The 45,227-nt window shown below is 73.1% G+C and carries 40 protein-coding genes and 1 rRNA gene (1 of these 41 running past the window's edge); 11 read left to right on the forward strand and 30 right to left on the reverse strand.

Features of this window, described 5'->3' with window-relative positions; all coding sequences use genetic code 11:
* Positions 1–349, reverse strand: the 5' end (the start) of a protein-coding gene (locus ACIPPM_RS28945) for an acyl-CoA dehydrogenase family protein (RefSeq protein ID WP_401453029.1). 842 nt of this gene lie to the left of the window's left edge; only the first 349 of its 1,191 coding nucleotides appear in the window; it begins with the start codon at positions 347–349; the stop codon falls past the left edge of the window.
* Between the two features lie 112 nt (positions 350–461).
* Positions 462–2,117, reverse strand: a complete 1,656-nt coding sequence (locus tag ACIPPM_RS28950) for an MFS transporter (protein ID WP_401453031.1) — start codon at positions 2,115–2,117, stop codon at positions 462–464.
* Positions 2,118–2,385: 268 nt separating this feature from the next.
* Between ACIPPM_RS28950 and ACIPPM_RS28955 the strand changes: the two genes are divergently transcribed.
* Entirely contained in the window at positions 2,386–3,570 is a 1,185-nt protein-coding gene (locus tag ACIPPM_RS28955; RefSeq protein WP_401453033.1) for a glycosyltransferase family 39 protein, read from the forward strand.
* Between the two features lie 238 nt (positions 3,571–3,808).
* Entirely contained in the window at positions 3,809–4,822 is a 1,014-nt protein-coding gene (locus tag ACIPPM_RS28960) for a phosphatase PAP2 family protein (protein WP_401453035.1), read from the forward strand.
* A gap of 8 nt (positions 4,823–4,830) precedes the next feature.
* Here ACIPPM_RS28960 and ACIPPM_RS28965 read toward each other — a convergent pair whose 3' ends face one another.
* The gene (locus ACIPPM_RS28965; RefSeq protein ID WP_393596317.1) at positions 4,831–5,046 is read right to left on the reverse strand and encodes an I78 family peptidase inhibitor; all 216 of its coding nucleotides are present in this window, start codon (positions 5,044–5,046) and stop codon (positions 4,831–4,833) included.
* Positions 5,047–5,448: 402 nt separating this feature from the next.
* Entirely contained in the window at positions 5,449–6,132 is a 684-nt protein-coding gene (locus tag ACIPPM_RS28970) for a transglycosylase family protein (RefSeq protein ID WP_401453038.1), read from the reverse strand.
* A 537-nt stretch (positions 6,133–6,669) separates the two neighbouring features.
* On the opposite strand from ACIPPM_RS28970, the gene ACIPPM_RS28975 reads away from it, so the two are divergent.
* The gene (locus ACIPPM_RS28975; protein ID WP_401453040.1) at positions 6,670–7,455 is read left to right on the forward strand and encodes a hypothetical protein; all 786 of its coding nucleotides are present in this window, start codon (positions 6,670–6,672) and stop codon (positions 7,453–7,455) included.
* Positions 7,456–7,593: 138 nt separating this feature from the next.
* Positions 7,594–7,989: a hypothetical protein gene (locus ACIPPM_RS28980; protein WP_401453042.1), complete on the forward strand. Its 396-nt coding sequence runs from the start codon at positions 7,594–7,596 to the stop codon at positions 7,987–7,989.
* Positions 7,990–8,067: 78 nt separating this feature from the next.
* Here the strand turns inward: ACIPPM_RS28980 and der are convergent, their stop codons facing one another.
* From der to ACIPPM_RS29000, 4 genes are all read right to left on the reverse strand, one after another.
* A complete protein-coding gene (der, locus tag ACIPPM_RS28985; RefSeq protein WP_401453044.1) occupies positions 8,068–9,549 on the reverse strand; it encodes a ribosome biogenesis GTPase Der in 1,482 nt (493 codons plus the stop codon).
* 63 nt (positions 9,550–9,612) lie between these two features.
* Positions 9,613–10,215 carry a lysophospholipid acyltransferase family protein gene (locus ACIPPM_RS28990; RefSeq protein WP_389004903.1) on the reverse strand — a complete coding sequence of 201 codons (603 nt, stop codon included), beginning with the start codon at positions 10,213–10,215 and terminating at the stop codon, positions 9,613–9,615.
* A 62-nt stretch (positions 10,216–10,277) separates the two neighbouring features.
* Entirely contained in the window at positions 10,278–10,973 is a 696-nt protein-coding gene (gene cmk / locus ACIPPM_RS28995; RefSeq protein ID WP_401453046.1) for a (d)CMP kinase, read from the reverse strand.
* A 138-nt stretch (positions 10,974–11,111) separates the two neighbouring features.
* Positions 11,112–12,206, reverse strand: a complete 1,095-nt coding sequence (locus ACIPPM_RS29000) for a prephenate dehydrogenase (protein WP_401453048.1) — start codon at positions 12,204–12,206, stop codon at positions 11,112–11,114.
* 253 nt (positions 12,207–12,459) lie between these two features.
* On the opposite strand from ACIPPM_RS29000, the gene ACIPPM_RS29005 reads away from it, so the two are divergent.
* Positions 12,460–12,906: a Rieske (2Fe-2S) protein gene (locus tag ACIPPM_RS29005; protein ID WP_401453050.1), complete on the forward strand. Its 447-nt coding sequence runs from the start codon at positions 12,460–12,462 to the stop codon at positions 12,904–12,906.
* A gap of 22 nt (positions 12,907–12,928) precedes the next feature.
* Complete coding sequence (locus ACIPPM_RS29010) at positions 12,929–13,615, forward strand: DNA polymerase beta superfamily protein (RefSeq protein ID WP_401453052.1); 687 nt, start codon at positions 12,929–12,931, stop codon at positions 13,613–13,615.
* Here the strand turns inward: ACIPPM_RS29010 and ACIPPM_RS29015 are convergent.
* The 10 genes from ACIPPM_RS29015 to ACIPPM_RS29060 all read right to left on the reverse strand — a co-directional run bounded on the left by ACIPPM_RS29015 (position 13,612) and on the right by ACIPPM_RS29060 (position 25,410).
* On the reverse strand, positions 13,612–14,634 hold the full coding sequence (locus ACIPPM_RS29015; protein ID WP_401453054.1) for an ADP-ribosylglycohydrolase family protein: 1,023 nt from the start codon (positions 14,632–14,634) through the stop codon (positions 13,612–13,614). The genes ACIPPM_RS29010 and ACIPPM_RS29015 overlap by 4 nt on opposite strands.
* Positions 14,635–14,751: 117 nt before the next feature.
* The gene (locus ACIPPM_RS29020) at positions 14,752–15,816 is read right to left on the reverse strand and encodes a pseudouridine synthase (RefSeq protein WP_401453134.1); all 1,065 of its coding nucleotides are present in this window, start codon (positions 15,814–15,816) and stop codon (positions 14,752–14,754) included.
* Positions 15,776–16,396: an SMC-Scp complex subunit ScpB gene (gene scpB, locus ACIPPM_RS29025; protein WP_401453136.1), complete on the reverse strand. Its 621-nt coding sequence runs from the start codon at positions 16,394–16,396 to the stop codon at positions 15,776–15,778. The genes ACIPPM_RS29020 and scpB overlap by 41 nt, the downstream gene beginning before the upstream one ends.
* A 71-nt stretch (positions 16,397–16,467) precedes the next feature.
* The gene (locus tag ACIPPM_RS29030) at positions 16,468–17,385 is read right to left on the reverse strand and encodes a segregation and condensation protein A (RefSeq protein ID WP_401453056.1); all 918 of its coding nucleotides are present in this window, start codon (positions 17,383–17,385) and stop codon (positions 16,468–16,470) included.
* Positions 17,386–17,424: 39 nt separating this feature from the next.
* Entirely contained in the window at positions 17,425–17,967 is a 543-nt protein-coding gene (locus tag ACIPPM_RS29035) for a hypothetical protein (protein ID WP_401453058.1), read from the reverse strand.
* Positions 17,952–18,944, reverse strand: coding sequence for a ParA family protein (locus ACIPPM_RS29040; protein WP_401453138.1), 993 nt, complete (start codon positions 18,942–18,944; stop codon positions 17,952–17,954). The genes ACIPPM_RS29035 and ACIPPM_RS29040 overlap by 16 nt, the downstream gene beginning before the upstream one ends.
* Positions 18,945–19,500: 556 nt before the next feature.
* Positions 19,501–20,616 (reverse strand): alanine dehydrogenase, encoded by a 1,116-nt coding sequence (gene ald, locus ACIPPM_RS29045; RefSeq protein ID WP_389004906.1) that lies wholly within the window; start codon positions 20,614–20,616, stop codon positions 19,501–19,503.
* A 149-nt stretch (positions 20,617–20,765) separates the two neighbouring features.
* Positions 20,766–22,835 (reverse strand): tetratricopeptide repeat protein, encoded by a 2,070-nt coding sequence (locus ACIPPM_RS29050; protein ID WP_401453060.1) that lies wholly within the window; start codon positions 22,833–22,835, stop codon positions 20,766–20,768.
* Between the two features lie 175 nt (positions 22,836–23,010).
* A complete protein-coding gene (locus ACIPPM_RS29055) occupies positions 23,011–23,637 on the reverse strand; it encodes an NUDIX domain-containing protein (protein ID WP_393596304.1) in 627 nt (208 codons plus the stop codon).
* Between the two features lie 105 nt (positions 23,638–23,742).
* Positions 23,743–25,410 (reverse strand): CTP synthase, encoded by a 1,668-nt coding sequence (locus tag ACIPPM_RS29060; protein WP_350903014.1) that lies wholly within the window; start codon positions 25,408–25,410, stop codon positions 23,743–23,745.
* 564 nt (positions 25,411–25,974) lie between these two features.
* Between ACIPPM_RS29060 and ACIPPM_RS29065 the strand changes: the two genes are divergently transcribed.
* Genes ACIPPM_RS29065 through ACIPPM_RS29075 form a run of 3 tightly spaced genes read left to right on the forward strand, consistent with a single transcriptional unit; the run spans position 25,975 to position 30,886 of the window.
* Positions 25,975–27,777: a glycoside hydrolase family 15 protein gene (locus ACIPPM_RS29065; RefSeq protein ID WP_401453140.1), complete on the forward strand. Its 1,803-nt coding sequence runs from the start codon at positions 25,975–25,977 to the stop codon at positions 27,775–27,777.
* Positions 27,778–27,828: 51 nt separating this feature from the next.
* Positions 27,829–29,211 carry an FAD-binding oxidoreductase gene (locus ACIPPM_RS29070; protein WP_401453062.1) on the forward strand — a complete coding sequence of 461 codons (1,383 nt, stop codon included), beginning with the start codon at positions 27,829–27,831 and terminating at the stop codon, positions 29,209–29,211.
* A 49-nt stretch (positions 29,212–29,260) separates the two neighbouring features.
* On the forward strand, positions 29,261–30,886 hold the full coding sequence (locus tag ACIPPM_RS29075; protein WP_401453064.1) for a PucR family transcriptional regulator: 1,626 nt from the start codon (positions 29,261–29,263) through the stop codon (positions 30,884–30,886).
* Between the two features lie 10 nt (positions 30,887–30,896).
* On the opposite strand, the gene ACIPPM_RS29080 is transcribed toward ACIPPM_RS29075, so the two are convergent.
* From ACIPPM_RS29080 to ACIPPM_RS29105, 6 genes are all read right to left on the reverse strand, one after another.
* A complete protein-coding gene (locus ACIPPM_RS29080) occupies positions 30,897–32,033 on the reverse strand; it encodes a glycosyltransferase family 4 protein (protein ID WP_401453066.1) in 1,137 nt (378 codons plus the stop codon).
* 285 nt (positions 32,034–32,318) lie between these two features.
* Entirely contained in the window at positions 32,319–33,062 is a 744-nt protein-coding gene (locus ACIPPM_RS29085; protein WP_401453068.1) for a hypothetical protein, read from the reverse strand.
* Between the two features lie 3 nt (positions 33,063–33,065).
* On the reverse strand, positions 33,066–34,784 hold the full coding sequence (recN, locus tag ACIPPM_RS29090; protein WP_401453142.1) for a DNA repair protein RecN: 1,719 nt from the start codon (positions 34,782–34,784) through the stop codon (positions 33,066–33,068).
* A 63-nt stretch (positions 34,785–34,847) separates the two neighbouring features.
* Positions 34,848–35,783, reverse strand: a complete 936-nt coding sequence (locus ACIPPM_RS29095) for an NAD kinase (protein ID WP_401453070.1) — start codon at positions 35,781–35,783, stop codon at positions 34,848–34,850.
* Positions 35,780–36,595 carry a TlyA family RNA methyltransferase gene (locus ACIPPM_RS29100; RefSeq protein ID WP_401453072.1) on the reverse strand — a complete coding sequence of 272 codons (816 nt, stop codon included), beginning with the start codon at positions 36,593–36,595 and terminating at the stop codon, positions 35,780–35,782. The genes ACIPPM_RS29095 and ACIPPM_RS29100 overlap by 4 nt, the downstream gene beginning before the upstream one ends.
* A gap of 43 nt (positions 36,596–36,638) precedes the next feature.
* Positions 36,639–36,878: a hypothetical protein gene (locus ACIPPM_RS29105; protein WP_401453074.1), complete on the reverse strand. Its 240-nt coding sequence runs from the start codon at positions 36,876–36,878 to the stop codon at positions 36,639–36,641.
* A 42-nt stretch (positions 36,879–36,920) separates the two neighbouring features.
* Here ACIPPM_RS29105 and ACIPPM_RS29110 point away from each other — a divergent pair, with 42 nt between their 5' ends.
* Complete coding sequence (locus ACIPPM_RS29110; RefSeq protein WP_401453076.1) at positions 36,921–37,268, forward strand: sterol-binding protein; 348 nt, start codon at positions 36,921–36,923, stop codon at positions 37,266–37,268.
* Here ACIPPM_RS29110 and ACIPPM_RS29115 read toward each other — a convergent pair.
* The 4 genes from ACIPPM_RS29115 to ACIPPM_RS29130 are packed head-to-tail and all read right to left on the reverse strand — an operon-like array spanning position 37,252 to position 41,299.
* Positions 37,252–38,130, reverse strand: coding sequence for an ABC transporter ATP-binding protein (locus tag ACIPPM_RS29115; protein WP_401453078.1), 879 nt, complete (start codon positions 38,128–38,130; stop codon positions 37,252–37,254). The two genes, ACIPPM_RS29110 and ACIPPM_RS29115, sit on opposite strands and share 17 nt — an antisense overlap.
* Positions 38,127–39,173, reverse strand: coding sequence for a FecCD family ABC transporter permease (locus ACIPPM_RS29120; RefSeq protein WP_401453080.1), 1,047 nt, complete (start codon positions 39,171–39,173; stop codon positions 38,127–38,129). The genes ACIPPM_RS29115 and ACIPPM_RS29120 overlap by 4 nt, the downstream gene beginning before the upstream one ends.
* The gene (locus ACIPPM_RS29125) at positions 39,170–40,213 is read right to left on the reverse strand and encodes a FecCD family ABC transporter permease (protein WP_401453082.1); all 1,044 of its coding nucleotides are present in this window, start codon (positions 40,211–40,213) and stop codon (positions 39,170–39,172) included. The genes ACIPPM_RS29120 and ACIPPM_RS29125 overlap by 4 nt, the downstream gene beginning before the upstream one ends.
* A 57-nt stretch (positions 40,214–40,270) precedes the next feature.
* Positions 40,271–41,299: an HAD hydrolase-like protein gene (locus ACIPPM_RS29130; protein WP_401453084.1), complete on the reverse strand. Its 1,029-nt coding sequence runs from the start codon at positions 41,297–41,299 to the stop codon at positions 40,271–40,273.
* Between the two features lie 72 nt (positions 41,300–41,371).
* On the opposite strand from ACIPPM_RS29130, the gene ACIPPM_RS29135 reads away from it, so the two are divergent.
* Complete coding sequence (locus ACIPPM_RS29135) at positions 41,372–42,655, forward strand: DUF1015 family protein (protein ID WP_401453086.1); 1,284 nt, start codon at positions 41,372–41,374, stop codon at positions 42,653–42,655.
* Between the two features lie 165 nt (positions 42,656–42,820).
* Here ACIPPM_RS29135 and ACIPPM_RS29140 read toward each other — a convergent pair whose 3' ends face one another.
* Together ACIPPM_RS29140 and rrf are read right to left on the reverse strand one after the other, a co-directional pair.
* The gene (locus ACIPPM_RS29140) at positions 42,821–43,681 is read right to left on the reverse strand and encodes a hypothetical protein (protein WP_401453144.1); all 861 of its coding nucleotides are present in this window, start codon (positions 43,679–43,681) and stop codon (positions 42,821–42,823) included.
* 1,454 nt (positions 43,682–45,135) lie between these two features.
* Positions 45,136–45,227: ribosomal RNA gene (rrf, locus tag ACIPPM_RS29145) — 5S ribosomal RNA — on the reverse strand; the annotation flags it as partial.

A 45,227-nucleotide genomic window follows, 5' to 3' on the forward strand; every position in this document is an offset into this window, starting at 1 on the left:
GGATCGCGTACATGGCGAGCGAGCCCTGCACCGAGACCAGGGAGCGGATGCCGGAGTCGGCGGCCTCCAGCTCCAGGCAGGCCAGGCCGTACTGCACGGACGACGCGCCCGCGCAGCCGTACCCGGTGAGGGACATGCCGAGGGCGCCGATCGAGCCGAGTTCGCGGGCCAGCTCCCGGATGCCGGGCAGCTCGCCCTTCTCGTACCAGTCGGCCACGTACGGCAGCACGCGGTCGGCCGCCCAGGAGCGGACGGTGTCGCGGACGGCGAGGTCCTCGGGGTCGAGGAGGTCGTCGAGGCCGAGCGGATCGGCGGGGTCGAACGCGGGCGGCTTCGGGGACGCGGACATGGGAAACACCCTCCGGCACTCTGCGGCTCTGTAAAACTAGCAGCGCTAGTTACGATGCACGGCCGACGTTACGGCCGAGCGCGCCGCACGTCCAGAGCGACCGCGCCGGAGGTCAGGCGGAGACCGTGGGTTTCCCGGCCGCCCTGGGCCCGGGCAGCTCCCCCTTGGCCAGCGGTACGGGGCGCTCCCCCGCGGGCCTCCCCACCGGCTCCGCCGCCTCGGCACCCTCCGGCGCGCAGCTCATGGCCTTCGGCAGCCGGAGCGCCATCAGCGCGCCGAGCAGCAGCAGACCGGCGCTGACCAGCAGCGTCACATGGAGTCCGTGCACGAAGGAGTCGCGGGCGGCGTGCCGCAGCGCGACCCCGGCGGGCCCGCCGAGCCGCGCGGCGACCTCGTACGCCTCGCCCAGGGAGCGGCCCGCGGCCGAGGAGTCGGAGGCGGAGACGCCGGGCACCGACTTGAGGGCGGGCGCGTAGGCGGCGTTCATCACGCTGCCGAGCAGGGCGATGCCGATACCGGCGCCCAGCTGGTAGGAGGTCTCGCCGATGGCGGCGGCGCCGCCGGCCCGGTCGGCCGGGGCCTCGCTGAGCATGGACTCGTAGGCGCCGAAGAGGGTCGTCTCCAGGCCGAACCCGAGCAGGACGAAGCCGCTGAGCAGCAGCGGGGTGTTGTCGTGGCCGCCCATCGCGGTGAGCAGGACGACGGCGACGGCGGTGAGCACGAACCCGGCGCAGACCATCCGGCGTGGCCCGAGGGTGCGCAGCACCCGTGCGCCCGCGAGTCCGGCCGCCATCGCGGCGACGGTCAGCGGCAGCAGCCGCAGTCCGGTCTGGAGCGGGGACAGCCCCAGCACCAGCTGGAGATACTGCGCGGCGATCAGCTGCAGGCCGACCAGGGCCAGCATGGCGAGCACGATGCAGCCCACCGAGGTGCTGAAGGCGGGCCGCCGGAACATGCTCAGGTCGACCAGGGGGTGGGCGCGGCTGGACTGGCGCCGGACGAAGAGGACCAGCAGGGCCACGCCGACCAGGAGCGGCACCAGGGTGAGCGGGCCGGTCATGTCCTCGCCGCCGCCGAGCCGCTTGACGCCGAGGACGACGCCGAAGAGGCCGCCCGCCGCCATCAGGGCACCGGTGATGTCCCAGGGGCCGTCGCGCTCGCCGCGGGACTCGGGCAGCAGCATCCGGCCGATGGGCAGGCTCACCAGCATCAGCGGGATGTTGACCAGGAAGACCGAGCCCCACCAGAAGTGCTCCAGCAGGAACCCGCCGAGCAGCGGGCCGACGGCCGCGCCTACGGCGGCGACCGCGCTCCAGATGCCGATGGCGAGCGCCCGCTCGCGCCGGTCGGGGAAGACCTGGCGCAGGATGGACAGCGTGGCGGGCATGATCATGGCGCCGCCGACGCCGAGCAGCGCGCGGGCCAGGATCAGCGTCTCGCCGTTGTGGGCGAGGGCGGCGACGGCCGAGGCCACGCCGAACAGGGCGTAGCCGAGCAGCAGGACGCGTCTGCGTCCGACCCGGTCGCCCAGCGTGCCGAAGAGGATCAGCAGCGAGGCGCAGACCAGGGGATAGATGTCGACGATCCAGAGCAGTTCGACCGCGCTGGGCCGGAGGTCCTCGGTGACGGCGGGGACCGCCACGTGCAGCACGGTGGCGTCGAGCGCGACGAGCAGCAGGCTGACACAGAGGACGACGAGGACGATCCAGCGGTTGACGCCGGTCGCCTCACGGGACGGCCGGACAGCGGCCGTGGTCGTCCCGGACATGTACGTACCTCCCAGAAGAATCCTCGCGTGCGGCGGGTCGGCGGGGTGGGGGTCTCCGTGCCAGTAACCGGAGAGGCCCGGAGAGGAGCGGTGCCGTGAAGGCCCGCTCGGACCCACGCGGGTGGCTCGTCAGCGTACGCGAGTTCACGCCCAGGTCACGTGGCGGACCTCTCATGGTTGCGCTCGATCCGTGTGGCGTGCGCCACCCCGCCACCTGGGGTCACCGGCGGATGACGGGGCGGTCCGCGCGGCCGTCGATAATCGGCCCGTGACCGAGACAGCGACGCGGGCGGCCCCGCCCGAGACCTCCCTGCCCCGCCGGGCCCTTCCGGCGCTGCTGGGGTACGTCGGGGTCCGCGCCCTGGGGCTGGCCGTGCTGGCCGCGTGGAGCGCCGCGCGGGGCACGAGCGCGCACAAGCTGCTCTCCGCCCGCTGGGACTCCCTCTGGTACGCGCGGGTCGCCGGGGCGGGCTACGGCCACGAGGTCCGGCTGCCGAACGGTGACGTCCACTCCGACCTCGCCTTCTTCCCGCTGCTGCCCTGGCTGGAGCGGCTGCTGCACGCGCTGACCTCGCTGTCGTACGCGGACGCGGGTCTCGCGGTCTCCGCGCTGTCCTCGCTGGCGGCGGCGGGCGGGATCTTCGCGGTGGCGGACCGGCTTTACGGGGCGCGGGCCGGGGTGTGCGTGGTGCTGCTGTGGGCGGTACTGCCGGTCGGTGTCGTGCAGTCGATGGCGTACAGCGAGTCCCTGTTCACCGCGCTGGCCGCCTGGTCGCTGTTCGCGGTGCTGTCCGGGCGCTGGGTGACGGCGGGGCTGCTGGCCTGCCTAGCCGGGCTGACCCGGCCGGTGGGGGCGGCGGTGGTCGCCGCGGTGTGGGTCGCGGCCATCGCCTCGTCCGGGCGAACCGGGAGCGCGCCCGGCCCGCGCGGCGCACTCATCCCGGCGCGCGCCCCCGCGTGGCGGCGGGTGCTGGGCGCGGCGCTGGCTCCGCTGGGCGCGGCGGCCTATGTGCTGTGGGTGGGCCACCGCACCGGGGACGGGCTGCTCGGCTATCTCGACGTCCAGGCCGGGTGGCGCAACGGGTTCGACGGCGGCTACGCCTTCGCGCGCTTCGTCGGCGGCATGCTCACCGCGTTCCCCTCGGCGCTCGCGGGCGCCGCCCTGATCATCGGTGTCGCCCTGTTGATCTGGCTGTACCTGACCGGGGTGCGCCAGCGGCAGCCGCTCGCGCTGCTGGTGTACAGCGGTGTCGTCCTGGCGCTGGCCCTGTGCGCGTCGAGCTACTTCGGCTCCAAGCCCCGGCTCCTGATCCCCGCCTTCCCGCTCCTCCTCCCCCTGGCCCGCGCCCTGGCCCGGGCGCGTCCGGCTCGCGCGGCGCTGCTCACCTCCGCGCTCGCGGCCCTGGCGGCGGTCTACGGCGCCCTGTGGCTGAACGGCTCCGGCCCGCCCTGATCGGGCCAGGCCGACCGGGTGAGCGCCGACCGAATACCGGGCCACCTTTCGGTGAACCAATTTAAAAGCGCCATAAAACCGCTCCCGGCCCGATCGGGCAAAATGCGGGGACGGCTCCGGCGATATCGGCGACGTTCATGAATTCAAGGGGTTCCTGAGAGGTTTCCCACATCACATCGTCATCACAAAGCCCCAGTACTGACATGGAACACAGCTCACTCGCTGTAACGTCGATTGGGTGCGTACCGAACGAAACCTCACCCGGCGTCTGGACCGGGTGTTCACCAGGCTGGACCGGGAGCCGGAACGGCCGGCCCACATCGACGTGCCGAGGATGTCCCGGCACCGGGCCGTGCTGTTCTCGTCGACCCTGGCTTTCTACCTGGCGATCGTGTGGGCCGTGATCACCACGTCCTGGCTGGTCCGGCTGGACTGGCAGGTCATGTTCTTCCGCCCGTACCAGCAGTGGCCGGGCATCCACGCCTTCCTCGACTACTACGTGGTGCTCGGCCAGCGCGGCCCCACCGCGGTGATGGTCGCGGCCTGGCTCGGCTGGCGCTCCTGGCGGCAGCACACGGTCCGTCCGCTGCTGACCCTGGCCGCCTCGCTGCTGCTGCTGAACATCACGGTCGGCGCCGCCAAGCTCGGCATGGGCCGGCTCGGCCCGCACTACGCCACGGTGATCGGCGCGAACGAGATGGGTATGGGCGGGGACATATTTCCCTCCGGTCACACCGCCAACGCGGTCGTGACCTGGGGCATCCTGGCCTATCTGGCCTCCACCGCGCGGGCGCGCCGCTGGCTGTCCGCGCTCTCCGCCGTCACCTCGCTCGGCGTCGGCCTCACCACCGTCTACCTCGGTACGCACTGGCTGAGCGACGTACTGCTGGGCTGGGCCGCCGGGCTGCTGATCCTGCTGGCGCTGCCCTGGTTCGAGCCGCTGATCTCCCGGGCGGAGAACGCGCTGTTCGCGCTGCGGGACCGGCTGCGCGCCCGCTGGCGGCGCCGGGTACCGGCGACGGCCGCGCCGCTCGCCCCGGTGGCGCTCCAGCCGCTGGCCCAGGCGGCCGAGCCGTCCGTACCGGCGCGGGAGCCGGTCACCTCCGCGCGCGGGGCCCGGGCGCCGATCCATCTGGCGCCGGGCCCGCACACGGCCCGCTCCGAGCGCTCGCCGGTCACCCCGGCGGGCAGCCGCCGACCGGCGCACACGGACCGGCTGCCGCGCGGCGCCTCGCAGGCCGCGCGCCCCTGACGGCCGGGTCAGCCCTTCCAGACACGGGCGACCCGGCCGTCCTTCACCTCGAAGTTCAGACGGCCCGTGCGGTACTCCATGGTGATGATCGCGCCGGGCGGCAGCGCCCGTACCGTCTGCCAGCCCTGGCCCCGGGCGCGCCGGTCGGCGTCCTCCGCGGCCAGGCCGACATAGCTGTCCAGGGTGTCCTGCGGCTCCGGTGGCGGAGCGGGAATCTGTGCCATGCGGCCACGCTAGGCGGCCCGCGACGACTACGGAAGGCACCCGCCCCGACGGGCCTCGGGGTTCCCCGGTCACACTTCTGTCACAGCTTCCCGGCACCCGTCACCCGTCACCCGCGTACTCCGTCACACGTATGGGGGTTTCCGTTCACCTTCACGGGGTAATCGAACAAAACTTTCCCGTGCGGCCCTGCGCGGGGCCCAATTAGTGGTCGTAATGCGTCGGATCACGCACCGGAACCGGCCAATAACAGGACCGGAACGTTTTTCCCGGGAAATGCGGAGCAGGCGCCCCGGAGCTGACGGCGCACAGGGAATTCACGGACTCCCGGCACGAACAGACATGCGAACGGCCGCCGCCCTCCGGAGGGCGGCGGCCGTCGGCCGTCGAGGCGGGGCCTCGCGTCAGAGCGCGAGCTGCTGCCCCGGCACGATCAGGTTCGGGTCGGCCCCGATGACCGACCGGTTGGCCTCGTAGACCCGCTGCCAGCTCACCCCGTGCCGGGCGGCGATGGTGCTCAGCGTGTCGCCCTGGCGGACGGTGTAGCCACCGCGGTGGGCTCCCCGGTCGGCGTGGGTCGTCGCCGGGCGCTGCGGGACCTGGGCGGACCGCTGCGGAGCGGTCCGGGTCGGGGCGGACCTCGTCGGGCTGGACTTCTTCGTCACGCCCTTGTCGGTCCCGGTGCCCGTCGCCGAGGCGCCGGACGGTGCGGACCCGTAGGCCCCGGCGCGGCCGGAGCAGACCGGCCAGGCCCCCCAGCCCTGGGCCTGCTGGACCCTGGACGCCACGGCGATCTGCGCGCTTCTCGACGCCTGGTCCGCGGTGGCGGCATAGGCGCCGCCGCCGTAGGCACGCCACGTACCGGCGGAGAACTGGAGTCCGCCGTAGTAGCCGTTGCCGGTGTTGATGTGCCAGTTGCCGCCGCTCTCGCACTGGGCGATGCGGTCCCAGACTCCGTTGTCCGCCGCCTGCGCCTCTCCGGAGGCGGCCAGCAGCCCCAGCGGGGCGAGCAGCGCGGCTCCGGCGAGGGCGGCCGTCGTACGGCCCTTACGGGCGGTCGAACGGGTGGTATCGGCACACTCGGACATGCAGTTCCCTCTCCACGAACCCGGGCTCCCCCTGGGCGGGGCGCGTCTCGCCGCGCGGGAGCGCGGTTCCTCGTGCCCGCCCCGTCCACCGGTTCCGGTGCCGTGTCCCTGTCGGACCCGGCGCCGGGCGGCGGACCTACCCGAGCGGTGCAAGTTGCACACGGCGAAGGAATCTAAGGAGGACAGGTGCCGCATTTCAACAACACCCCTTCATGGCAGGCCAGTTGACGGTTACCGCAGGTATCGGCGATTTCCGGCCAACCACTTCATACGGTTATTTCCGTACTTGTCGACCATGGGCGGCACCTGCCCGTGACGCACATCACCCGTTCAAGTTCCTTGACCGTGTACGGAGTTGACGGGGAGTGGCCGATTCCGTGCCGAAAGTGACCCTGTGCGGCGGCCGGTTCGATTCCGTTCCCCCTGGGGCGTGACCCCCACCACAGCACGCCCGTTGTCTTCTGCGTGAGCCCGCAACCCCAAGGCTCAGCGACCGGGAGCCACCCGGCCGACCGCGCGCATCCCGAGGGAGCCACCGTGTTGCGCATGCTCGACGTCAGTGAGGCCGTACGCGCCGAGATCGGCGACGAAGAAGCCGACCGGCTGCTCGCCGGAGAGACCGCTCCGGGCAGTTATGACTGCACGTCCTGCCGCACTCCGGGGGACTCCGGGCAGGAACGCACCAGCACCGTCCTGTTCGTCGGTGACGAGACCGCCGTCCTCGCCTTCGCCCACGCGGGCTGTCTGCCCTCGCAGGTCGTGCAGGTCACCGAGGAGCAGTTGCAGGGCGCCGTCCGTTCCATCGGCGGCGAGGCGGCCCCCGAGGAGCAGCCCCGGCAGACGGTGCCCGAGCCCGCCGTGCTCGGGGTGACCAGCGGACTGGTGCTGATCGAGGGCGAGTTGCACCCGGCGCTCGTGGTCGAGCCGACCGCGCCCATCGCGCGCCCCGGCGCCACCGGGGGCGGTGACGACTTCCTGCCGCTCCTCATCGAGCAGGGCTTCATGCCCCTGACCGAGCTGGCCGCCGTCCCGCCGGTGCTGCACGGCTGGTCGGTGCTGCTCGCCGTGGGCCAGCTGCACGCGGTGCTGCAGCCGGGACCGAACGGCGGGCGGCCGGTGGCCTGGTGGCAGGCGCACCAGCCGCTACAGGTCACGGACAGCTGGCGGGCCGCCGCCAACAAGCACCAGCAGGTGCTGATGTTCGCGGCCCCGGTCGGCTCCATCGGCCGTCAGCCCCGCGAGGACCTGCTGCGCGACGCACTGGACAAGGCCGCCGCCAACGGCCGACTGGTCGCGGCCGCGCTGCCGCTCGCCGGTACCTGAGCCCCCCCCTCCGCCGGGCACCAGCCGTGCCGGTCCCCCATCCCCCGGGGCCGGCACGGCCGCCCGTGCTGTCCGGCGCGCCTCCGAAGGCCCCGCGCGGGGCCGCATCTCTTTGGAGGCACCGTCGTTTGGACATACGTGCACCCATACGACACTCCTTCCCGCCGACCCGCCCTGTCCCCCGTTCCCGTCGCCCGGTCCGGGCAGGAGAACTCCGGCGGGCCCTCGTCCACGCCGATCTACGACACGCTGTACGCGGAGTGGGTCAAGAGCTTCCGCACGCTGCCCTTCGATCGCAGTGGTGAGGAGAACCTCGATTTCACCGCCTTCGGGAACCTTCCCCAGGGCACGGGCTCGTACGGCGGGCATCGGCCGGGGTCGTTCAGCAGCTCCTACAGCGCCTACAGCGCGGGGGCGTACAGCGCGCGGCAGCAGTCCCAGTGGCAGCGGATCGGCACGATCGGGCGGGCCCGGCCGGACGACGACGGCCCCGGCCCGGCGGCGCTCCCCCCGGCTCCGCGCCAGGGCAGCTGAGCCGGAAACGAAAGGGCGGCCCGTCTCGTACCGAGACCGGGCCGCCCTTTCGTCATGCGCGGGTGTCCGCCGTGGCGGTCACTTCTTCTTCGCGCCGCGCTTCTCGCGCACCCGCACCGAGATGTGGATCGGGGTGCCCTCGAAGCCGAACTCCTCGCGCAGACGGCGCTCGATGAAGCGCCGGTAGCCCGCCTCGATGAAGCCGGAGGCGAAGAGGACGAAGCGCGGGGGCTTGGTGCCCGCCTGGGTGCCGAACAGGATGCGCGGCTGCTTGCCGCCCCGCACCGGGTGCGGGTGGGCGGCGACCAGCTCGCCGAGGAAGGCGTTCAGGCGGCCGGTGGGGACGCGCGCCTCCCAGCCGTCGAGCGCGGTCTCGATCGCCGGGACCAGCTTCTCCATGTGGCGGCCGGTACGGGCGGAGACGTTGACGCGCGGGGCCCAGGCGACCTGGCCCAGCTCGGTCTCGATCTCGCGCTCCAGGTAGTAGCGGCGCTCCTCGTCGAGGGTGTCCCACTTGTTGAAGGCGAGGACCACGGCGCGGCCCGCGTCGACGGCCATGGTGACGATGCGCTGGTCCTGCACGGAGATGTTCTCGGAGGCGTCCAGCAGGATGACGGCGACCTCGGCCTTCTCCACGGCCGCGGCCGTGCGCAGGGAGGCGTAGTAGTCGGCGCCCTGCTGGAGGTGGACCCGCTTGCGGATACCGGCGGTGTCCACGAACTTCCAGGTCTTGCCGCCCAGCTCGATCATCTCGTCGACCGGGTCGCGGGTGGTGCCCGCCATCTCGTTGACGACGACGCGCTCCTCGCCCGCCACCTTGTTCAGCAGCGAGGACTTGCCGACGTTCGGGCGGCCGATCAGCGCGATCCGGCGCGGGCCGCCGACGGCGTTGCCGAAGGTCTGCGCGGGCGCCTCGGGCAGCGCCTCCAGGACGGCGTCCAGCATGTCGCCGGTGCCCCGGCCGTGCAGCGCGGAGACCGGGTGCGGCTCGCCGAGGCCCAGGGACCACAGGTAGGCGGCGTCGGACTCGCCGCTGAGGCCGTCGACCTTGTTGGCGGCCAGCACGACCGGCTTGCCCGCCTTGCGCAGCAGCCGGACCACGGCCTCGTCGGTGTCGGTGGCGCCGACCTTGGCGTCCACCACGAAGACGACCGCGTCGGCCGCCTCGATGGCGTACTCGGCCTGGGCGGCCACGGAGGCGTCGATACCGAGGACGTCCTGCTCCCAGCCGCCGGTGTCGACCACCTTGAAACGGCGGCCGGCCCATTCCGCCTCATAGGTGACGCGGTCGCGGGTGACGCCCGGCTTGTCCTCGACGACCGCCTCGCGGCGGCCGATGATCCGGTTCACCAGGGTCGACTTGCCGACGTTCGGGCGGCCCACGACGGCGAGCACGGGCAGCGGGCCGTGGCCCGCCTCCTCGATGGCGCCCTCGACGGCCTCGATGTCGAAGCCCTCGTCCGCGGCGAGCTGCATGAACTCCGCGTACTCGGCGTCGCCGAGAGCCCCGTGCTCGTACTCGTGCGCGGCCGAGCCGTCGGGCTGGTTCTGGTCGTTCATGAAGTCCGTACCTCGTCGTCGTTCGTGGTGATCGGTGGAAGTGGCCCGAATCGGGCCGATCCACTACTCAAGTGTCGCCCAGCGCCCGGTCAGGCGCCTGGCGTTTTCCAGGTGTGCGGTGAGCCGCTTCTGGATGCGCTCGGTCGCCTCGTCCAGCGCCTTGCGCGTACGCCGCCCACTGCCGTCGCCCGCCTCGAACGGGTCTCCGAAGACCACGTCCACGCGCGAGCGCAGCGGGGGCAGGGCCTTGACCAGGCGGCCGGGCCGGTCGGCGCTGCCGAGCACGGCCACGGGCACGATCGGCGCCCCGCCGCGCACCGCGAAGTAGGCGAGCCCGGCGCGCAGCGAGGCGAAGTCGCCCTCGCCCCGGGTGCCCTCCGGGAAGATGCCCAGGACGCCGCCCTGCTCCAGCACGCCGAGCGCCCGGCCGATGGCGGTGCGGTCGGCGGTGGTGCGGTCCACCTTGAGCTGGCCGATGCCGGTCAGGAAGGGGTCCAGTGGCCCGATGAACGCCTCCTGCTTGATCAGGAAGTGCGTCGGCCGGGGCGCCACGCCCATGACCATGGGGCCGTCGATGTTGTGGGAGTGGTTCACCGCGAGGATCACCGGGCCGGAGGCGGGCACCTTCCAGGAGCCCAGCACCCGCGGCTTCCACAGCCCGTACATCAGGCCGACGCCGATGCGCCGCCCGACCTCGGCGCCCCGCTCGGAGGGCGGTGCGCTCTGGCTCACTTCCCGGCCCGCTTCTCCTCGACCAGGGTGACGACGCACTCGATGACCTGGGCGAGGGTCAGCTCGGTGGTGTCGACCTCGACCGCGTCGCCGGCCTTGGCGAGCGGGGAGGTCTTGCGGCTGGAGTCGGCCGCGTCCCGCTGGATCAGGGCGGCGCGGGTGGCGGCGACGTCGGAGCCCTTCAGCTCGCCGCTGCGGCGGGCCGCGCGGGCCTCCGGGGAGGCGGTGAGGAAGATCTTCAGGTCGGCGTCGGGCAGCACGGTCGTACCGATGTCCCGGCCCTCGACCACGATGCCCAGCTCGGCACCGGCGGCGATGGAGCGCTGCAGCTCGGTGATCCGGGTACGCACCTCGGGCACCGCGCTGACCGCGCTGACCTTGGAGGTGACGTCCTGGGTGCGGATCGGCGCGGCCACGTCGTAGCCGTCGACCGTGATGGTCGGGGCCAGCGGGTCGGTGCCGGAGACGATCTCCGGCTTGCCCGCGACGGCGGCGATCGCGGTGGGGTCCGTGAGGTCGACCTCGTTGGTCACCATCCACCAGGTGATGGCCCGGTACTGGGCGCCGGTGTCCAGGTAGCTGAGGCCGAGCTGCGCGGCCACGGCCTTCGACGTGCTCGACTTGCCCGTGCCGGAGGGGCCGTCGATCGCAACGATCACAGGCTTGGCGGTCGGGGCGGCGCCGTTTTCCACGGGAGGGCACCTTCCTGGTGAAGGGTGTCGGTCGGGTGTCAATCGGGGGGGCGGGACGCGAGGGCGCCCCGCACAAGGTTACTGGGTGTGGGTCACTCGTACGGACGCACGTGGGCGCGGGTGCGCCCGGGGCCCGTGCTACTGCCTCAGCGCCCAGCCCAGCTCGCGCAGTGCCTCGGTGAGGACGGGCGCGGCGCCCGGCTCGACCATGAGCTGGACGAGACCGGCCTGCTGTCCGGTGGCGTGCTCGATGCGGACGTCCTCGATGTTGACCCCGGCGCGTCCGGCGTCGGCGAAGATGCGGGCGAGCTGGCCGGGCTGGTCGTCGATGAGGACGGCGACGGTCTGGTAGGCGCGCGGCGCGGAGCCGTGCTTGCCGGGGACCCGGACCTGGCCGGCGTTGCCCCGGCGCAGCACGTCCTCGATCCCGGCGCCGCCGGTGCGCCGCTTGTCCTCGTCGGCGGACTGCAGGGCCCGCAGGGCACGGACGGTCTCGTCGAGGTCGGCGGAGACGTCGGTGAGGAGGTCGGCGACCGGGCCGGGGTTGGCGGAGAGGATGTCGATCCACATCCGGGGGTCGGAGGCGGCGATCCGGGTGACGTCCCGGATGCCCTGCCCGCACAGCCGTACGGCGGATTCCTCGGCGTTCTCCAGCCGGGCGGCGACCATGCTGGAGACCAGGTGCGGCATGTGGGAGACGAGCGCGACGGCGCGGTCGTGGGCGTCGGCGTCCATGACGACCGGGACGGCGCGGCAGTGCGAGACCAGTTCGAGGGCGAGGTTCAGCACCTCGGTGTCGGTGTCGCGGGTGGGGGTGAGCACCCAGGGGCGGCCCTCGAAGAGGTCGGCGGTGGCGGCCAGCGGGCCGGACTTCTCCCGGCCGGACATGGGGTGGGTGCCGAGGTAGCGGGTGAGGACGGCCTCGTCCAGGCCGAGGGCCTCCAGTTCGCGGCGCGGGCCGCCCTTGACGCTGGCCACGTCGAGGTAGCCGTGCGCGAGGTCGCGGCGCATGGCGTCGGCGAGGACGGTGGCGACGTGGGCGGGCGGGGCGGCGACGAGCGCGAGGTCGACCCTGCCGTGCGGCGGCTCGTCGGTACCGGCGCCGAGGGCGGCGGCGGTACGGGCCTGCGCGGGGTCGTGGTCGGCGAGGTGCACGGTGACGCCCCGCCGGGTGAGGGCGAGCGCGGCCGAGGTCCCGATCAGCCCGGTGCCGATGACGAGTGCGGTTCTCACTGGGCGATGTCCTTGTGCGGGGCGGCGGCGCCGGAGAGGACCGGCTTCTGGTGGCGTCCAGCCTAGTCAGCCGGGGCGGCCGGGACGCACGCCGACCGGGCGGTGAGACGGGCGCCCGTTCGGCCGAGGCGGGGTCCGACCCGCTGCCGCCTCCTTCGTCCGGGCGGCGTTCGGTGCCAAGATGCCCGGAGTTCTGGGGCTTTCCGTCCCCTTTTCCGCGCGTTTTCCACCTCTTGAACCTCGGAGTGACGACATGAACCAGCCCGCGACGCGGCGCACGCTTCTCGCCACGGGGGCCGCCACGCTCGCCGTCTGCTGTGTGGGCTGCGGCGACGACGGCGACAGCTCCTCGTCCACCGCCAGCGCCTCCCCCAGCGGGGAGAGCGCCTCCTCCGGCTCCGGCGACGGCGGTGGGAAGGCGCTGGCGAGCGTCAGTGAGATCCCGAAGGGCGGCGGCAAGATCTTCACCGAGGAGAAGGTCGTGGTGACGCAGCCGAAGAAGGGCGAGTACAAGGCGTTCTCCGCGGTCTGCACCCACCAGGGCTGCACGCTGAACAAGGTCGCGGACGGCACCGTCGACTGCCCCTGCCACGGCAGCAGGTTCCGCATCTCCGACGGCTCGGTCGCGCACGGCCCGGCCACCGAGGCGCTGCCCGCCAAGGAGATCATGGTGCACGGAAACACGGTGCACCTGAGCTGAGCGCCCGCGTACGCTCCCCCGCATGCGCCCCGCCGACCTGGTCCGAGACCACACCGTCTACGCCTGTGTCATGGGCTCGCGTGCCTTCGGTCTGGCCACCGACACCAGTGACACCGACCGGCGGGGCGTGTTCCTGGCCCCGACCCCGCTGTTCTGGCGGTTCGAGAAGCCGCCCACGCATGTCGAGGGGCCGGGCGAGGAGCGGTTCTCCTGGGAGCTGGAGCGCTTCTGCGAGCTGGCGTTGCGGGCCAACCCGAACATCCTGGAGTGCCTGCACTCCCCGCTGGTGGAGCACCTGGACGACACCGGCCGCGAACTGCTCTCGCTGCGGGAGGCGTTCCTGTCCCGCCAGGTCCACGCCACCTTCACCGGCTACGCCCTCGGCCAGCGCCGCAAGCTGGACGCTGACGTCCGCACCACCGGCGCCCCCCGCTGGAAGCACGCGATGCATCTGCTCCGGCTGCTGATCAGCGCCCGCGACCTGCTGCGTACCGGTGAGCTGCGGCTCGACGTGGGCGAGGAGCGCGAGGCGCTGCTGGAGGTGAAGCGGGGTGACGTGCCCTGGCCGGAGGTCGAGGCCCGGATGGCCCGGCTGTCGGCGGAGGCGGACACGGCCCTGCTCCACACCCCGCTCCCGGCGGGGCCGGACCAGCCCCGGGTGGCCGACTTCCTGTACCGCACCCGCCTCGCCTCGGCCGGGAACGCCTAGGCGTCCCAGAGGGCGCCCAGCTCCAGCAGTTCGTCGCGGTGCTCGATCCGGTCCACCCAATCGGCCGGCCAGGCGTCCGCGCCGAGCCAGGCGCCCGCGAAGGCGCCGGTCAGGCAGGCGATGGAGTCGGAGTCGCCGGAGGTGCAGGCGGCCCGGCGCAGCGCCAGGACGGGGTCGCCGGGGAAGAGCAGGAAGCAGAGCAGTCCGGTGGCCAGGGCCTCTTCGGCGATCCAGCCCTCGCCGGTGGCCAGGCAGGGGTCGGTCTCCGGGGAGACGGTGCGGACCGCGTCCTGGAGGCGGTCGAGGACGGCCAGGCATTCGTCCCAGCCGCGGGTGATGAAGTGTTCGGGGGTGGGGTCCTGGGAGCGGGTCCACAGGTCGCCGAGCCAGGTGTGGTCGTAGTGGGTGCGGTGATCGAGGGCGTAGGAGCGGAGGCGGCCGACCAGGCCGGTGGGGTCCGCGCCCTGGGCGAGGAGCCACACGGCGTGCGCGGTGAGGTCGGAGGCGGCGAGCGCGGTGGGGTGGCCGTGGGTGAGGGCGGACTGCAACTGGGCGGCGCCGGAGCGCTGTTCGCCGGTCAGGCCGGGGGCGAGACCGAGCGGGGCGACACGCATGTTGGCGCCGCAGCCCTTGGAACCGACCTGGCTCGCGTCCCGCCAGTCCCGGCCCTCCTTCTCCAGCAGCTCGCAGGCGGTGAGGCAGGTGCGACCGGGGGCGCGGTTGTTCTCCGGGGACCGGTACCAGTCCACGAACTCCTCGCGCAGCGGCCGCTCCAGCCGCTCGGGCGCGAGAGAGCCCCGGCCCATGGCCGTGCGGAGCCCGCGCCCGAGCGCCAGGGTCATCTGGGTGTCGTCGGAGACGAAGGCGCGGTCCGGCAGCTCCATCCCGCGCCAGGGTCCGCACTTGGCGAGGATCGACGGCACGTCATTGAACTCGGTCGGAAAGCCCAGCGCGTCGCCGAGCGCGAGGCCGAGCAGGGAACCGGCGGCCGCGCGCTTTCCCGCGGGTGCGGTGGTCATGGGTACGCCCTTCCGGGCGCACCCCGCCCCGGCCCCCGTTGGTCCGGCCGCATGGCCACCCGACTAATCGTCAGGTTGACCATAAAGCCGGACCGTCACCGGCGGCAAGCCCCTTTCCTAGAGGTCGACTTCCTTCATCAGCATGCCGACCTCGGTGTTGGACAGGCGGCGCAGCCAGCCCGACTTCTGGTCGCCGAGGGTGATCGGGCCGAAGGAGACGCGGACCAGCTTGTCGACGGGGAAGCCCGCCTCGGCCAGCATGCGGCGCACGATGTGCTTGCGGCCCTCGTGCAGGGTCACCTCGACCAGGTAGTTCTTGCCGGTCTGCTCGACCACCCGGAAGTGGTCGGCGCGGGCCCAGCCGTCCTCCAGCTCGATGCCGTCCTTCAGGCGCTTGCCGAGGTCGCGCGGGATCGGGCCGACGATGTGCGCGAGATACGTCTTCTGCACGCCGTACTTCGGGTGGGTGAGGCGGTGCGCCAGCTCGCCGTGGTTGGTGAGCAGGATGACGCCCTCGGTCTCCGTGTCGAGACGGCCCACGTGGAAGAGCCGGGTCTCACGGTTGGTGACGTAGTCCCCGAGGCACTGACGGCCCTCGGGGTCCTCCATCGTGGAGACCACACCGGCGGGCTTGTTCAGCGAGAAGAACTGGTACGACTGGGTGGCGACGGTCAGTCCGTCGACCTTCACCTCGTCCTTCTCCGGGTCGACCCGGCGGCCCTGCTCGAGCACGATCTCGCCGTTGATCTCGACGCGGGACTGCTCGATCAGCTCCTCGCAGGCGCGCCGCGAGCCGTAGCCCGCGCGGGCCAGCACCTTCTGCAGCCGCTCGCCCTCCTGCTCGGCGCCGGGGAAGGTCTTGGGCGGCCGTACGTCCTTCTTGCCCTCGTACCGCTCCCGGTTGCGCTCCTCCGCCCGCGTCTCGAACTCACGCGAGCGGCCGGGTGCCGTACGGCCGCGCCCCGCCTGCTGGGACTGCTTGGGGCCGCCCTTGGCGCCGCCGCGGGCCGCGCCGCCACGGCCGGCCTTCGGGCCGTCCTTCGTGGCGCCGGGACCCACGTCGTAGCGGCGCTCCTCCGGACGGGGCTTGCTGGGGCGGCCCTGCCCCTTGCGCTCGTCCCGGTCGTTGCCGCCGCGGGGGTTACCGCGTCCGCTGTTCCTGCCGCTGCCGCTGCTTCGCATCAAGGTTTCCGTCGTAGTCGTCTGCGTCCTGACCGCCGGCCGCGTCGGGCGCGTCCGGGTCGAACGACGGGACTCCCTCCTGGGTCTCCGCCTCGATCGCCTCCGCCTCGGGGAGGAAGGGCGCGAGTTCCGGAAGCTCGTCCAAGCCACGCAGGCCCATCCGCTCCAGGAAATAGTTCGTCGTCACGTACAGGATCGCACCTGTTTCGGGTTCCGTGCCCGCCTCGGCGACCAGACCGCGCTGGAGCAGGGTCCGCATCACGCCGTCGCAGTTGACCCCGCGCACGGCGGAGACTCGGCTGCGGCCGACCGGCTGGCGGTAGGCGACGACCGCGAGGGTCTCCAGGGCCGCCTGGGTGAGCCGGGCCGTCTGGCCCTCCAGCGCGAGGCGTTCGACGGCGGGCGCGTACGCGGCGCGGGTGTAGAAACGCCAGCCGCCCGCGACGAAACGCAGCTCGAAGCCCCGGCCCTGCGCGGTGTAGTCGTCGGCCAGCTCGCGCAGCGCCTGGGCCACCTGGCGCCGGGGCCGCTGGAGGACGCGGGCGAGGTGTTCCTCGGTCGCGGGCTCGTCCACGACCATCAGGACGGCCTCCAGGGCGGGCTTGAGGTCGAGGGCGGCGACGCGGTCGTCGCCCGTCGCGGCCTGGTGGTTCACGTCTTCTGCTCCCCGTTGGTCTGGTCGGGCTTCGCGGGCCGGTCGAACTCGTCGGTGACCATCGGGACGGCGTCCCGCTCCCCGCCGGTCCAGCGGACCAGCAGGGTGCCGAGCGCGGTCTCCTGCTCCAGGGCCACGGCCTTCTCGCGGTACAGCTCCAGCAGGGCCAGGAAGCGGGCCACGACGGTGAGGGTGTCGTCGGTGTCGGCCACCAGGGCGCGGAAGTCGGCCTCCCCGGCCTCGCGCAGCCGGGCCACCACGACCTGGGCCTGCTCCTGGACGCTGACCAGCGGGGCGTGGATGTGGTCGACGTACACCTGCGGCTTGGCCTTCGGCTGCATCGCCTTGACCGCGAGCCGGGCGAACCCCTCGGGCCCGATGCTGATGACGACCTCGGGCAGCAGCTCGGCGTGCTCGGGGTCCAGGCCGACGGTACGGGGGTACCGGAGGCTCTCGTCGTCCAGCCGCTCGTTGAAGATGTCGGCGATCCGCTTGTAGGCCCGGTACTGGAGCAGCCGGGCGAAGAGCAGGTCCCGCGCCTCCAGCAGGGCGAGGTCGGCCTCGTCCTCCACCTGGGCGGCGGGCAGCAGCCGGGCGGCCTTGAGGTCGAGCAGGGTGGCGGCGACGACGAGGAACTCGGTGGTCCGGTCCAGGTCCCAGTCGGCTCCCATGGCCCGGATGTGCGCCATGAACTCGTCGGTGACCTTGGACAGGGCGATCTCGGTGACGTCCAGCTTGTGCTTGGTGATGAGCTGGAGCAGCAGGTCGAAGGGGCCCTCGAAGTTGTCGAGCCGGACCTTGAACACCCCGTCGGGGGCAGGCTGCTCCGGCGGGGTGGCAGGAGCCGGGGCCGGAGGCGCGGTGTCCGGGCCCCGGCCCAGCGGGCGTCTGGGGCCGGTCGTGTGCACGTTCATGGAGGTCGCAGGGTATCGCCCGGGCGGGCGACGGCAGGGCTAGCGGCCCCGCAGCCGCCGGACCAGGATGCTGGCCTCGCCGCGGGACTCCAGGTCGGCGAGGACCACGGCGACCGCCTCGCGGACGATCCGGCCGCGGTCGACGGCGAGGCCGTGCTCGCCGCGCAGGACCAGCCGGGCGTGCTCGAGGTCCATCAGCTCCTCGGCCGAGACGTACACGGTGATCTTCTCGTCGTGCCGCTCGCGTCCGCTGGGCCGCCGGGCGGCGGCCCGGCCTCGCTTGCGGGGCTGTTCGGCGCCGGAGTCGTCCGTCTCGGTCTGCCGCCGGGCGGGCCGGATACGGGACTCGGCGGACTCCGGACCGGCCGCCGCGGTGTGCTCGGCGCCCTCGCCGTCACCGCCCTGGACGGGCACCGACGGCGGCGCGTCCTGCGCCGTCGCGGCCGGGTCGCTCTCCCCCGCGGGTGCGGGCACCCGCGCCTCCTGGCCGGGCCCGCGCCGGGGCGAGGAGGACTGGAGCCCCATCCCCCCGGTCGTACGGAACAGTTCGTCGGCTCCGGGCAGACTCACTCGGCGTGACACCGGGCGAGCACCTCCCTGGCGAGCTGACGGTAGGCGGCGGCGCCGACGGAGTTGGAGGCGTAGGTGGTGATCGGCTCACCGGCGACCGTGGTCTCCGGGAAGCGGACCGTGCGCCCGATGACCGTGTGGTAGACGTGGTCGTCGAACGCCTCGACCACCCGGGCCAGCACCTCGCGGCTGTGCACCGTACGCGAGTCGTACATCGTGGCCAGGATGCCGTCGAGCTTCAGGTCGGGGTTGAGCCGCTCCTGGACCTTCTCGATGGTCTCGGTCAGCAGGGCCACACCGCGCAGCGCGAAGAACTCGCACTCCAGCGGCACGATCACCTTGTGCGCGGCGGTCAGCGCGTTGACGGTGAGCAGACCCAGCGAGGGCTGACAGTCGATCACGATGTAGTCGTAGTCGTCCATCAGCGGCTTCAGGGCGCGCTGGAGCGTGGACTCGCGCGCGACCTCGGAGACCAGCTGGACCTCGGCGGCGGACAGGTCGATGTTGGAGGGCAGCAGGTCCATGTTGGGGACCGCCGTCTTCAGCAGGACCTCGTCGGCCGACATGCCCCGCTCCATGAGCAGGTTGTAGACGGTGAGGTCCAGCTCCATCGGGTTGACGCCGAGACCCACCGACAGCGCGCCCTGCGGGTCGAAGTCCACGAGCAGTACGCGCCGTCCGTACTCCGCGAGCGCCGCGCCCAGGTTGATGGTCGACGTGGTCTTGCCGACGCCGCCCTTCTGGTTGCACATGGCGATGATCTTCGCGGGGCCGTGGTCGGTCAGCGGGCCCGGGATCGGGAAGTACGGCAGCGGGCGGCCGGTCGGGCCGACGCGCTCACGGCGCTGGCGGGCCGCGTCGGGCGCGAGCGTGGCCGCGTACTCCGGATCGGGCTCGTACTCGGCGTCGGGGTCGTAGAAGTGCCCCTCGGGCAGTTCGTCGTAGTCGGCGAAGTGGTTGCGGGGCGCGCCACTTCCGTCGCCGGCCATGGCGTTCACGTGTTGGCCATCCATGCTCTGGTGTGCTCTCCGGGCCGTCTCGGGAACCGGACTCTGGTGGGCTGCGAAGGTGCGCACCGCGACGGAGCCGACGGCCTCGTGTCCCTCGGGACCCTGGCCCTCTCCGCGCAATCCTGGTCGACCACCTCCGGGAGAAAATGTCGACTCATTCACAAGTCGTCTTACCTCCTTGGGGACCAGGATTCTTATAGACAAGGTCAGCGTGGCACCATGCCGACGGTTGGCGACTCTATGGCGTGTCGGCGGTCCGCAGCAACACAATCCGCCGGACCCGGCACGATGTGTCGACAATGAAACATCCCGCTGTCAAGGGCGTACAGCCGTCGCACAGCAGGTTTCACCGGTGTGCGAATCGGTCCAAGCGTTACGTTCGAGGCGAGTTGACCTAGCCTCGCAAAGTGACCATACACACATCCGGCCGGACCTTGTCGGGCAAGGTCCGGCCGGGTTCGCGGTGTTGACGATCCGTGTTGACGAATCGCCTTTTCCACGCGGGCGACTTGGGTGTTCGCCGCCGCTGTGGAGGTCAGCCGATCAGGGTCTCGATCGCCACGTGCTCCAGGCCGTGCGCCTCGGCGACCTCCTTGTAAACCACCTTGCCGTCGTGGGTGTTGAGACCACGGGCCAGCGCGGCGTCGCGGCGCAGCGCCTCGACCCAGCCGTTGTTGGCGAGGGAGACGATGTACGGCAGCGTCGCGTTGGTGAGCGCGTTGGTGGAGGTGTTGGGCACCGCGCCGGGCATGTTGGCGACGCAGTAGAAGACCGAGTTGTGCACCCGGAAGGTCGGCTCGGCGTGCGTGGTGGGACGGGAGTCCTCGAAGCAGCCGCCCTGGTCGATGGCGATGTCGACAAGGACACTTCCGGGCTTCATCCGCGACACCAGCTCGTTGGTGACCAGCTTCGGGGCCTTGGCGCCCGGGATGAGGACGGCGCCGATGACGAGGTCCGCGTCGAGGACGGCCTTCTCCAGCTCGAAGGCGTTGGACATGATCGCCTTGACCTTGCTGCCGAAGATCCGGTCGGCCTCGCGCAGCTTGTTGATGTCGCGGTCCAGCAGCGTCACCTCGAAGCCCATGCCGACGGCGATCTGGGTGGCGTTCCAGCCGGAGACACCGCCGCCGATGACGACGGCCTTGGCCGGGGTCACGCCCGGCACGCCGCCGGGGAGCACACCGCGGCCGCCGGCCGGGCGCATCAGGTGGTAGGCGCCGACCTGCGGGGCGAGCCGGCCCGCGACCTCGGACATCGGGGCGAGCAGCGGCAGCGCGCGGTTCGCCAGCTCGACGGTCTCGTAGGCGATCGCCGTGGTGCCGGACTCCAGCAGGGCGTCGGTGCACTCGCGGGAGGCGGCCAGGTGCAGGTAGGTGAAGAGGATCTGATCCTTGCGCAGGCGGTGGTACTCCTCCGCGACCGGCTCCTTGACCTTCAGCAGCAGGTCGGCGTCGGCCCACACCTGGTCGGCGGAGTCGAGCATGCCCGCGCCTGCGGCGATGTACTCCTCGTCCGTGATCGAGGAGCCGAGACCGGCGCCCCGCTCGATGACGACCTGGTGGCCGTTACGCACCAGCTCGTGCACGCCGGCGGGGGTGATGGCCACCCGGAACTCGTTGTTCTTGACCTCGCGGGGGATGCCGACCTTCACGTCGATCACGGTCCTTGGCTCAGGGGGTATGGGGGGGTGCGCTGCAAGACATACCCGGGCGTGCCGGGGCACACCGGGAGACACCGCAGGAGAACGTGCGGCAGAGCCAGTTTAATGAAGGTGTTCCGCGTGTCTAGCCTTCCATTGCATCAATCTTCATCGGATGCACTGCGGATTTCGCAGGCGTCGGCGTCCACCTTCATCGACTGGCCTTCAGTGGCGGGCCCGGTGGCCGCCTCTTCCTCCAGCATGCGCTCCGCCGCCGCGCGGTGCAGGCGGGCGGCCGTGGGGTCGCCGAGCCGGTCCAGGGTGTCGGCCAGCCGCAGCTGGAGCGCGGCCTGGAGCCGGGTGTCGTCCGCGCGGCGCGCCCACTCCACCGCCTCCTGGCAGGTGCGCAGGCATTCCTCGGGGCGTCCGGCGTACTCCTGGACGCGGGCCAGCTCGCTCAGGGCGCGCGCGTGGGCGGCGACGTCGCCCTCCTTGCGGTACCCGGCGAGGGCGGCCCGCCAGTTGCGCAGGCCCTCGCCGTACCGGCCCGCGTAGGTGTGGGCGGTGGCGATACGCCCGTAGAGCCGGGCGGCCTCGGCGCGCTCGCCGCGGGCCAGGCGCTGGGACAGGGCGCGGCCGAACCAGTCGGCGGCCCGGTCGTGGTCGCCCAGCTCCTGGTGCGCGCCGCCGACGGATTCCATCGCGCGGCCGGTGGCGTACGGGTCGTTCGCCTCGCGTCCGGCGTCCAGCGCGGCCCGGTAGCGGGCCAGCGCGTCCCGGGTGCGGCCGGTCTGGGCGTCCACGTCGCCCAGGTTCAGCAGGGCGGCGGCCCTCTCGCGGGGCAGGCCGCGCCGCTCGGCGACGTCGAGGACCAGGCCGTGGATGCCGTACAGGTCGGGGGCCGCGGCCTGGGTGCCGAAGTGCGCGACCATGGCCCGCACCAGCTGGGACATCAGCCGTCGGGCGAGGGTGTCCAGCTCCCCGTCGGCCACCGCGAGCCGGGCGGCGGCCAGCAGCGCCGGGCGCCGGGCGGTGAGCCATTCGGCGGCGGCGCGGGGGCTGGGGAAACGCAGGCCCGGGGGCAGCGCCTGGAGCTTCTCGCGGGCCTGCGGGCTGTCGGTCTCGGTGCTGGCGCGGCAGGACTGGAGCAGCCGTACGTCGCGCTCGAGCAGCCGGGCGCGGGCCAGCTGGAGTTCGGCGGGGCGCTCCTTGGCCTCGGCGAGGGCGCGCAGCAGGGGATGCAGACAGCCGGGGACGTCGTACTCGGGCAGCGGTGAGCGGGCCGGGCTGAGCAGGCCGAGGGCGGCCAGTTCCCGCAGCACGGTGTGCGCGGCCTTGAGCGAGCAGCCCGCGAGGGCGGAGGCGGTGTGCGCGTCGACGGGTCCCGCCGGTGCCTGGGAGAGCAGGCGCAGCATGTGGGCGGTGGCGGCGGGCAGTCCGTCGTGGACGAGGGTGAGGACGCGGGCGAGGGCGGGGCCGTCGTCGGGGTCGCTGTGCAGTCGCTTGGCGAGGTCGGAGACCGCCGTCTGGGGGCGGGCGGCGAGCCAGCCGCCCGCCAGGGTGAGGGCGGCGGGCTGCCCCGCGCAGATCTCGGCGAGGTTCTCGGCGGAGCGCGGGTCGACGGTGACGCGGACCGAGCCGGTGTACCGGGTGAGCAGTTCCACCGCGGACTTGGTGTCCAGGCCGCCCAAGGTGCAGGGGCGGACGTCGGAGATGCCGGTGAGGGGGCCGCGGGAGACGGCGACCACCAGGCAGTCGGGGGCGTCCGGGAGGAGGGCGTCGACCTGTTCGGCCCCGGCGGCGTCGTCCAGCAGGAGCAGGGCGCGCCGGGGGGCGAGGGCGGTGCGCAGGGCCTCGGTCAGCTCGTCCTCGGCGGCGCCCGCGGGGGCGCGGGTGCCGAGCGCGGTGAGCAGTTCGCGCGCGGTGCGTTCGACCGGTACGGGGGTGCCGTCGGGGTCGCTGAGGCGGGCCCGGAGCACTCCGTCGGGGTAACGCTGCGCGACCTGGCCGACGAACTCCTCGGCGAGCGCGGTCCGGCCGGAGCCGGGGCGTCCGGCGATGAGGAGGACACGGGCCCGGGGCGCCTTGCGTCCGGCGAGGGTGTCCAGGCCGGTGCGCTCGATGTCGGCCCTGAGCTCCTTCAACTCCCGTGTGCGCCCGAGGAAATGGCCCTCCTGGGCCGGCGGCTCCGACAGCCGCGCCTCTTCCTGGTCCACCGCCTGATCCGTCACGGGCCACGCTCCCGTCCCACCGCACGCGCAAAGCCCGCCGGTTCTTCCGGTACGGGCGTTTGCTGAGCCTAGTTCACGCTCTGCGACGTTCCCGGTGGAGCGCGGCGGACACGTCCCCCGATCGGATCAGGCGATGGTCACACCATTGCTGTGCTGTGGTGGATCGTGGCTGGATTCAGGACGCGAAGGGGCGCGCGGGCCAGGGCGCGTCGGCGGGGCGCAGGGCGTCCAGACCGTCCCCGGCACGGGCGGCGACCAGCGAGAGGACGCCCACGACCAGGCAGTTGTTGTGCACGTCCCCGGCGAGCACCAGCCGCACCAGCTCGTCCACGGGCACGCGCGCGTACGCCATGTCCGTCTCCTCGTGCTCCGTGACGAAGCGCTCCCCCTCGGCCTCGGAGAGGTCGCGGGCGAGGAAGATCCGTACGGCCTCGTCGCAGCCGCCGGGGGTGGTGTAGACGTCGGTCAGCACCCGCCAGTCCTCGGCCTTGACGTGCGCCTCCTCGTACAGCTCGCGCTGGGCGGCGTGCAGCGGGTTCTCGCCGGGCACGTCGAGCAGCCCGGCCGGGATCTCCCAGAGCTTGTGGCGCACGGGGTGGCGGTACTGGTTGATGAGCAGGACCCGGTCCTCCGCGTCCAGGGCGAGGACCGCGACCGAGCCGGGGTGGACCTGGTAGTCGCGGCGGGCCACCGAGCCGTCGGGCATGACCACGTCGTCCGTGCGGACGGAGGTCTTGCCGCCCGTGAACGGGGTCCCGCTCGCCCGGACCTCCCACTCCTCGGGGGTGTCCTTGATCGTCATGCCCTGTCCCTCCACGTGCCGCCTGCGCAAAAGAAATCCCGCAAAAGAAAACCGGGGTGCGCACCTTTGAAGGTTCGCACCCCGGCCACCGTAACAACTGGTGTGTTACTTGGAGTTCTTCGGCTTGCCCGCCGTCTTGCGCTCGACGGAAGCCTTCACCAGGCCCGCGAACAGCGGGTGCGGCCGGGTCGGCCGCGAGCGCAGCTCGGGGTGCGCCTGGGTGGCGACGAGGTAGGGGTGGACCTCGCGCGGGTACTCGACGTACTCGACGAGCTTGCCGTCGGGCGAGGTGCCCGAGAAGACGATGCCCGCCTTCTTCTCCAGCTCGGCGCGGTAGGAGTTGTTGACCTCGTAGCGGTGGCGGTGCCGCTCCTCGACGTACTCCTTGCCGTCGTAGACCTCGCGGACGATGGAGCCCTCGGCCAGCTTCGCCGGGTACATGCCCAGGCGCATGGTGCCGCCCATGTCGCCCTCACCGGCGACAATGTCCATCTGCTCGGCCATGGTGGAGATGACCGGGTGGGCGGTGGCCGGGTCGAACTCGGTGGAGTTGGCGTCCGGGATGTCGGCCAGGTTCCGCGCGGCCTCGACCACGATGCACTGCAGGCCCAGGCAGAGGCCGAGCAGCGGGACCTTGTTCTCGCGGGCGTAGCGGATGGCGCCGACCTTGCCGAGCACACCGCGGTCGCCGAAGCCGCCGGGGATGCAGATGCCGTCCACGTCACCGAGGGCGGCGGCGGCACCGGCCGGGGTCTTGCAGTCGTCGGAGGTGACCCACTTGATCTTGACACGGGCACGGTTGGCGAAGCCGCCCGCGCGCAGCGCCTCGGTCACCGACAGGTAGGCGTCGGGCAGGTCGATGTACTTGCCGACCAGGGCGAGGGTGATCTCGTGGTCCGGCTTGTGCACGCGGCCCAGCAGGTCGTCCCAGGTGGTCCAGTCCACGTCCCGGAAGGGCAGGTCGAGCTTGCGGACGACGTAGGCGTCCAGGCCCTCGGCGTGGATGACCTTCGGGATGTCGTAGATGGAGCGGGCGTCGGGGCAGGCCACGACGGCGTCCTCGTCCACGTCGCACATCAGCGAGATCTTGCGCTTGATGGCGGTGGGGACCTCGCGATCGCAGCGCAGCACGATCGCGTCGGGCTGGATACCGATGTTGCGCAGCGCGGCGACGGAGTGCTGGGTCGGCTTGGTCTTCAGCTCGCCGGAGGGGCCGATGTACGGCAGCAGCGAGATGTGGACGACGAAGACGTTGTCCCGGCCGACCTCGTGGCGGACCTGGCGGACGGTCTCCAGGAACGGCAGCGACTCGATGTCGCCGACGGTGCCGCCGACCTCGGTGATGACGACGTCCACCTCGTCGGTGGCCATGCGCCGGATGCGGTGCTTGATCTCGTTCGTGATGTGCGGGATGACCTGCACGGTGTCGCCCAGGTACTCGCCGCGCCGCTCCTTGGCGATGACCGTGGAGTAGACCTGGCCGGTGGTGACGTTGGCCGAGCCGTCGAGGTCGCGGTCGAGGAAGCGCTCGTAGTGGCCGATGTCCAGGTCGGTCTCGGCGCCGTCGTTGGTGACGAACACCTCACCGTGCTGGAAGGGGTTCATCGTGCCGGGGTCGACGTTCAGGTACGGGTCGAGCTTCTGCATCACGACGCGCAGGCCGCGAGCCTTGAGCAGCATGCCCAGGCTGGAGGCGGTGAGGCCCTTGCCGAGCGAGGAGGCGACACCCCCGGTGACGAAGATGTGCTTGGTCGTCGTAGATTTCGGCGGCATGGCCAAGAGGGGGCTCCCGTGGTCGCTGTCTGTGATGCGGTGCGGTCGCCGGCCCGGAGAATCAGGTGTTCCTCGCGGTGGCGTCGTCGCTGCGGTTCGGGGGTTTTGGGGCCCACCGGTCCACGGGCTACCAGGGTATCAGCGCCCGGAGGAGTCGGCGTCCGGCCACGCTCCGTGCACGGCCGGCCGGGCTCGGGTGAGCGGGTCCGGCGGGGGCGGGGGGCGGTCCGGGCGGTGGTCACGGAGTCCTCACCCCGCGCTCACTCGTTCGGCTCACACGGGTTGCCCGGAGCGGCGCGCAGATCATCTACGTGCGTCGTATCCTGCTCGGACACTCGCTGCCGAGCCAGGCCGGGATGACGGCACACCCCCGCCTTTAGAACCCGGACCACCGTGAGCACGGCAGTCGTCGGCGGTTTCGTCGAGCAGGGACCGCCGTTTTGCCACAGGGCCGCGCGGGCTGCTTTGCTTCACCGCTTCAACGACGTATGACAACCACCCTTGACCGCACTGGCGATCACCCCCTAGCGCGGGGGTGACGTGGCCGTTCGACTGGAGTTGCACGTGGCCGGGCGCATCGAAGACTACGCACTCATCGGAGACATGCAGACCGCTGCCCTGGTCTGCCGGGACGGCACGGTGGACTGGCTGTGCCTGCCCCGCTTCGACTCGCACGCCGTCTTCGCCGGACTGCTGGGCACCGAGGAGCACGGCTTCTGGCGGCTCGGCCCGGCGTACGCGGCGGACTCCGCCCCGCCCACGGCGGCCCGGCGGAGCTACCGGGGCGACTCGCTCATCCTGGAGTCGGAGTGGGACACCCCGCGCGGCACCGTGCGGGTGACGGATTTCATGCCTCCGCGTGACGGCGCCCCGCAGATCATCCGGATCGTGGAGGGCCTCAGCGGAGAGGTGCCGATGCGCTCGGAGCTGCGGATGCGGTTCTCCTACGGCCGAGTGGTGCCGTGGGTGCACAAGTATGACAACCGCACGGTTGCCGTCGCCGGTCCCGACTCGGTGTGGTTCGACACCGAGGCCGACACCTACGGCAAGGACCTGACGACGTACTCCGACTTCACCGTCTCGGCCGGTGAGCGGGTGGCGTTCACCATCTCCTGGCAGCCCTCGCACAAGGAGGCGCCGCCGCTGCCCGAGCCGGAGCAGGCGCTGGAGGCGACGGAGGAGTTCTGGCGCGAGTGGGTCGAGCAGTGTACGTACCACGGCCCCTACCGCGAGGCCGTGATCCGTTCGCTGATCACGCTGAAGGCGCTCACCTACGCCCCCACCGGCGGCATCGTCGCCGCGCCCACCACCTCCCTGCCGGAGGACATCGGGGGCGTGCGCAACTGGGACTACCGCTACACCTGGCTGAGGGACGCGGCGATCACCCTGTCCTCGCTGCTGCGCACCGGCTACCGCGACGAGGCCCGCGCCTGGCGCGAGTGGCTGCTGCGCGCGGTCGCGGGCGACCCGGAGAACCTGCAGATCATGTACGGCATCGCCGGTGAGCGTGAGCTGGGCGAGGCCGAGCTGGACTGGCTGCCGGGGTACGAGAACTCCCGCCCGGTCCGGGTGGGCAACGGCGCCGCCGACCAGCTCCAGCTGGACGTGTACGGCGAGGTCATCGAGGCCCTGCACCTGGGCCACATGACGGGTCTGGCCCGCAACGACTACGCCTCGGTGCTCCAGCTCAAGCTGATCCGCTACCTCGAGGACCACTGGCAGGAGCCGGACGAGGGCATCTGGGAGGTGCGCGGGCCGCGTCGCCAGTTCGTGCACTCCAAGGTGATGGCCTGGGTGGCCGTGGACCGCACGATCAAGCTGATCGAGTCCGGGGACGCGGAAGGCCCGCTGGAGCGCTGGAAGGAACTGCGCGACGAGATCCACCGCGAGGTCTGCGAGAAGGGCTACGACCCGGAGCGCAACACCTTCACCCAGTACTACGGCTCCAAGGAGCTGGACGCCTCCCTGCTGCTGATCCCGCAGATGGGCTTCCTGCCGCCGGACGACAAGCGGGTCATCGGCACCATCGAGGCGATCCAGCGCGAGCTGTCCACCTCCGACGGCTTCATCCTGCGCTACCCGACCGACGGCGACGACGCGGGCGTGGACGGCCTCCCCGGTGACGAGGGCGCCTTCCTGGCCTGCTCGTTCTGGATGGCGGACGACCTGGCGATGATCGGCCGGGTGGACGAGGCCCGCAAGCTGTTCGAGAAGCTCCTCGGCCTGCGCAACGACCTCGGCCTCCTCGCCGAGGAGTGGGACCCCCGCCTCCAGCGCCAGGTCGGCAACTTCCCCCAGGCGTTCAGCCACGTCCCCCTCATCGACACCGCGCTGCGGCTGACGGCTTCGGGGGCGTACGGGGGCTGACCTCGGCCTAGGCTGGAAACCGGACCACTCCCTAGGTGGAAGGGGGCGGCCATGGCCTCCCTCTCGAAGGCGGGTGCGGCGCTGGCCGCGCTGCGTGCGGAGCTGACCGGCGAGGTGTTCGTGCCGGGCGACGCGGGGTACGACGAGGCCCGCGCCGTCTTCAACGCGATGATCGACCGGCGTCCGGCCGTGATCGCCCAGTGCGCGGACGCCACCGACGTGGTGCGGACGGTCCGGTTCGCCCGTGATCTCGATCTGCCCGTCGCCGTGCGCGGTGGCGGGCACAGCGTCGCGGGCAACGCCCTGGGCGACGGCGCGGTGGTGGTGGACCTACGCCGGATGCACGGGGTGGAGGTCGACCCCGAGGCCCGTACGGTGCGGGTCGGGGGCGGGGCCACGATGAGCGATCTGGACCTGGCCTGCGCGCCGTACGGGCTGGCGACCACCGGGGGCCGGGTCTCCACCACCGGGGTCGGCGGGTTCGTGCTCGGCGGCGGCACCGGCTGGCTGGACCGCGCCTTCGGGCTCGCCGTGGACAACCTCCGGGGCGTGGAGCTGGTGACGGCCGACGCCGAGCGGGTGCGGGCGGACCCCGAGGAGCACCCCGAGCTGTTCTGGGCGCTGCACGGCGGGGGCGGCAACTTCGGGGTGGCCACCGAACTCACCCTGGGCCTGCACGAGCTGCCCGAGTTCTCGGTCGCCCTGCTGCTGTACCCGCCGGAGCACGGCCCGGAAGTGGTGCGCGCGTTCCGCGAGGCCATCGACTCCGGACCCGACCGGCTGGGCGGGGCCCTGCTGTACATCACCGGCCCGCCCGAGGAGTTCGTGCCCGAGGAGCTGGTGGGCAGGCGGGTGTGCGGGGCGCTGGTGACGTACGCGGGCGGTGTGGCGGGGCTGCGGGATCTGATCGGGCCGCTGCTGGCGCTGCCCGCCGCGGGTGAGCTGGTCGCCGAGCTGCCGTACGCGGACGCGCAGCGCATGATCGACGACCCGCCGGGGCTGCGGAACTACTGGTCGGCCGAGTATCTGACCGGGCTGCCGGACGACCTGGTGGACGTCTACTGCTCCCTCGGCGAGCGGGTGCCGGTGCCGACCGGCACCCAGCACATACTGTTCCCGCAGGGCGGTGCGCTGGCGGCCGGGCCGCACGACTACCCGATCCCCTACCGGGACGCCCCCTGGTCGGCGCACCCCTTCGCCATCTGGGAGGACCCGGCCGACGACGAGCGCGCCATCGACTGGGTGCGGGAGGTCCGCTCGGAGGTCGAGCCGTGGAGCACCGGCGACGTGTATCTGAACTTCATCGGCGACGAGGGCGCCGAGCGGGTCGGCGCGGGAATGGGTGTCGGCAACATGCTCCGGCTGGAGAAGGTGAAGCGGGCCTGGGACCCGGACAACGTCTTCCGCTTCAACCACAACATCCGGCCGCTGTAGCGGGGGCCACGACTGTTCCGCACGAGGTCAGACGGGTAGCGTCCGGCCCATGGGCACCGGGACAGAGGGCGGCGGGATCACCGTGCGGCGGGCGCTGGAGCTGCCCGGACTGCGTGGCGGGCTCCCGGAGGTCCTGGCGGGCGAGGACCGGCTGGAGCGCGTGGTGCGCTGGGTGCACGCGGGCGAGGTCCCGCACATCGCCAAGCTGCTCAAGGGCGGCGAGCTGCTGCTGACCACCGGGTACGGGCTGGGCACGCGCCCGGCCGAGCAGCGGGCGTTCGTGCGCACCCTGGCCGAGCGGGACATCGCCGCGCTGGTGGTGGAGCTGGGCCAGCGTTTCACCCGGCTGCCCGCCGCCCTGGTGGACACCGCGCGGGCGACGGGGCTGCCGCTGGTGCAACTGCACCGCGAGGTGCCGTTCGTGACGGTCACCGAGGAGATCCACACCGAGATCGTCAACGGCCACTACGCGCTGCTCCAGCGGGCGGAGGACGTGCACCGGCGCTGCACGGAGGCGCTGCTCGGCGGGGGCGGGGTGCCGCAACTGCTCACCATCCTGGCGGACTTCTGCGCCAACCCGGTGTTCCTGGAGACGGCGGACGGCCGCCTGCTGTACGCGGCCGGGCCGGGCCCCGAGGGCGCGGACCCGTTGCAGGTGTGGGAGGGGCTGCGCGGTCCGCACCGGGCGGAGCCGCCGCCGTCGGGCGCGCTGCTGGTCGATGTGCCGGGCGGTGGCGCGGGGGCGGGCGGGGTGCGGGCGCGGCTGGTGCTGCTGCCGGTCGGGGCGCCGCTGGCGCCGGTGCACCGGATCGCGGCCGAGCGGGTGGCGGGGACCGTGGCGGTGGTGCTGATGCAGGCCCGGCAGGAGGAGGAGCTGGCGGCGCGTGGCCGGGGCGACTTCCTGACCGATCTCGCCGAGGGCCGGGTGCGGGCCGGGGACGCTCCGGCGCAGGCCCGGGTGCTGGGGTTCCGGCCGGGTGACGGCCCGCTGCTGCCGGTGGTGATGCGGGTGGGGGACGCGCTGTCCCCGGCGGGCGGCTGGGCGGTGCTGGCGCGGGCGGTCGGGGAGGAACTGGCGTCGGTGGGGGTGCCGGTGCTGCTGGGGGTGCGGCCGGTGGAGGGCCGGGTGCCGGTGCTGGTGGGGCTGCGCTCGGCGGGCGACCGGGCGCCGGTCGCGGACCGGGTGGCGGCGGCGCTGCGGGCGGGCGCGGAGCGGGCCGGGATGGTCCGGCCGGGGGCCCGGCCGCCGGTCGTGGTGGTGGGGCTGCCGGGCGGCTGGGCGGCTGCCTCGGCGGGGCTGCGGCACACGGCGGAGACGGCGACGGCCGCCCAGGGCCTGACCGACCAGCCCTGGTACGACGCCCGCCGCCTGGACACCGAGCTGCTGCTGTGGCGGTTGCGCGACCACCCGGACCTGGCGGCGTTCGTGGACCGGGCGCTCGGGCCGCTGCGTGAGCACGACCGCCGTGCGAAGCCGCCGTTGCTCCCCACCCTGGAGACGTATCTCGCGCACGCGGGCCGCAAGGCGGAGACCGCCCGCGAACTCCACCTCAACCGCCAGACCCTCTACAACCGCCTGGCCCGCATCGGTGAGTTGCTGAACTCCGACCTCGACGACCCTCAGACGGTACTGGCGTTGAGCCTGGCCCTGCGGGCCCGGCGACACGTGGACTAGAGCAGGACTGCTAGAGCAGCGCCAGCGGCTGGGTCAACTCGTCGTAGATGCTCAGGACTTGCGCGATCGTGTCGTCCTCGGTCGGCCAGCCGGACGCCTGTCGGGTGCCGCGCTCGGCGAGCTGCTCGCGGCGGGCGGGGTCGGCGAGGAGACGGGTGACGGTGTCCGCGAGGGCGCGCGGGTCGCCGTAGGGGACGAGTTCGGCGGCGTCGCCGACCAGGTCCGGGACGCCGCCGACCGCGGTGGCGACCAGGGGGACGCGGGCGTGCAGGGCCTCCTGGGCGAGGAGGGGGCGGGACTCCCAGCGGCTGGTGAGCAGGGCGAGGTCGGCGGCCGCGAGCAGCTCGGGGACGTCGTCGCGTACGCCGAGCAGCTGGACGGGCAACTCCTCTTCGGTGATGCGCTGTTGCAGCTCGGGGCGGAGGGGACCGTCACCGGCGACGAGGGTGAGCGGCTGCGGGTCGAGGGTGCCCCAGACGCGGGCGGCGTCCAGCAGCACGTCATAGCCCCGGTGCCGGTCGAGGGAGCCGACGGCGAGGAGCAACGGGCGGTCGGTGACGCCGAGTTCGGCGCGGAGCTTCGCCGAGGGCCGGTCCGGGTCCTCCGGTGCGGCGGGCCGGGGGCGGCCGGGCAGGGCCATCGCGCCGAGCCGGGCGTCGCGGGCGCCGGTGCGGCGGGCCCGGTCGACCAGGGCGGAGCTGGTGCCGAGGACCACGGCGGCGGTCCGCGCCACGCGCCGCTCCATCAGCCGCAGCAGGTGCGCCCGCGCGCCCTCGGCGTGCGCCCGGTCGTGCCAGGTGACGACCAGCGGGGTGGTGCGTCCGCCGAGGGCCAGCGCGGCGCGGAAGGAGGCGTGCAGCCCGTGCGCGTGCACCAGGTCGGCGTCGGCGCAGGCCGCCCGGAGCCGGGCCACGGCCGCCGGGTCGCTGCTGCGGGGCACGGGCACGTGGTCGGCGCCGGTGCCCTGGAAGTCGTAGGCGTGGTCGGCCTCCGCCGGGGCGCACACGGTGACCCGCACGCCCCGCGCGACCAGCCCCTCGGCCAGCGAGCGCACATGGGCGCTGCTCCCGGTGTTGCCGCCGCCGAGCACCTGCACGGTGCGCAGCGCGGACCGGCCGTGCGGGGCGTTGCTGCTCACGGGGCTCACGAAGGCCGGGGCTCCTGGTTCGGGGCGGTGGGTCGGTCATGGGGGGACGTACAGAAGGTAGCGAACGGCGAAACGGCGGAAGCGGGGTACGACGGGCCGCGTGGGGCCGCCGCCCGGAGGCGGCACAGCGTCAAGCATGCCAGTACGTACGGCTGTTCCGGGAAATACCGGCGCACCCACCAGGCCGCGCGCGGTGGCAATGCGCCGGCGCATCTCACCCGTACGAGTGAGAGCGGCCGTCGGCCCGGCGGAGCCGCGTCGGGAGCGTACCGCGAGGTCAGCGGCTCACAGGGCGCGCGCCCAGGCGGTGACCCGGTCCCCGTGCACGGTGGCGGCGACCACGGCGGCGGCGTGCACGAGGAGGCCCGCGCGCCCGTTGGCCGCCACGGCGGCGACGCCGAGCGCCGCGCCCAGGGCGTGCGCGCCGGTGTCGCCGAGCATGGCCCGCTCCCCCAGGTCCTCCGGCAGCACGGCGGCGGCCCCGCCCGCCGCGACGGCGGCCAGCGCGCCGCCCGGCCCGCGCCGGGCGAGGCCGGGCAGCGCGAGCGCGAGCACGGCGCCCGCCGCGCGGCCGGGGCGTACGTCGAGCAGGTTGGCGGTGTGCGCGGCGCCCGCGATGACGACGCCCGCGAGCAGCCGGTCGAGCGGCCGCTCCTTCAGCAGGGTCCCGGCGGCCAGCGCGGCGGCGGAGACGCCGAACAGCTTGACCGCGCCGGAGGTGACCTCGCCCGTGCGCAGGGCGCCGAGGTGGGCGCGGAAGCCCCGGCGCGGGTCGTCGGCACCGGCGATGTCGTCGTACGCCCCGCAGGCGCCGGCGGCGAGCCCGGCGAGCCCGGCCGCCGGGTGGACCCGTGCGGCGGCGAGCGCGGTGGCGGCGGCGCTCGCGGGACCGGCGTACAGGTCGACGGTGCGGCCCGCGTGGTTCTTCCGCTCCCAGCGGGCGCGGCCCCCCGGTGCGCGGTTCCGGAGTACCGCCGTCAGACCCCGGGTCAGCGCGGCGGAGGTGAGCAGGGCGGCAAGACGGGACACGCCCTAGTCCTCCGCGCGGGCGGTGGCGAGGAGTTCCTCGGCGTGGGCGCGGGCCGCCTCGGAGTCCTCCTGGCCCGCCAGCATCCGGGACAGCTCGCGGACGCGGTCCTCGCCCTCCAGGACCTTCACCCCGGACCGGGTGACCGAGCCGTCGTTGGTCTTCTCCACCAGCAGCTGCCGGTCGGCGAACGCGGCGACCTGCGGCAGGTGGGTGACCACGACGACCTGGGCGGTGCGGGCGAGCTTCGCCAGCCGCCGCCCGATCTCCACGGCCGCCTTGCCGCCGACCCCGGCGTCGACCTCGTCGAAGAGGTACGTCGGCACCGGGTCGGTGCCCGCGAAGACGACCTCCACGGCGAGCATCACGCGGGACAGCTCACCGCCGGAGGCGCCCTTGGCGATGGGCCGGGGCGGGGCGCCGGGGTGCGGGGCGAGCAGTAGCTCGACCTCGTCCACGCCGGTGGGTCCGTAGGCGACCGTGCGGCCGCCCGCCTCGATGCCGTCGGGGTCCTCGGTCTGCCGGATGTCGAAGGAGACCCGGGCGTGCGGCATCGCCAGCGAGGCGAGTTCGGCGGTGACGGCGGCGGCGAACCGCTCCGCGGCCTCCGTCCGGGCCTTGGTCAACGCCTCGGCGAGCGTGGCCAGTTCGACGCCCAGGGCGTCGCGCTCGGCGGTGAGTTCACCGATCCGCTCGTCGTCGCCGTCCAGCTCGGTCAGCCGCGCGGCACCCTGCTCGCCCCAGGCGAGCACGGCGTCGATGTCCTCGCCGTACTTGCGGGTCAGCGCGGTCAGCGCGGCCCGGCGTTCCTCCACGGCGGCCAGCCGCAGCGGGTCGGCGTCCAGGTCGTCGGCGTATCCCGCCAGCTCACCGGCGACGTCGGCGAGGAGGACGCCGATCTCCCCGATCCGGTCGGTGAGCGCGGCCAGCGCCGGGTCGTGCGCGCGGACCGCCTCCAGTGCCCGGTGGGCGCCCGCGACCAGGGTGGAGGCGTCGATGCCCTCCGGGTCCTCGGGATTGCCCGCGAGGGCGGCGTGCGCGGCGGCGGCCGCGGCAGCCAGCGCCTCGGCGTGTCCGAGCCGGTCCGCCTCCTCGGCGAGTTCGGTGTCCTCCCCGGCGCGCGGCTCGACGGCGGCGATCTCGTCCAGGCCGTAGCGCAGCAGGTCGGCTTCCTGGGCGCGCTCGCGGGCGCGGGTGACGATCTCGTCCAGCTCGACGGCGACGGCCCGCAGCCGCCGGTACGCCTCGGTGTACGCGGCCAGCGGCCCGGAGACGGCGTCGCCCGCGTACCGGTCCAGGGCCTGCCGCTGCCGGGACAGCTTCAGCAGGCCCTGCTGGTCGGTCTGGCCGTGCACGGCCACCAGTTCGTCGGCCAGCTCGGCGAGCAGCCCCACGGGCACGCTGCGCCCGCCGAGGTGCGCGCGGGAGCGGCCCTCGGCGGAGACGGTACGGCTGATCAGCAGGGCCCCGTCGTCCAGCTCGGCCCCGGCCTCCTCGGCGCGTACGACGGCGGAGGCGCCGGCGGCCAGGGCGATCCGCCCCTCCACCACCGCCTTGCCCGCACCGATCCGTACGAGCGCCGGGTCGGCGCGCCCGCCGAGCAGCAGGCCCAGGCTGGTGACCACCATGGTCTTGCCCGCGCCGGTCTCACCGGTGACCGCGGTGAACCCCGGCGACAGCTCGACCACGGCGTCGTCGATGACCCCGAGCGACCGTATCCGCATCTCCTCCAACACGGAACAGACCTTACGAGGTCCGGGGCGCGCGGCGCACATGGGCCGCCCCTGTCACTCCGAGGAGTGGTCCCGGGCGCCGCGCCAGCCGGTGGTCGGCAGGGCGAACTTCGCCACCAGCCGGTCGGTGAAGGAGGCGTGGTGCAGCCGGGCGAGCCGGACCGGTACCGCGCCGCGCCGGACCTCGACCCGCGCGCCGGGCGGCAGCTCGATGGTCCGGCGGCCGTCGCACCACAGCACGCCCGGCGGGACGTGCGGGAGCACCTCGACGGCGAGGACCGAGTCGGGGGAGGTGACCAGCGGCTTGGCGAACAGGGCGTGCGCGCTGATCGGCACCATGAGCAGCGCCTCCACCTCGGGCCACACCACCGGTCCCCCGGCGGAGAACGCGTAGGCGGTGGAGCCGGTGGGCGTGGACAGCACGATGCCGTCGCAGCCGAAGGCGGTGACCGGGCGGCCGTCGATCTCCAGCACCACTTCGAGCATCTTCTCGGCGGACACCTTCTGCACGGCCGCCTCGTTCAGCGCCCAGTCGGTGTGCACGATGTCGCCGTTGCGGTGCACGACCACGTCGATGGTCATGCGCTCCTCGACCTCGTAGGAGCGGGCCACCACCCGGTCCACCACCCGGTCCAGGTCGTCCCGCTCGGCCTCGGCGAGGAAGCCGACGCTGCCGAGGTTGACGCCGAGCATCGGCACCCCGGAGGCGCGGGCGAACTCGGCGCCGCGCAGCAGGGTGCCGTCACCGCCGAGGACGATGAGCAGTTCGCAGCCGTCGAGTGACTGCGGTGTCGCCTCCTTGACGAGTTCGACCCCTCCCGGCCCTCCCGGTTCCCCCGGCAGCGGCAGGTCGCGCGCCTCCTCCTCCAGCACCCGCACCCCGATGCCGGACTGCAGCAGTCCCTTGACCACGAGTTCCGCGCTGCGGATCGCCGCGGGACGCCCGGTGTGGGCGAGCAGGAAAACAGTACGCGCTCGGTTCTTCGTCAACTCGGCCCCTCCGCCACTGCACGATCGACCTCGGCCGGGTTCAGCTCGGGCGCTCCGGCACGCAGCCAGAGAAAGTACTCGACGTTGCCGGACGGGCCCGGCAGCGGGCTCGCGGTGACTCCTCGCACCCCGAGACCCAGCTCCCACGCCTTGTCGGCCACCCCGCGCACGGCGTCCGCCCGCAGCTGCGGACTCCGTACGACACCCCCGCTGCCCAGCCGTTCCTTACCCACCTCGAACTGCGGTTTGACCATCATCACCAGATCGGCGTCCGGCGTCACGCACGACTTGAGGGCGGGCAGCACCAGACCCAGCGGGATGAAGGACAGATCCCCCACCACCAGGTCCACCGGCTTCCCGTCGATCCCCTCGAGCGTCAACTCGCGTACGTTCGTACGGTCCTTGACGGTGACCCGTTCATCGTTCCGCAGGGACCAGGCGAGTTGTCCGTATCCGACGTCCACGGCGACGACATGGGCGGCGCCCGCGCGCAGCAGGACGTCGGTGAAGCCGCCGGTGGAGGCGCCCGCGTCCAGGGCGCGGCGCCCCTCGACCAGCAGGCCCTGGGGGACGAAGGCGGCGAAGGCACCGGCGAGCTTGTGGCCGCCGCGGGAGACGTAGTCGGGCTCGGTGTCGTCCTTCAGGACCACGATCGCGGCGGCGGTCTCCACCTGGGTGGCCGGCTTGGTCGCCACGGTCTTGCCGACGGTGACCCGTCCGGCGGCGATCAGCTGGCTGGCGTGCTCGCGCGAGCGGGCCAGCTTGCGGCGGACCAGTTCCGCGTCGAGACGGCGGCGTGCGACTCCTGCCACGTTCGGTTCAGCTCCTGCTCAGTGCTTCGTTGCTCTTGGTGCTTCAGTGCTTGGTGTCCGGGCGGGCGTCGAGCGCGTCCAGCGCGTCACGCAGCCCCCGGTGTACATCCTCGTACACGCCGAGGTGTCCGTCGGTGGGGAGGTGGTCGGCGTCGGTCAGCCGGGCCAGGCGGGCGTCGACCCCGGCGTCCCCGGTGGGGGTGCGGGGGACGGCCAGGGGCGCCGGGGCGGCGGGGCTGACGGCCTCGGCCTGGGACGCGGACTCGGGCGCGGACTCGCTCATGCCCAGACGCTACCGCGAACGGCTGGGGTACCGTCGTGCGCGATGGCGACTATCGAGGAGTGCCGTACGGCACTGGAGAAGCTTTCGGACAGCATGAGCGCCGCCGAGGGCGACGCCGGCGCGGCCGCCGCGCTGGACCGCTCGGTGAGCTGCCATGTCACCGACCTGGACGTCACCTTCGCCGGCCGCATGAGAGACGGCCGGATCGAGGTGGCCGAGACCCTGCCGGGCCCGCCGAGGGAGCGGGCCCAGATCCGGCTGGCGCTGGCCGGGGACGACCTGGTGGCCCTGGTGGACGGCGGGCTGAACTTCGCGTCCGCCTGGGGTTCGGGCCGGGTCAAGCTGGAGGCGGGTCTGATGGACCTGTTCCGGCTCAGGAAGCTGCTGTGACCCCGTCGGCCCGAGATGCCGTCCGCGCCTTGCGGGCGGCGGGCACGACCAGCGGGGTGCCGGTCTCGGGGTCGTCGATGACCTGGCAGCGCAGCCCGAAGACCCGCTCGACCAGGTCGGCGGTGACGATCTCGTTCGGGGCGCCCTCGGCGACGACCTCGCCGCCGCGCAGCGCGATGAGGTGCGTGGCGTAGCGCGCCGCGTGGTTGAGGTCGTGCAGGACGGCGACCAGGGTGCGCCCCTGTGTCTCGTGCAGTTCGGCGCAGAGGTCGAGGACGTCGATCTGGTGCTGGATGTCGAGGTAGGTGGTCGGCTCGTCCAGGAGCAGCAGCGGGGTCTGCTGGGCGAGGGCCATGGCGATCCAGACGCGCTGGCGCTGGCCGCCGGAGAGTTCGTCCACGTAGCGCTCGGCGAGTTCGGAGACGCCGGTCTGCGCCATGGACTCATGGACGACCCGCTCGTCCTCGGCCGACCACTGGCGCAGCAGCCCCTGGTGCGGGTAGCGGCCCCTGCCGACCAGGTCGGCGACGGTGATGCCGTCGGGCGCGATGGAGGACTGCGGGAGCAGGCCGAGGGTGCGAGCGACCTTCTTGGCGGGCAGCGAGTGGATGGCCTGCCCGTCGAGCAGCACCTGGCCGTCGGTCGGCTTCAGCATCCGGGACAGCGCCCGCAGCAGGGTGGACTTGCCGCACGCGTTGGGGCCGACGATGACGGTGAAGGAGTTGTCGGGTATCTCCACCGACAGCCGTTCGGCGATGACGCGCTGTTCGTAGGCGAGGGTGACGTTCTCGGCGGACAGGCGGTTCACGGTGCTGGTGCTCCTAGGGATGTTCGACTTCGGTCCGCTCGCTTCGGCGCTCATACCCGGCCCGCCCGGCGTTCGCCGACCAGCAGCCAGAGCAGGTAGGCGCCGCCGACGACGCCGGTGACCACGCCGACGGGCAGCTGGTCGGCGCCGAAGAGGCGCTGGCAGATCCAGTCGGCGGTGACCAGCAGGGCGGCGCCCATGCACAGGGACGGCACGAGGTTGGGGCCCGGCGAGCGGGTCAGGCGGCGGGCGAGCTGCGGCGCGGTGAGGGCGACGAAGCCGACGGGGCCCGCGGCGGCGGTGGCGGCGGCGGTGAGCAGCACGGCGCTCACCATCAGCACCAGCCGCACCCGGTGCACCCGTACGCCGAGGGCGTGGGCCACGTCGTCGCCCATCTCCAGCATCCTGAGGCCCCGCCCGTTGGCGAGGACCAGCGGGACGACGACGGCGCACAGGATCAGCAGCGGCCAGACCTGGGTCCAGTCCCGGCCACTGAGCGACCCCGTCATCCACACCACGGCACGCGCGGCGTCGACGATGTCGGCCTTGGTGATCAGGTAGCCGTTGACGGCGGTGAGGACGGCGGAGACGCCGATGCCGACCAGGACGAGCCGGTAGCCGTGCACCCCCTGCTTCCAGGCGAGCAGGTAGATGCCGATGCCGGTGACCAGGCCACCGACCAGCGCGCCCACGGTGACGGCGGTGGCACTGCCGGAGAACAGCACGATCATGACCAGGGCGCCCGCGGTCGAGCCCTGGGAGAGGCCGAGCACGTCGGGGCTGCCGAGCGGGTTGCGGGAGATCGACTGGAACAGCGCCCCGCCGAGCCCCAGCGACGCGCCGACCAGCAGCCCGACCAGCAGCCGGGGCAGCCGCAGCTCGTTGACGATGAAGTCCTGGTACGCGTTGCCGTTCCCGACGAGGGTTCGCAGCACGTCCATGGCGGGGATGTGGGCGTCGCCGGTGCCGATCAGCGCCACACCGGCGGCGAGCACGGCGATCAGCAGGGCGACGACGACGATGAGGGAGCGGGGGTCCAGGCGCAGCGAGAGCCCGCCGGGGGTGCGTACCGCACGGCTCCGGGAGAGTGTCTTCACAGCTGGGCCGTCCTCCGCCGTCGTACGAGAAAGATGAAGACCGGGCCGCCGATGAGCGCGGTGATGATGCCGACCTGGATCTCGGCGGGCCGGGCCACGAGTCGGCCGATGATGTCGGCGCCGAGCAGCAGCACGGGCGACAGCACGGCGGCGTACGGAAGAATCCAGCGCAGGTCGGGCCCGGTGAAGGAGCGCACCACGTGCGGCACCATCAGGCCGACGAACATGATCGGGCCGCAGGCGGCGGTCGCGGCGCCGCACAACACGGTCGCTGCGAGCATGGCCAGCGCACGCGTGCGGTTGAGGTGGGCGCCGAGCGCGCGGGCGGTGTCGTCGCCCATCTCCATGGCGTTCAGCGGCCGGGCCAGGGCGAGCGAGAGGACCATCCCGGCCACCAGGAACGGCAGCACCTGGACGATGGTCCGGTCGTTCGCGGAGTCCAGCGAGCCGACCGTCCAGAAGCGCATCCGGGACAGCGCCTCGTCGTCCATGATCATGACGGCCTGGAGGTACCCGTACAGCGCGGCCCCGATCGCGGTACCGGCCAGCGCGAGCCGTACCGGGGTGGCGCCCCGGCTGCCCCCGAGGAACCACACCAGCGCGCCCACGGCGGCCGCACCGGCGAACGCGAACCAGACGTAACCGCTCAGCGAGGTCACGCCGAAGAAGGTGATGGCGGTGACGACGGCCGCGGAGGCGCCCGCGTTGATGCCGAGCAGACCGGGGTCGGCCAGCGGGTTGCGGGTGAGCGCCTGGAGCACCGAGCCGGACAGCCCGAACGCGGCCCCGGCCAGCAGACCGAGGACGGTCCGGGAGATCCGGTCCCGGACGACGATGTCGGCGTAGGTGCCGCTGTCGTGGAACAGCCCGTGCCAGATCAGGTCCGGCGCCAGCGATTTGGCGCCGACGCCGATACTCGCCACGGCGACGAACGCCAGCAGCACGACGGCCAGGAGCAGCCCGAGGGCACGCACCAGCCGTCGCTTCGGGGGCGCGGGGGCGGTTTCCGCGCGCTGTTCCGGAGGACTCTCGACCAACACGCGGTTAGGTTAGCCTATCCTCGCATTTGATCTCGATCCCGCCCGGCTGGCGGAGCCTCAGAGACCCAGCCTGGCCAGCGCCTTCTCCGCGTCCAGCGTGCAGGAGCCGTCCCCGGCAGCCGCCCAGGCCGCCGCACACAGTGCCCGCAGACCGTCCAGCGGAGACCCCTCCCCCGACAGCTCCAGCTGCCCGGAGCCCGCCGTTGCGGTCCAGCCCCCGCAGCGGAAGCCCTCGCCCTCCTTCGCCACCTCCGGCTGCCCGGTGAGCAGCCCGCGCAGATCGGCGTCCACGAAGGTCGGCCGGTGCTGCGGCGGGGCGGCGAGCAGCTGGGCGCCGTCGGTGACGCCGGTCAGCACCAGCAGCGAGTCGACCTCGCCGTTGTGGGCGCCCTCGATGTCGGTGTCCAGCCGGTCCCCGACCACCAGCGGCCGCTTCGCGCCGGTGCGCAGGATGGTCTCCTTGTGCATCGGGGGCAGCGGCTTGCCCGCCACCTGCGGCTCGGCACCGGTGGCGATCCGGACGACCTCCACGGCCGCGCCGTTGCCCGGTGCGATGCCCCGCCCGCTCGGGATGGTCAGGTCGGTGTTGGACGCGAACCACGGCACCCCGCGCGCCACCGCGTACGACGCCTCCGCGAACCGCCCCCACACGAAGTCCGGCCCGCCATATCCCTGCGCCACGGCCGCCGGGTCGTCGTCGGCCGAATCCACCGGGGTCAGCCCGCGCTCGCGCAGCGCCACCCGCAGCCCCTCGCCGCCGATCACCAGCACCTTCGCCCCGGCCGGGACCTGCTCGCTGATCAGCCGGGCCACCGCCTGCGCGGAGGTGATGACGTCGTCGGCGCCGGTCGGTATGCCCAGCTCGGTGAGATGGTCCGCCACGGTGTCCGGGGTGCGCAGCGCGTTGTTGGTGACATACGCGAGGTGCATGCCCTCGGCGCGGGCGTCGGCCAGCGAGTCCACGGCGTGCGCGATGGCCTCACCGCCCGCGTACACCACCCCGTCCAGGTCGAGCAGCGCCGTGTCGTACGCCTCGTGCAGGGGCCGCTCGCTGCCCTCGGGGCTCGTCCTGACGCTCCGGCTCATCCGTATCGCTCCTCGTTCGACGCTCTTTCCCCCGATCATCCCGCAACGCGCTCGCGCACGTACGATGCCGGGATGAACATCGCAGGTCACTCGGAAGCAACGGCGCCCCGAGGTCTGGAACTCACCCCGTTCCGCGGCCTTCGTTACGACCCCGAACGGGTCGGCAGTCTGGCCTCCGTCACCTCCCCGCCGTACGACGTGGTGGTACGCCCGGACGGCCTGCACCACCTCCAGGACGCCGACCCGTACAACATCGTCCGGCTGATCCTGCCCCAGGCCGACACGCCCGACGTGCGCAACGAACAGGCCGCCGACACCCTGCGCCGCTGGCTCGCCGCCGGCATCCTCGCCCCCGACCCGGTCCCCGCCCTGTACGTGTACGAGCAGCAGGACGTGGAGGGCCTGCTCCAGCGCGGTGTCATCGGTGCCCTGCGCGTCTCGGAGCCGGAGGAGGGCGTCGTCCTCCCGCACGAGGACGTGATGGACCCGGTGGTCGCCGACCGCGCGGGCCTGATGCGCGCCACCCGCGCCAACCTGGAGCCCCTGCTGCTGACCTACCGCGGCGACGGCGCCACCTCCGAGGCGGTCGAGCGCACGGCGAAACTCCCGCCCCTGCTGACGACGACCACCGAGGACGGCGTACGGCACCGCCTCTGGGGCCTCACCGACCCCGCCGAGCTGGCCCTCGTCCGCGAGGACCTCGCCCACCACCAGGCCCTCATCGCCGACGGCCACCACCGCTGGGCCACCTACCGCCTGCTCCGCGCCGAGCAGACCTCCCCCGGCCCGTGGGACCAGGGCCTGGTCCTGCTGGTCGACACCGCCCGCTATCCGCTGCGCGTCCGCGCCATCCACCGCCTGCTGCACGGCCTGCCGGTGGCGGACGCCCTCGCCGCGGTGGGCGACCTGTTCCGGGTACGGCGGCTCGCGGTCCCGCTCGCCGAGGCGCTGGAGGCGCTGGCCGAGGCGGCCGCCGAGGGCAACGCCTTCCTGCTGGCCGGTGACGGCGACTTCCACCTGCTGGACCGGCCCGACCCGGACCTGCTGGCCCGCGCGGTCCCCTCCGGCCACCCGGACGCCTGGCGCACCCTGGACGCGACGGTCCTGCACAGCGTGCTCCTCGACCAGGTGTGGCACATCCCCGAGGACTCCCCCGCGCACATCGCGTACATCCACGACACGGCGGCCACGGTCAGCAAGGCGGAACGCGGCGGCGGCACGGCGGTGCTCCTGCATCCGGTACGCGAGGAGGTCGTGCGCGAGCTGGCCCGCCAGGGCGTGACGATGCCCCGCAAGTCGACGTCCTTCGGGCCGAAGCCCGCGTCGGGGCTGGTGCTGCGGGTGCTGGACATCTGAGGCGGGGGTTCTACGGGCTCCGGGCTCCGGGTTCCGGGCTCCGGGCTCCGGGCTCCGGGCTCCGGGCTCCGGGCTCCGGGCTCCGGGCTCCGGGCTCCGGGCATGAAAAAAGGGCGGGACCGCTGGGGTCCCGCCCTTCTTCAGGTGCTTCCGGCGCGCCGAGGATCAGTCCTCGGTGTGGCGCTCGGTGGTGTCCTTGACCTCGACGACCTTGGGCTCGGCGGCCTTCGGCTCATCGCCCTCCGACTCGTCGGTCTCGTCGGCCGCCTCGACCTCGGGCTCGTCGTCGGTCGTGGTGTTCTCGTCGACCACGACCGTCACCACGGTCTCGGACTCGGCGTCGTCCTCGTCCATCGCGTCGACGAACTCGACACCGTCCAGCTCGGCGAGCCGGTCGGAGGCGTCCGTGCTGCCGTCCCGGTCGGCCTCGACAGCCTTGCCGAACCACTCCCGCGCCTCGGTCTCCCGGCCGGCGGCCAGCAGGGCGTCGGCGTAGGCGTAGCGCAGGCGGGCGGTCCAGGGCTGGATGGAGTTGGAGGCCAGCTCCGGGCTCTGGAGCGTCACGATGGCCGCGTCCAGCTGGTCCATGTCACGCCGGGCACCGGCCGCGACGAGCCGCATCTCGACCTGGCCGGCCTTGTCCAGCTTCTGCACCTCGGGGGCACCGGCCATGTCCAGCGCCTTCTCCGGACGCCCGAGCCCACGCTCGCAGTCGGCCATCACGGGCCACAGCTCGGTGTTACCGGTCATCCGACGCGCGGCACGGAACTCGGCCAGGGCCTCGCTGTACTTCTGGGTGGCGTACGCCGCGAACCCGGCGGCCTCGCGCACGGCGGCCACACGGGACGCCAGACGCAGGGCCACCCGCGAGTAGCCGTAGGCACCCTCGGGGTCCTCGTCGATGAGCCGGGCGACCATCACCAGGTTCCTGGCGACGTCCTCCGCGAGCGTCTTCGGGAGGCTCTGCAGCTCCTGGCGGACGTCCTTGTCGACCTCGTCGCCGGTGACGTCCTCGGGGATCGGCAGCCGCTTGATCGGCTCACGGTCACGGTCCCGCTCGTCACGGCCACGGTATCCACCCCGGTCGCCGCCACGGTCGTCGCGGCCCCGGTACCCACCGCGCTCGCCCGGCCGGGCGCCACGGTCGTCACGGCCCCGGAAACCACCCCGGTCGCCGCCACGGTCATCGCGACCCCGGAAGCCACCACGGTCGCCACCGCGGCTGTCGTCGCGGCGGAAGGCCGGACGGTCGCCGGAGCGCTCGTCCCGACGGAAGGGGGGACGGTCACCACCACGGTCATCGCGACCCCGGAAGCCACCACGGTCGTCGCCACGGCGGTCATCCCGACGGTCGTCACGGCGGTCGTCGCGGCGGAAGGCCGGGCGGTCGCCGGAGCGCTCGTCCCGACGGAAGGCCGGACGGTCCCCGCCACGGCGATCGTCATCACGGCGGAACGACGGGCGGTCGCCGGACCGGTCGTCGCGGCGGAAGCCACCCCGGTCGTCACGACGGTCGTCGCGGCGGAAGTCGCCACGGCTGTCGTCACGACGGAAGGCCGGACGGTCACCGGAGCGGTCGTCGCGACGGAACGAGGGGCGGTCGCCACCACGGCTGTCGTCACGACGGAACGACGGGCGGTCGCCCGAACGCTCGTCGCGGCGGAAGGAGGGACGGTCGCCGGAACGGTCGTCACGGCGGAAGCCGCCACGGTCGCCACCACGGCTGTCGTCACGGCCCCGGAAACCGCCACGGTCGTCGCCTCGGCGGTCGTCACGACGGTCGTCGCGGCGGAAGTCACCACGGCTGTCATCGCGACGGAACGAGGGGCGGTCGCCACCGCGACGGTCGTCGTCGCGACGGAAGGCCGGACGGTCCCCACCACGGTTGTCATCGCGGCGGAAGGAGGGACGGTCACCGGAGCGGTCGTCACGGCGGAACCCACCACGGTCGCCACCACGGTCGTCGCGGCGGAAGTCGCCACGGCTGTCGTCACGACGGAACGCGGGGCGGTCGCCACCACGGCGGTCGTCGTCCCGGCGGAACGACGGACGGTCGCCGGAACGGTCGTCGCGGCGGAACCCACCACGGTCGCCACCGCGATCGTCACGGCGGGCGCCACCACGGTCGTCGTCGCGACGGAACGAGGAGCGGTCACCGGAACGGTCGTCGCGGCGGAAGCCGCCACGGTCGCCGCCACGGTCGTCACGGCGGTCGCCGCCACGGTCGTCACGGCGGAAGGGGGGACGGTCGCCGCCACGGCGGTCGTCACCACGGTCGTTGGACCGACGCGGGCCACCGCGGTAGCCGCCACGGTCACCGCGGTCACCACCGTCCCGTCGCCGCTGATCGCGCTCCGGCCGGTCGTCGGGAGAGTTGGTGGACATCGGGTGACTCCTGTCTTCGGGTACCACAAGCATTGTAAAAACAAAAGGACCCCTGGTCCCAGCTGAACGCTGGGACCAGGGGTCCTCCAAAGATTGTTCGGCGGCGTCCTACTCTCCCACAGGGTCCCCCCTGCAGTACCATCGGCGCTGTGAGGCTTAGCTTCCGGGTTCGATATGTAACCGGGCG

The sequence above is a fragment of the Streptomyces sp. NPDC090119 genome, assembly GCF_044747085.1.
Taxonomy (GTDB): domain Bacteria; phylum Actinomycetota; class Actinomycetes; order Streptomycetales; family Streptomycetaceae; genus Streptomyces.

Coding starts and splice junctions, on each gene's coding strand:
- ACIPPM_RS28990 (WP_389004903.1), bottom strand. CDS start 10,215: ATGTACGGGCTGTGGAAGCCGCGGGTGCTGGGCTCCTGGAAGGTGCCC.
- ACIPPM_RS29020 (WP_401453134.1), bottom strand. CDS start 15,816: ATGCGAAGCAGCGGCAGCGGCAGGAACAGCGGACGCGGTAACCCCCGC.
- ACIPPM_RS29115 (WP_401453078.1), bottom strand. CDS start 38,130: ATGAGCGCCGAAGCGAGCGGACCGAAGTCGAACATCCCTAGGAGCACC.
- recN (WP_401453142.1), bottom strand. CDS start 34,784: ATGCGGATACGGTCGCTCGGGGTCATCGACGACGCCGTGGTCGAGCTG.
- ACIPPM_RS28950 (WP_401453031.1), bottom strand. CDS start 2,117: ATGTCCGGGACGACCACGGCCGCTGTCCGGCCGTCCCGTGAGGCGACC.
- ACIPPM_RS29005 (WP_401453050.1), top strand. CDS start 12,460: ATGAACCAGCCCGCGACGCGGCGCACGCTTCTCGCCACGGGGGCCGCC.
- scpB (WP_401453136.1), bottom strand. CDS start 16,396: ATGGTCGTGGACGAGCCCGCGACCGAGGAACACCTCGCCCGCGTCCTC.
- ACIPPM_RS29075 (WP_401453064.1), top strand. CDS start 29,261: ATGGGCACCGGGACAGAGGGCGGCGGGATCACCGTGCGGCGGGCGCTG.
- ACIPPM_RS29030 (WP_401453056.1), bottom strand. CDS start 17,385: ATGAACGTGCACACGACCGGCCCCAGACGCCCGCTGGGCCGGGGCCCG.
- ACIPPM_RS29105 (WP_401453074.1), bottom strand. CDS start 36,878: ATGAGCGAGTCCGCGCCCGAGTCCGCGTCCCAGGCCGAGGCCGTCAGC.
- der (WP_401453044.1), bottom strand. CDS start 9,549: ATGAACGACCAGAACCAGCCCGACGGCTCGGCCGCGCACGAGTACGAG.
- ACIPPM_RS29055 (WP_393596304.1), bottom strand. CDS start 23,637: ATGACGATCAAGGACACCCCCGAGGAGTGGGAGGTCCGGGCGAGCGGG.
- ACIPPM_RS29070 (WP_401453062.1), top strand. CDS start 27,829: ATGGCCTCCCTCTCGAAGGCGGGTGCGGCGCTGGCCGCGCTGCGTGCG.
- ACIPPM_RS29110 (WP_401453076.1), top strand. CDS start 36,921: ATGGCGACTATCGAGGAGTGCCGTACGGCACTGGAGAAGCTTTCGGAC.
- ACIPPM_RS29130 (WP_401453084.1), bottom strand. CDS start 41,299: ATGAGCCGGAGCGTCAGGACGAGCCCCGAGGGCAGCGAGCGGCCCCTG.
- ACIPPM_RS29015 (WP_401453054.1), bottom strand. CDS start 14,634: ATGACCACCGCACCCGCGGGAAAGCGCGCGGCCGCCGGTTCCCTGCTC.
- ACIPPM_RS29040 (WP_401453138.1), bottom strand. CDS start 18,944: ATGGCCGGCGACGGAAGTGGCGCGCCCCGCAACCACTTCGCCGACTAC.
- ACIPPM_RS28965 (WP_393596317.1), bottom strand. CDS start 5,046: ATGGCACAGATTCCCGCTCCGCCACCGGAGCCGCAGGACACCCTGGAC.
- ACIPPM_RS29060 (WP_350903014.1), bottom strand. CDS start 25,410: ATGCCGCCGAAATCTACGACGACCAAGCACATCTTCGTCACCGGGGGT.
- ACIPPM_RS28970 (WP_401453038.1), bottom strand. CDS start 6,132: ATGTCCGAGTGTGCCGATACCACCCGTTCGACCGCCCGTAAGGGCCGT.
- ACIPPM_RS29010 (WP_401453052.1), top strand. CDS start 12,929: ATGCGCCCCGCCGACCTGGTCCGAGACCACACCGTCTACGCCTGTGTC.
- ACIPPM_RS29135 (WP_401453086.1), top strand. CDS start 41,372: ATGAACATCGCAGGTCACTCGGAAGCAACGGCGCCCCGAGGTCTGGAA.